Origin of the sequence: Corallococcus sicarius (assembly GCF_003611735.1) — a bacterium.
In the GTDB taxonomy this organism is placed as follows: Bacteria; Myxococcota; Myxococcia; order Myxococcales; family Myxococcaceae; genus Corallococcus; species Corallococcus sicarius.
Genome location: NZ_RAWG01000024.1, coordinates 1 through 53291 on the forward strand (window position 1 = coordinate 1; position 53291 = coordinate 53291).

Genomic DNA, 53291 nt, shown 5'->3' on the forward strand with positions numbered 1-53291 from the left:
CCCTGACACCCCGGCCCGGGAGGATCCTCATCGTGGATGACGAGCGGTCGTTCGGGGTGACCCTCCGCATGCTGCTGATGGACCTCCACGAGGTCGCCTACACCCCCCGCGCGAAGGAGGCCCTGGAGTGGATCCGCGAGGGGCGGCGCTACGACGCCATCCTCTGCGACCTGATGATGGCGGAGGTGACGGGGCGGCAGTTCCACGAGGCGCTCCGCGAGCACGCGCCCGAGCAGGCCCTGCGCATCATCTTCATGACGGGAGGCGCCTACACCCCCAGCTCCCGGGAGTTCGTGGAGCAGACGACCCTCCCCCTCATCACCAAGCCCTTCAAGCGCGAGGCGCTCGACCTGCTGCTGGTCCCCCTGCTTTCCGCGCGCATGCACTAGCGTCCGCGGCCAGGAGGCGACACATGCGCGCGTTGCAGCTTCAGAAGCTGACGGGGCCGGACGGCCTGGTGCTGGTGGACGTACCGGAGCCGGAGGCCGGGGACGGGGTGCTCATCGACGTGGTGACGGCCGGGGTGAGCTTCCCGGACCTGCTGCTCACCCACGGCCAGTACCAGATGAAGCCGGAGGTGCCCTTCGTGCCCGGGGTGGAGGTCGCGGGCCTGGTGCGCTCGGCGCCGCCGGGGAGCCGGTTCAAGGCCGGGGACCGCGTGATGGGGTTCTCCTTCACGCTGGGCGGCTTCGCGGAGGTGTGCGCGGTGGCGCCGGAGCTGACCTTCCCCATTCCGCAGGCGTGGAGCTTCGAGCAGGCCGCGGGCGTGGTGATGAACTACCACACGGCGCACTTCGCGCTGCACCGGCGGGGCCAGCTCCAGCAGGGGGAGACGGTGGTGGTGCACGGCGCGGCCGGCGGCGTGGGCACGGCGGCGGTGCAGGTGGCGAAGGGCGCGGGGGCGCGCGTGGTGGCGGTGGTGGGCGACGAGCGCAAGGCGGAGGTGGCGAAGCGCGCGGGCGCGGACGTCGTGCTCCTCTCCAAGGACTGGCAGGCCGGGGTGCGCGAGGCCACGGACGGCCGGGGCGCGGACGTGGTGTTGGACCCGGTGGGCGGGGACGTCTTCGACAAGAGCCTCAAGGTGCTCGCGCCCGAGGGCCGGCTCCTGGTGGTGGGCTTCGCCAGCGGACAGATTCCGTCGGTGGCGGTGAACCGGCTGCTCTTGCGCAACGTCTCCGTGGTGGGCGTGGCGTGGGGGGCCTTCCTCATGCAGGCGCCGGAGCTGACGGCCACCATCGCGAAGGACCTGGACGCGCTCGCGGCGCGCGGCGTCGTCCACCCCGTGGTGGGCAGCGTCTTCCCCCTGGAGGAAGGCGCGAAGGCGCTGCGCGAGCTGGAGTCGCGCACGGCCGTGGGGAAGGTCGTCCTGCGGGTGAAGGCCGGCTGAAGCCGCCGCGCGGGGACTTCAGCCCAGCTTGGAAGGAGTCCCCGCCTCGCGCTCCAGCACGTCAGCGGCGCGGGCGTCGCGGGGCAGCCCGAAGCGGGCGCGCGAGTGCATGAGCAACTGACCCGCGTAGACGCTGTCCGCCAGCGCCTCCGCGTAACGGCCATGGGCCTCGCACAGGCGGGCCCGCTCATCCACCAGGCGGGCGAGGATGCGCGCCTGCTCCGGGTGGGTGAAGAGGCCGACGACGGAGCGGGCATCGAAGCGCGCGAGCGTGTCGAACTCCATGCCCAGCGACGCCGTGCACGCGCCCCGGATGCGCTCCAGGCATCCGTCCCAGGAGGCCCGGGCGCGGATGATGTCCGGCACCGAGCGGCCAAGCTCCCGGACGGCGTTGAGCAGGAAGGCGTGACGTAGGACGGGCATCCGGAGTTCCACTACAGCCCAGCCGGCGTGAATCATCCAGGCGCTCCGTGCGGACCGGCCGTCCCGTCAGCGGGCGGGGTCCCACAGGGGGTGCGCCTCCACCCGACGGATCAAACCCCACCCACCCGCGCCCGGCGCGACGCGTGGTGGGCGCACGGTGTCACAGGAAAAAGACAGACACCGTCCCGCTCGCGAGGCGGCGCGGATCCGCTCCGCCCCAAAGATGTATCCGGGCAGGAACCCTGGGCCTCCCAAGGGGTTTTCGCGCCGGGTCCTCCGTTCGGGACGGGGGCGCGGCCGACCCAAGGGGTTGTGTCCTCGCGGCGCTATTCCACGCGACCCATGCGCGGTTCCTACGTATTGCGTCGGGGCTGGTTGTCTTTAGACTTTTCACACACGCATCCCCCCTCTGCGTGGCTCCAGGCTCGTTCTCCCTCAAGGAATGCCCCCATGGTCCTCCCGTCCGAGTTGCGTCTTCCCGCGACTGCCCAGCTCGTCTTCGGGACCACGGTGCTGAGACAACCGGAGCTGCTGCGGCAGGCAGCCCGGGTGGCGCGCCGGCTGCGCGCGGAGTGGAACGTGCAGCCGGGAGACCGCGTGGGGTTGATGGTGGTGCCCGGGCCGGAGGTCGTCCCGGCCATCCTCGGCATCTGGATGGTGGGCGCCGCCTACGTGCCGTTGGATCCGTTCCTCCCCGATGAGCGCCTGCTGCGCATCCTGCGCGACGCGGACCTGCGTGGGCTCGTCACACAGCGGATGCACCGGGTCTCCGTGGGCCTGTTGGAGACGTGGCTCGGTGCGCGACTGCCGTTCCTGGAGGCGGATGCTCCGTGCAGCGTGGAGGACGAAGACGCTGAGAGGGCGGAGGTCCCGGACGTCATCGACATGCCGCCGGAGCGCGCCGCCTACCTCATCTACACGTCCGGCAGCACGGGCGAGCCGAAGGGCGTGGTGTGCACCTTCCGGGGCCTGATCAACCTGGTGCGGGGCGTGGCGCCGCTGCTGGGGCTGGGGCCGGACACGCGGCACCTCCAGTTCGCCAGCATCAACTTCGACGCGTCCGTCTGGGAGGTGTTCCCCACGCTGTTCGCGGGGGGCACCGTCGTGCAGGGCTCGCGCGAGGACCTGCTGCCCGGCCGGCGCATGGCGGAGCACGTGCGCGCGCACCGGGTGACGCACCTGTGCCTGCCGCCGTCGGTGCTGGGACAGCTGGGGCCGCACGTGGACACGCTGCCGGACGTGGCGTGCGTGGTGATGGCGGGCGAGCGGTGCCCGGCGCCGCTCGCGGACCGGTGGCACGCGTCCGGCCGACGCGTCTTCAATGCCTACGGCCCCACGGAGGGCACCGTCTGCGCGTCCATGTACCGGGTGAAGGGTGGCGAGTCGCCGGTGCCCATCGGGCAGGCGCTGCCGGGCGTGCGCTTGCGCGTGGTGGGCCCTGACGGACGCGACGTCGCCGGGGGTGCGCCGGGCGAGGTGTGGATCGGTGGCGAGGGCGTGGCGGCGGGCTACCGCAACCAGCCCGAGCGCACGCGGGAGCGCTTCCCCCGGGATGAGGACGGCGCCGCGTGGTACCGCACCGGCGATGAGGCGGTGCGCCGCGCGGACGGGGCGCTCATGTTCCTGGGGCGGTTGGATCAACAGGTGAAGCTGCGCGGCTTCCGCATCGAGCTGGAGGCCATCGAGCAGGCGCTGTACGCGTTCCCGGGCGTCGCGCAGGCGGCGGCGAAGGTGTTCGAGCACACCGACGCGCAGGGCCAGACCACGGGACTTCTGGTGGCGTACCACAGCGCGCAAGAAGGCCATGCGGTGGCGCCCGATGCGCTGCGCGCGCACCTGGGCTCGGTGCTGCCGGACTACATGGTGCCGCACCGTTTCGTGGAACTGCCGCGCCTGCCGCTCACGCCCAACCTGGGCAAGGTGGACCGCCAGGCCCTGCTGGCGCCCGCGGACTGGACGGGCGCCTGGGCGTCCGAAGCCCCGACCGTGGCGACCGCCTCGAACGCCTCGAACGCCTCGAACGCCTCGAACGCCTCGAACGCCTCGAACGCCTCGACCGTGGCGACCGCCTCGCCCTTGGACCGGCTGTGTCGCGCCTTCGAGCGGGGCCTGCGCGCGGCGCCGGGCACCGTCACGCCGGGCACGCACTTCTTCCAGGCCGGCGGCGACTCGCTGGGCGTGGCGCACGTGCTGGCCCAGGTGGAGGAGGCCTTCGGGGTGTCGCTGCCGTCGCGCCGCGTGTACTCGCACCCGACGCCCCTGGCGCTGCTGCCCTTCTGCGAGGCGGGCACCGGCCCGGCCGACCTGGATGCCCGGAGCGTGCGCGCCACGCTGCTCACCGACGCGCGCTCGCTGCCCCTGCCCCCCGTGACGGCGCCGGGGCTCCCCGCGCCGCTGCCGCGTACGCTGTTGCTCACGGGGGCCACGGGCTTCCTCGGCATCCACCTGCTGGCCGCGCTGGCACCGCGCGTGGAGCGCATCCACTGCCTGGTGCGAGCGCGCGACGCGGCGGAGGCGGGCGCGCGGATCCGCGCCACCGCGCGCAGGTACGGCGTGAACCTGACCTGGGGTGACGGGCGCATCCAGGCGGTGGCGGGCGACATCACCCGGACGCGGCTGGGCCTGGAGCCCTCCGTGCATGACGCGCTCGCGCTCCAGTGCGACGCGGTGGTGCACGCCGCCGCGAGCATCAGCTACATCCTGCCGTACGCGGACGCGGGCCGCCCCAACGTCACCGGCACGCAGCAGGTGCTGGCCTTCTGCGCGCACGCCCGCGTGAAGCCCCTGCACCACGTGTCCTCGCTCAGCGTCCACGGCGCGGTGGGCACGCTCCTGGGCGTGGAGGAGGTGGGCGAGGCCTTCTCCCTGGAGCGCTCGCTGGACCTGATGGCGTACGAGAACGGCTACACGCGGGCCAAGTGGGTCGCGGAGCGCATCGCCACCGACGCTCGCGCCAGCGGCCTGCCCGTGAGCGTCTACCGGCCGGGCTTCATCCAGGGCGACAGCCGCACCGGCATCGGCAACGAGGACGACATGCTGTGCCGGCTGCTGGTGGGCAACGCGCAGCTGGGCCTGTCGCCGGATCTCCCGGACAAGTACTGGCTGCCGGTGCCGGTGGACTACGTAGCGAACGCCACCGCGCACCTGGTGCTCACGCAGCCCGCCGGTGGCACCTACAACCTCAGCCCGGAGCGCGAACAGGAGCCCGGGCACAACGCCCTGTTCGACATGCTGGGCACGCACGGGCACCCGGTGCGGCGCGTGGCGCCCGCGGTGTGGCTCCGGGAGCTTTCGCGGGTGGGGCCGGACAACGCCCTCTTCCCGCTGGTCGCCTTCCTGCGGGAGAAGGTCTACCACGGCACGCGCACGGTGCTGGAGCTGCACCACCGCACGCCGCGCGTCCGGACCGACCACACCCGCGCCGCGCTGGCCGGCACCGACATCCATTGTCCGGACATCGATGCGGCCCTCGTCGGCCGTTACGTGCGGTTCCTGTTCGCACGCCACCGCGACGCGGCACGGGCCGCGTAGCGGTGGGGCGGGCCGTCAGCTCGAACGGGGCGGCAGCACGGTCCGGCCCGGCCCATCGGTGAAGCGGTAGTGGGCCACCACGGGCTGGTGGTCCGAGGACTCCGTGGAACGGTCCACCTCGAAGAGGACGGGCGCCAGGGTGCGCGTCGCGTAGAAGTTGTCGAAGCGCTTGCCCGTGGCGTGCACCACGCCGTGGCTGTCCGGCAGCGAGGTGAGCGTGGCGCAGTCCGCGACGTCCTGGAGGCGCAGCCACGCGGGGCTGCCCTTCGGCACGTGGCCCGCGGCCAGCTCCGCGCGCGCGTGCTGGGGCGTCGTCAGCGAGTGGTCCGCCAGGCGCACCCGCACCGTCGCCGCATGGCACACCGTCTCCGGCAGCTCCTCTTCCAGCACGTGCAGCTCATGGCGCAGGCGCGGATCCGCGATGTTGCCCACGCCCCGGTCCCCCACGGTGACGTGTTGGAGGTCCCCGTAGCGCAGCCGGTACTCCTCGATGGTGTCCGTGTCGTTGTCCTGCCGCGGGTGCAGGTGCGCCATCAGCCAGGAGCCGCCGCGCTTGATGGCGGTGTTGGCGTTGAAGTCCCCCATCACCACCGCGGCCGTGCCCTCGCGCTGGCGCAGCAGCGTGTTGAGCTGGCGCAGGTTGAGCGCGTTGATGCCGGGGTCTCCCAGCGCGTGGTGCAGGTTGTAGAGATAGAGGGGGTGTCCCTCCACCTCCAGCTTCATCCACAGCACGCCCCGGTCCTCCACCAGTTCCCCCGCCTGGCCCTGGCGGTGGATGGCCTCCTGGCGCTCGGCGTCGGAGAGGACGTAGGTGAAGTGCGCGGCGTCCACGATGGGGTGGCGCGTCAGGTACGCCTTGCCGTTCACCAGCCGCCCGCCGTTGTCCCCGTCGCTGCCCTGGTACACCAGGTGGAAGCCGAAGCGGGACGCGAGCATCACCGACATGGGCACGCCCGCCTCCTGCAGGCCGATGACGTCCGGCATGCGGGCCTGGGCCTCCAGCTGCGTGAAGTACTCGAGCAGCGCCTCCTGGCGCTCGCCCCCCATGAGGATGTTGTAGCTCATCACCGTGAGGCCCGGCCCCCGGTGCGCACGCGGCGCCGGGTGGTGCACGATGAAGGTGCGCCCGTCTCCCAGCCGACGCTCGCTCGTGGGCAGCGGCACGGACTTGAAGTCCGGCAGCGTGAGGGTGGGGTCACGTCTGGGCATGACGGCCCCCTGCCCGCTCGGCTTGCGACCGAGCAGGTGCCCCACCGCCGGCAGGTGCTCCAGCAGTTCGGGCATCTTCATACCGGCCTCCCCTGCCCCAGCCGCTGACGCCGGAGTGCGCTTTCGGGCGTGAGGAGAGACCGCTGTCGAGCGTCATGCCGTGGCACTGATGATTCCACCGAACCTCCATCCCAGGTGTCCTCCGCTCAAGGTCGTGGCGAAGCGGCCGGTATGCCAGCGTCCCGCGAGCGGCAAGGGGTCGGCTGGACGCCTGCCCTGCGTGCGCGGGGCCTGGGTGTTAAAGATGGGCGGGCCATGAGGGAACTCGACGACATCCTCCGCGCTCGCGAGCGCGCCTCCGGACCGGTGGTGCTGGCCACGGTGGTGGCGGTGTCCGGCTCGTCGTACCGCCGCCCCGGCGCGCGCATGTTGATGGGCGGGGATGGATGGCTCGCGGGGGGCGTGAGCGGCGGGTGCCTGGAAGGGGACCTCGTGCGCAAGGCCTTCTTCTGGACGTCGGACGGGCCGCGCGTGCTGCGCTACGACACCACCGGCGACACCGCCGAGGACGAGGGCGGCCTGACGTTCGCGCTCGGGTGCAACGGCGTGGTGGACATCCTGCTGGAGCGCTGGGAGCCGGGCGCCCCAAGCTCCCCAAGCTCTGGCGACGCGCTCACCTTCGCGGCCGACGCACGCCAGCAGTCGCTGCGCGCCGTCATCGCCACCGTGTACCGGGGGCCTGCGGAGGCCGTGGGTTCGCGGTGCATGCTGCGCGAGGACGGCGTGGAGGCGGGCAACCTCACGGGCCCCCTGCGCGAGTCGGTGCGCGCAGCGGCGACCGAGGCGCTCGTGCGCGGCGTGCCGTGGAGCGGCGCGTGCGGCGGCGCGGAGGTGCTGGTGGAGGTGGTGGAGCCTGCGCCTCCGGTGGTGGTGTTCGGCGCTGGCTTCGACGTGGCGCCCGTCGTGTCGCGTGCACAGGGACTGGGCTGGCACCTCACGGTGGTGGCGGACCGTCCGGTGGAGCTGCTGCGCCGCAGGTTTCCGCAGGCCCAGGCGTGCATCGCGTCGCGCTCCACGGAGGTGCTGCAGAAGGTGCCGTTGTCCGCGCGCAGCCTCGTGCTGGTGATGACGCACAGCCTGCCGCAGGACCGGGAGCTGCTGGCGCGACTGGTGCCGCTGCCGGTGCGCTACCTGGGCGTGCTCGGCCCCCGCGCCCGGACCGAGCGCATCCTGCGGGAGCTGCCGCAGGCCCCCACCCCCGCGCAGTTGGAGAAGCTGCATGCGCCCATGGGGTTGGACCTGGGCGCGGAGGGGGCGGACGAGATCGCCCTGTCCATCCTCGCGGAGGTGCAGACGGTGCTCGCGGGACGTGACGGCGGACGGCTGCGGGAGCGGCAGGCACCCATCCACGCGGAGGCCGCCGCGCCCGAGCGCAGGTCGGCCTGACGGCGCGCGTGCCTCAAGGGAGACGGACATGACCGTGGGCGTGGTGCTGCTCGCCGCTGGGGGCTCGTCGCGGCTGGGCCAGCCCAAACAACTCCTGCGCCATCAGGGCACGTCGTTGGTGCGGCGCGCGGCGGAGGCGGCCGTCGCCGTGGGGCCGGTGGTCGTCGTGCTCGGGGCGCGGCGCGAGGACATCGCGGCGGAGCTGCACGGGCTCACCGTGCGGTGCGTGGACAACCCGGACTGGGCGCGGGGCCAGGGCTCCTCCCTGCGCGTGGGCCTGCGCGCCCTGCCCCCGGACGTGGACGGCGCCGTGCTGATGCTCTGTGATCAGCTCCGCGTGGACGCGGCCCACCTGCGCGCGCTCGTCGCCACGTTCGAGCGCACACACGCGCCCATCATCGCCTCCGCCTACGCGGGCACCCGGGGCGTGCCCGCCCTCTTCGCCCGCGCCCTCTTCCCGGAGCTGGACGCGCTCCCGCCCACGGACGGCGCGCGGAAGCTCATCGCCCGCGACCCGTCGCGCGTGGTGGAGGTGCCGCTGCCCGGTGGCGAGGAGGACGTGGACACCGTGCAGGACCTCTCACGGCTCACCTGACGCGATGGGTGATGCCGTCCGGCCCTGCCACCACGAGGTCGGTGGTCAGGTTCAGGAACAGGCCGTGCGCCATCACCCCGGCGCGGGACTCCAACTTCGCGGCCAGCCCCGCCGCGTCGTGGAGCGGACCGAAGTCACAGTCCAGCACCAGGTTGCCTTGATCCGTCTGGAACGGTGCTCCGTCCAGCGCCAGGCGCACCGTCACGCGCGCCCCCAGTGACTCCAGGAACAACGACTGCGAACGCCAGCCGAACGGGAGCACCTCCACGGGCACCGGCCACTTCGTGCCCAGCCTGGGTGACAGCTTGGGCGCGTCCACGATGATGACCTCGCGCCGGCTGGCCTGGGCCACGACCTTTTCGCGCAGCAGCGCGCCGCCTCCGCCCTTGATGAGCGACAGGTCGGGGGCCACCTCGTCCGCGCCGTCGATGGTGAGGTCCACCACCGGGTGCACATCCAGCGTGGTGAGCGGCATGCCCAGCGACGTGGCCAGCGCTTCGGTCGCGCGCGAGGTGGGCACCCCCACCACGTCCTTCAGCGTCCCATCCGCCAGCCGCGCCGCGAGCTTCCGCACCGCGAACGCGGTCGTGCTGCCCGTGCCCAGCCCCACCACCATGCCGGACTGGATGAAGTCCACCGCGCGCTCGGCCGCCGCGCGCTTGAAGGACACGGCGCTCTCATCGGAAGGCATGGGGGACTCCGGTCAGGGGTCGCGGCTCAGTGCGGCGACCCAGGATGCCCGCCAGGATGCCCGGAGTTCGCCGGAGGCGCACCTCGCGTGTCACTGCCCCGCGGGGCAAGCGGACCGGCCAATAGTGCCTCATCCGCGTTGCGGTGCGGAGAAGGCGCCCCGGTGGCGAGCCGGTGCTCCCGCTTCCACGTCTTGCGCCGCTCCCGCTGCACCTCCGTCAGCAGCACCTGCGCCGCGGCCCCCGCGGGGACCGCGAGGATGACGCCCAAAAGCCCCGCCACGGAGCCGCCCACCAGGGCGACCAGCGAGATGAGCAGCGGGTTCATCTTGATGGCGCGCCGCTGCACCAGCGGGCTGAGCAGGTGCGATTCAATCTGCTGGTAGACCATGAACGCCGCCAGCGCGATGAGCGCGCGCCGGGAGCCCACCGACGCCAGCGTGGTGACGCTCACGAGCAGCGCGGTGATGACGCTGCCGATGTACGGGATGAGCCCCAGCACCATGGCCACCAGCCCGAGCGGCAGGAAGTACGGCACGCCCAGCGCCAGCGACATCAGCGCCGTGAAGGCGCCGCCCACGCTGACGATGAGCAGCGTGCCGACGAGGTAGTTGCCCACCGCCTCGCGCATCCGGCCCACCACCCGGCGCACGCGGGCGCGACCCCGGGGGCGCACCCAGCCCAGGATGCTCTCGTAGAGGTCCTGGCCGAACAGCAGCCCGAACACCGCCAGCGCCAGCACGGTGATGCCCGCGCCCATCAACTCCACCGTGGACGACAGCACGGTGATGAGCGGCCGGGCCAGCAGACCGGCCTCGATGTTGAACGCGTCCTGAGGGTGCGACAGCACGCCGGTGTGCTCATCCAGCTTCTTGAGCCACGGCACCTGGCTCAGCTCCGAGAAGAAGCCCGGCGCCGCGCGCACCAGGTTCTCCAGTTGCTGCACCAGCAGCGGCACCAGCGTGAAGATGAGCAGGCCGGTGACGCCCAACAGCGTCAGCGCGATGAGCGCCACGCCCAGGCCCCGGGGCAGCCCCCAGGACTGCAACCGGCGCACGACGGGCTCCGCCGCGAGCCCCAAGAGCAGCGCCACCGCGAGCAGCGTGAGCACGGGCCCCAGGCGTTGCAGCGCCGTGCCCAGCAGCACCAGCAGCACCACCTGGACGCCCACCGACCACACGGTCCGGGGCGGCACGTAGACGGGCACCCCTCTGCGCGAAGCCTTCATGACCTCAAGGTAGGGAGTGCCCCCCAAGCAGGCGATGGGGCCTCGAAAGCAGCCCTCTTCCTGTCACGTGCTGGACGTTGCCCCGCGGTCGGAGGCCGTTGAAGCAGGCAGGCAGGCCGCCTCTCCACCCTCCCAGTCCCTGAAGACACCACGGGCGTACGGGTCGATGGGCCATCCGCCCGTATGGACCTTGAGCAAGGCGACCTACCAGGAGTCGCTGCTGCCGCCGCCACCCGAGGAGCCGCCCCCGCCGCTCCAGTCCGACGAGGAGGAGCTGGAGGAGTCGCTGCTGGAAGACGAAGAAGAGGAGTCGTAGCTCGACGACGAGCTGGAACTCCAACCCGTCGAGGACGAAGAGGAGCTGGAGCCCCAGGACACCGAGACCTCCCTGGACCAGGAGCCGCCCTGGCGCGACAGCCGCCGGATCCCCTTCACCACGAGCACGAGCCCAGCGGGGCCCAGGAAGATGAAGAGGGAAGGGATGCCGGCGATCAACAACAGGTCCCCCACGGTTTCGGTTCCCTGCTGCAGGACCGCCACCCCCAGCGTGGACCCCAGGACCGTGGAGCCCAGGAGGATCACGCCCAGCGCCCACTGCTCTCGCCAGCACGCGAACCACCCGGCGAAGAACACGGCCAGCATCCCGCCATACCCGAGGACGATGGAGACCGCGCTCAACTGGGAGGACGCCGCGACCGCGACGAGCACGGCCGGAGGAAGGGCCACCAGCAGCGCCGCCGCGCCCGCGAGGCGGGGGCCCTTCAGGCCCACGGCCAGGCATCGGACCCCCAATCCCGCCGCCACGAAGGCCGCTGCGAGCATCGCGTAGAAGAGCGCGCGCACGGCCTGCGGCGGCCAGGAGTTCGCGGGCGGCGACAACGGCCCCGCCTCCGGAACCTGCTCGTGGACTCCCGCGATGATGGACAGCAGTGCGTCCGCGATGCGGCCCTTGCCCAGCAGCGGCCCCTGCGCGTGCAGCAACGTCTTGGTTTCACCGTCCGTCAGGTACGGCTCCAGGCCGTAACCCACCTCCAGGCGCGAGCGTCGGTCGCCCTTCGCGATGACGAGCAGCAGGCCGTTGTCCCGGCCCGCGTCGCCGCCCTTCCAGGCGCTGAAGACCTCGTGCGCGAAGTCCTCGATGGGCTGACCGTCCGTGGTGTCCACGAGCAGCACCGCCATCTGCACCTGGCGCTCGGCTCGCAGCTTCACCAGGGCCTGCGCCACGCTTTCCATCTCCTGCGCGCTCAACAGCCCCTGCGGATCCGTGACGGGCCGGGTGATGGAGGGAACGGAGCCCAGGACCAGCGTAGGCAGCAGCAGCAGCGACAACAGGACGGCCTTCACCATGTGGAGACCTCCGAGGACAGCGGTAGGACGTGCGGCAGGCCGGTCAGGCGCACCACCCATCCAGTGGGGAAGGACGCCGCGGAGGCGTTGTAGTCCGCGGCCCGTTCGTCATAGCGGCGCTGTTCGATGGCCACGCGGTTGTCCGCGCCGGACAGCTCCGCGTCGCGCGAAAGGCCCGGGGTGAGCGTGTCCTGGCGTGCGCGCAGGGACTCGCGGCGCTCCACCACGTTGCGCACCTGCGCCCGCTGCCGCGCGACGTCCGACAGCGTGGAGGTAAGGCCGTTGCGCACGACGAGCCCCGACACGGCCAGCAGCCCCAGGACGGCCGCGCCCACCCACGCGCTCCGGCGCAACCGCACGCGGCGCAGCCGGGCGTGTCGCTCCTGCACCTGGGCCTCGCGCGCCTGCTCCTCGCGGCGACGTGCGAGCGCCTCCAGCGCCTGGTCCACGTAGCGCGCGGGGATGTCCAGCTCCTCGCCAATCTTGCGCACGTCGTCCGGGGTGAGCGTGTCCGGCGCGGCGTCCTTCTGCATCAGCCGCGTGGCGGTGGCGATGAGCTCGTTGACGTCGTCGTAGGCCACGTCCGTGCCGCTGCGCATCTGCTCCGGTCGCAACCGTCCCCCACTGCCCATGGACGCGACGATATGCGATTCCCCTCACACAGGGTACGGGAGGCCCGGTTGCACTTGGCGCACGTCCACCGACCTGGGCAGACTGCCGCGCCCATGGACAAGCCCCAGACGATGCGGTCGTTCGTGAAGCTGCTGGTGACGGATGCTCCGGCCTCCGTATGCTTCTATGAAGGCCTCGGCTTCGAACGCATCGCGTCGGTGCCCCCCATCGTCCGCCTCCAGTGGGGCGGCGAGTCGGACGTGTACCTCATCAGCCCGCCCGCGGGCCTGAAGCTGGAGGGCCGCAAGGGCCTGGGCGTGCTCGTGGGCTTCCATGCGGGCGAGGCCGGCGTGGACGCGGTGGCCCAGAAGGCGCTCGCGCTGGGCGCCCCGGTGGAGGGGCCCACGGTGCAACCCTGGTACACGCGGGAGATCATCGTCACCGACCCGGACGGCTACCGGCTCAACTTCATCGAGCCGGGCTGAGCCGGGCTGGGCGCCGGGTCCGCGCCGCCCCTTTCGTCCCGCGCCCTGCCCGCTTAAGGCCCGCGGAACGAACGATGGAAACGCCGCCGCTTCCCGGACGCCGGGCCGCAGCCCCTCCCCTTGATTGCCCCGGCGGCTTGCGCCAGCCTGTCGCGGCCTCCGTGAGCACTCCCCGCTACTTCGTTCCCCATGCCGCCAGCCCGGCGGAGCCCGTGCCGTGCGATGCCGCGGAGGTCGTCCACGTGGTGGACGCGTTCCGCCTGGAGCCCGCGTACCTGGGCGAGTCCGAGTGGTTCGTCTGCACCGACGTCGTGGGTCAGCTCCAACTCATCCCAGGCAGCGACCGCGCGAGGCTGCCCGCGTCCGTGCAGGCGCAGCTCGCGCACCACGAGGTCGCCGCCGGACGTCCCCCGCGCCGGCTGGCCGCGACGGAGCTGTTCTTCTTCTCCGCGGAGATGGTGGAGCACCCCGCCGACGCCGAGGGCTTCAACGACCCCGTCTACCTCTACGGCACGCTGACGGGCCCGTGGCCGGGCAACGCGGTGATGCGCGTGCCCGGACAGCTCACCGTGAGCCGCGGCGACGTGCTCGCGGGCTTCACCCATGGCGCCCAGGATGCGTTCCGCTACGTGAAGGACGCGGAGAGCCGTGATGCCCCCAGCGCCTACCATGCGCTGTTGCCGGGCGACCGCGCGGAGCACCTGGCCCAGGGCCGGGGCCTCGTCCTCACCTACCCCGCCGTCCCCGCCGAGCTGCAGGCGAACAACGTCTCCAACGGCGCCCAGGTCGCGAACGTGCTGCACGCGGTGCTCGTCCAGTTGCAGGAGGACGCGCGCGCGCACAACGGGCCCCAGGCCATCGCGGAGCTGGACCTGCCCGTCGCCAGCCGCGCCATGGCCATCGCGGAGCTGGAGGTGAAGGGCTTCGAGGTGAAGGGCGACATCGCCATCCCGCGCCCCACGAAGGGCGGGCTGGTGGGGAAGCTCGCGGGCTGGTTGCAGAGCGAAGAGGTGCGCGTGCCGCGCGAGGCGCCGCTGCCCGAGTTCCTGGAGCTGTCGCGCAGCATCCTCGCGCTGCTGCCGGGCTGGCCCACCGAGACGGAGCGCACGCTGCGCGCCCACGTGCTCGCGGGCAAGCTGTCACCGGGCACGCCCGTGCACCGCGTGTCGCCGCCTCGCGCGCCCCAGCCGCCCGCCGCCCTTCCGCCGCGCCTGCCCACGCCGCCCGCGCGCTCCAGCGACTGGATGAACGACTTCCTGGACGCCCACGCCCGCCCGGGCGCAGCGAAGCCGCGCATCACGCAGATGAAGCCGCAGGCCGCGCCGCGTCCGGCCCCGGTACCGGCGAAGCCGCCGTCGTCGAAGGCCGCATGGCAGTCGGACTTCGCGGCCAACCCGCCCGCCCGTCCGGCCCCCAAGCAGCAGGAGAAGAAGGCGCCCGTCACGCCCGGCAAGAAGCCGGACTGGATGAACGACTTCGAAGATTGACCGCCCGTTGCGACGCTCGCACTCGGAGCGCTAGCGTTTTCACCCTCCAGAAAGGCAGACCATGGGACACGAGAAGCCGATCGAGCCGTTTTCGGACCTGCACCGCGAAGGCGACCGCGTGCGCGCGGTGCTGCTGCACGACCCCACGGTGGAGGGCCTGGACATGGCCATCTACATGGACGCGTCCGGCAGCATGAAGGAGGAGTACAAGTACGAGCAGCCCCAGCGCACCTTCCTGGAGTGGATCCGCGGCGCGCCGCTGAAGGACCCGGCGAACCAGGTGGAGCCGCAGGTGCGGTGGATGCTGGAGTACCTGGCCACCAAGGACCGCAACGGCCTCCTGCGCGTGGCGTACTGGGCCAGCGGCACCAACGGCCGTCAGGTGGAGGTCGTCGGTGAGCTGAAGGGCACCGACGTGAAGCAGTACAAGTTCCCTGGCGCCAAGCAGCTGGGCGGCTTCACGTACCTGGAGCCCGCGCTGCGCGACTACGTGTCGTACCTGGAGCAGCAGGTGAAGGTGGGGGCGAAGCGCGGCTGCGCCATCATCGTCACCGACGGCCGGCTCCACGACGCGGAGGCGGTGGAGAAGTTCTCCGCCGAGGTCGCGAAGAAGGTCGCCACCGGCAAGCTGCCGCGCATCAACTTCGTGCTGGTGGGCGTGGGCGACGACATCGACGAGGAGCAGCTGGAGCACATCGCGCACGAGGAGTACCCGGGCGTCGGGCACCTGTGGTGCCACCGCATCGCCAAGGAGATCACCCAGGTCGCGGAGCTGGTCGCCGTGCTGGTGGACGAGACGATGACCGTCGCCGCCGGCGGCACCATCTACGACGACAAGGGCACGGTGCTGAAGACGTACGAGGGCCGCCTCCCTGCCGTGCTGGAGTTCGACGTCCCCGAGGGCGCGAAGAGCTTCACGCTGGAGGTGTCCGGCCAGCGCTACACCCAGCCGCTGCCCGACGAAGAGCACCACGAAGAAGAAGAGGACCACCACTGATGGCCGGCCACGAAGTCATCAACCGCCCCTTCTCCGACGTGCACCGGATGGGGAACAAGGTCGTCGCCACGCTCCTGCACGACCCCACGGTGGAGGGCCTGGACGTGGCCCTCTACATGGACGGCTCCGCCAGCATGGAGAACGCGTACGGGCCGCGCGGCATCCTGGCGAAGCTCGCCCCGGTGAAGAACCAGGTCGAGCCGCAGATGCAGTGGATGCTGGAGTACCTGGCCAACAAGGACCGGGACGGCAAGGTGCGCGTCACCTACTGGGCCGCGGGCGACGGCACCCAGCTGGAGATGGTGGGCGACCTCACCGGCCCCCAGGCCAAGGGCTACCGCTTCCCCGGTCCGCGCTCCTACGGCAAGGCCACCGTGATGCTGCCCGTGCTCCGCGACTTCGTGGCGCACATCAAGCAGCAGGTGAGCGAAGGCGCCAAGCGCGGGCTCGCGGTCATCATCACGGACTCGCAGATCAACGACGCCCATGACGTGACGGCCTACGCCACCCAGGTGGCCAAGGAGATCGCCTCCGGCCGGCTGCCCCGCATCAACTTCGTGTTCATGGGCGTGGGCGAGCAGGTGGACGAGGAGCAGATGGAGGAGATCTCCCACACCACCTATCCGGGCGTGGGCCACCTCTGGTGCCACCGCATCGCGGACCGCATGGAGGAGATGGCGGAGCTCGTCGCCGTGCTGGTGGACGAGACGATGACCGTCGCGGCCGGCGGCACCGTCTACGACGAGCAGGGCAAGGTGCTGAAGACGTACGAGGGCCGGCTCCCCGCGGTGCTGGAGTTCGAGGTGCCGCCCACGTGCAAGAGCTTCACCCTGGAGGTCGCCGGTCAGCGCTTCGACCAGCCCGTCCCCGAGGAGCATGGGGACGAGGACCATGAGGACGAGGACGAAGACCACAAGGCCGAGGCCCCGCCTCCAGCCGCAGCAGCGCCCTCGCATTCACGCCGCGGACACCGCCACTAGGGCGTCAGGACACAAGCCATGTCGGAGCAGAAGAAGAGCGGGTCGCGGTTTGGCACGTTGAACCTCAAGGGCCTCAAGGAGACGCAAGGCAGCGGCAACGCCGTGCAGCTCCACGTCCACGGTCCGGGGTGCAACCACGACCACGCGGGCCATGATCATGCCGGCCATGATCATGCCGGCCACAACCATGCCGGTCATGACCACGGGCACGCGCACGCACATGGCGACGCCCACGTGCACGGCCCCTCCTGCTCCCATGGCCACGATCATGATCACCACGGGCATGACCACCACGGCCATGCCCACTCCCAGCGCGTCATCCGTCCGCCGGCCCACCGTCCGGCGGAAGGGGGCGGCTCGGCGCTCCAGTTGGACCTGGAGGGCACGCTGCCGGGAGAGACGGACGAACAGGGCCGCTTCGCGCGACTGGAGGCGGCGCTGGAGTCCCAGCGGGGCATCACCGACGTGCACCTGCGCCGCGACGCGGGCCACGCGGAGGTGTGCATCCACTACCAGCCGTCGCTGGTGAGCGCCTCGCAGCTCGTGACGCTCGCGCAGCAGATGGGCGGACAGGTGGCGTCGCGCTACCTGCACCACACCTGGTTCGTGCGCGGGATGGACTCCGCGAACGCGGCCGAGGTCATCGAGCACGCGGTGACCCGGATGCCGGGCGTGCTCACCGCCAGCGTCGCGTACGCGAGCGAGCGCCTGGTCATCGAGTACGACAAGGAGGAGCTGAAGCTGCCGGAGGTGGAGGCCCGGGTGAAGAAGCTCGGGTATGGGCTGGAGGTGCCCATGGCGGGCCATGCCTGCTCGCACCACGCGCACGGCGGAGGACTGGCCCCGCTGCTGGAGCTGCCCCTGGTGGTCGCCGCGGGCGTGCTGCTGGTGGCGGGCTTCGTGGTGGACCACTTCGCGCTGGCCCCGCCGCTGGTCGCCACGGTGCTCTGGGCCCTGTCGATGGCGAGCGGTGGCTTCTTCGCCATCAAGGGCTCGGTGCAGTCCATCGCGCAGCTGCGCATCGACATCGAGACGATGATGGTCGTGGCGGCGGTGGGCGCGGCCGTGCTCGGCGCCTGGTTCGAGGGCGCGTTCCTGCTCTTCCTCTTCAGCGCGGGCCACGCGCTGGAGCACCGGGCCATGGAGAAGGCGCGCCGCTCCATTGAAGCGCTGGGCCAGCTGCGTCCGGAGGTGGCGCGCGTGCGCCGGGGCTCGGAGGTGGTGGAGGTGCCGGTGGCGGACGTGGCGCGCGGCGAGCTCATCGTCGTGCGTCCCGGCGACCGCGTGCCCCTGGACGGCATCATCCGCGAGGGCAAGAGTTCGCTGGACCAGGCGGCCATCACCGGGGAGTCCATGCCGGTGGCGCGCAAGCCCGGCGACGAGGTGTTCTCCGGCACCATCAACTGCGAGGCGGCGCTGGAGGTGGAGGTGACGCGCCTGTCGTCGGAGTCGGTGCTGGCGCGCGTGGTGGACATGGTGGCGCAGGCGGAGGCGCAGAAGGGCAAGCGGCAGCGCTTCGCCCAGCGCCTGGAGCGCACCGTGGCGCCGCTGGTGATGGTGGCGGCGGTGGTGTTCCCCGTGGTGCTGGTGCTGACGGGCACGGACGTGAAGGAAGCGGTGCTGCGCGCGGTGGGGCTGCTCGTGGCCGCGTCGCCGTGCGCGCTCGCCATCTCCACGCCGTCCGCGGTGCTCTCCGCCGTGGCGGCCGCGGCGCGCGGCGGCGTCCTCATCAAGGGTGGCATCTACCTGGAGCTGCTCAGCGGCATCCGCGCCATCGCCTTCGACAAGACGGGCACGCTCACCGTGGGGCGGCCCCGGCTGCTCACCACCTGGGCCGCGCCGGGCGTGACGCGCGAGGAGTTGCTCGGCACCGCCGCGAGCGTGGAGGCACTGTCCGCGCACCCGCTGGCCAAGGCGGTGGTGGACGGCGCCGCCGAGGCGCGCGTCACCGTGCCGGTGGGCCGCGACCTGGAGGCCATCCACGGCCAGGGCATCCGCGCGAAGGTGGGCGACGACGCGGTGGACGTGGGCAGCCTGGCGCTCTTCGCGGGCGAGACGGTCCCCCCGGACGTCTCCGCGGAGGTGACGCGGCTGGAGGAGGCGGGCCAGACGACGATGGTGGTGCGCCGCGCGGGCCGCTACCTGGGCGTGCTGGGCGTGGCGGACACGCTGCGGGGCGGCGCACGTCAGGTGGTGCAGGACCTCAAGGCGGGCGGCATCGAGCGCACGGTGATGCTGTCGGGTGACAACGCGCGCGTGGCCCAGTCCATCGCCACGCAGGTGGGCCTGGACGAGGCGAAGGCTCCGCTGATGCCCGCGGACAAGGTCACCGCCGTGAAGGAGATGGGCCGCACCCACGCGGTGGCCATGGTGGGCGACGGCGTCAACGACGCGCCCGCGCTGGCCGCCGCCGCAGTGGGCGTGGCCATGGGCGGCGCCGGCTCCGACGCGGCGCTGGAGACGGCGGACGTGGTGCTGATGAGCGACGACCTGGCGAAGCTGCCCTTCGCGCTGGAGCTGTCGCGCAAGGCCACGGCCGTGATGAAGCAGAACCTGGTCATCGCGCTGGGCGTCAGCGCCGTGCTCGTCGTCGCCGCCGTGCTGGGCCTGACGAAGATCAGCCAGGCCGTCGTGCTGCATGAAGGCAGCACGCTGGTCGTCGTGTTCAACGGCCTGCGCCTGCTCGCCTACCGGCCGAAGACGCAGGCCCCGCCGCCCCAGCCGGCCACGGGGCCGCAGCCCGCCGCCGGTTAGTGTCCTGACGCCCTAGCCAGCCCGCGTCATGCTTGGGATGGCAACTTCCCAAGCGGCCGGGCTGACCTGAAATGGATGTACGCAGCGCGTCGCGACGGTGTGGAGACAGGTGCCGCGCGTTGGACATGGCATGGTGGTGCAGCCATGTCCGTCAGCGTCTTCGACCTCTTCAAGATTGGTATCGGTCCCTCCAGTTCCCACACCGTGGGGCCCATGCGCGCCGCGCGCATGTTCGTGGTGGGGCTCGCGGATGCGGGCCTCCTGGAGCGCGTGACGCGGCTGAAGGTGGAGCTGTTCGGCTCCCTGGGCGCGACGGGCAAGGGCCACGGCAGCGACAAGGCGGTGCTCCTGGGCCTGCGCGGTGAGACGCCCGAGGACGTGAACGTGGAGCAGGCGGCGTCGCTCGTCTCGCACTGGCGCGTGGAGGGGCGCGTGTCGCTGCTCCAGCGGCTGGTCATCCCCTTCCGCGACGGCGAGCACCTGGTGATGCACAAGCGCAAGGTGCTGCCCTACCACCCCAACGGCATGCGCTTCACCGCGTTCAACGAGGGCGGGGAGACGCTGGCGTCGCGCCTGTACTACTCCGTGGGCGGCGGCTTCGTGGTGGACGAGCAGGCGGCGGCGGGACAGGACCCGCTGCGCGAGGAGCCGCTCCGGCTGCCCCTGCCCTTCAAGTCCGCGGAGGAGCTGCTCGCGCACTGCGAGCGCGAGCGGCAGCCCATCAGCACGGTGATGCTGCGCAACGAGCTGGTGTCGCACAGCGAGGAGGACATCCGCGCGCGGCTGTTGCGCATCTGGGACGTGATGCAGGCGTGCGTGGTGCGCGGGTGCACGACGGGCGGCATCCTCCCCGGCGGCCTCAAGGTGGAGCGCCGCGCGGCGGCGATGTACCAGCGGCTCATGAGCCGGCCGGAAGCGGGGCTCACCAATCCGCTGACGGTGCTGGACTGGGTGAACCTGTACGCGCTCGCGGTGAACGAGGAGAACGCGGCGGGCGGGCGCGTCGTCACCGCGCCCACCAATGGCGCGGCGGGCATCATCCCCGCGGTGCTGCACTACTACTGGCGCTTCGTGCCGGGGGCGAACGCGGACGGCGTGGTGCGCTTCCTGCTCACGGCGGGCGCCATTGGCGCGCTCTACAAGGAGAACGCCTCCATCAGCGGCGCGGAGGTGGGCTGCCAGGGCGAGGTGGGCAGCGCGTGCTCCATGGCCGCGGGCGCGCTCACGGAGGTGCTGGGCGGCACGCCGCTCCAGGTGGAGAACGCGGCGGAGATCGCCATGGAGCACAACCTGGGCCTCACCTGCGACCCCATTGGCGGGCTGGTGCAGGTGCCGTGCATCGAGCGCAACGCGATGGCGTCCGTGAAGGCCATCAACGCCATGCGCATGGCGATGTCCGGCGACGGGCGGCACTTCGTCAGCCTGGACAAGGTCATCAAGACGATGCGCGACACCGGCCGCGACATGAAGGACAAGTACAAGGAGACCTCGCGCGGAGGCCTCGCGGTGAACGTCCTGGAGGTCGCGAACCTCAGCGTCGGCCTGCCGGAGTGCTGAGGCTCACGAAACCTTCGAGGTCTTGAGGCCTACCCCGGGGCCTACCGACGACGCTTGCCGCGCACCGCTGACACCGGGACGACCTTCGCCGCGGGCGCGGGCCGGGCCTGGAGCCAGGCCTCCACCGCCTTCGCCTGCTCCGCGCGGCCCGCGGACGTGAAGCGCGCCTGCGCCTGCGCCGCCGCGTCGCGCGCCTCCTGCTCCTCGCCTTCCTGCCACAGCGCCTGGGCGAGCGCGAAGCCGGACTCGCCCAGCGAGTCCTCCTGCGCGTCCTTGAACGTCAGCGCCTGCTTCAGCGGCGCCACCGCGTCGTGCGTGCGGCCCATGCCCAAGAGCGCCTGCCCCACGCCGTCCAGCGAGTACTGGAGCAGTTCGTCCTCCGGCCCCAGCTTCGCCTGCTTCACGGCGAGCGCCTCCTCGTAGTCCTTGAGCGCCTCCGGGTAGCGCTTGAGCGCGAGCAGGCTCATGCCCTCCTCGTCCAGCGCCTCCGCCAGCTTCACGTGCGCGGGCCCCAGCAGCGTGCGGTGGATGGAGACGGACACCCTCGCGTGCTCCAGCGCGCCGGCGAAGTCCTTCTGCTCGCGCAGCGCCATGGACAGCGCCTGGTGCCGCCGCGCGGTGTCCAGGTGCACGGGCCCCAGCGCTCCTTCCGTCTGCTGGAGCGCGTCCTTCAGCACCTTCACGGCCTCCGCGGACGCGCCCGTCTCCAGCAGCGTGCGCCCCAGCGTGAACGTCACGCGCGCCCGCTTGGGGTGCCCTTCCGGCAGCGCCTTCGCGAGCAAACCGGACGCCTTCTCCAGCAGGGCGCGCGCCTCGTCGGGGTGGTCCTGCATCAGCGCCAGGTTCGCCTGGTTCACCTTCAGGTCGCTCTCCAGCACCGGGTCCCCGCCCAGGCGCTGGAGCGTCGCGTTGCCCAGCCGGCCCCAGCGCTGGGCCAGCTCGTACTTCTCCCGCTCGCCGTCCACGTAGAGGAGCTTGTTCATCACGGACACGGCCAGCCGGTCCGCGCGGCCGGCCTCCGCGTCATAGACGGCCTGCTCCAGCACCGCGCCGCCCGCGACCTTGTCGCCCAGCGCCGCCTGCGCCCAGCCGAGGTGGAAGCGCAGCTCCGCCACCAGCGGCAGGTAGCCCGTCGCCACCACGCGCGCCTCCGCCTGCTTCGCCAGCTCCAGGGCCTTGGGTAGGCGGCTCGTGTCGATGCGCGCCTTCACCTCCGCCAGCTGGCCTTCCAGTGCGTCCAGCTCCGCGCGCTTCGCGGGGTCCGCGGGCCGGGGCTGCACCTCCGACAGGGCCTCCACGTCCGCGCAGTCCCCCGGAGCGGGCAGCGCGTAGGCCGCGTCCAGCGCCTTGTCCACGAGCGCCGCGTCCGCCGTCTGGAGCGTGCCCACGAGCGCGCCCAGGTCCTTGCGCCGCCGCTCCAGGCACACGAAGCGCTGGGACAGGAGCGCCTCCGTCTGCACCTCGCGCACCCGCGTGTCCTCGCACGCGGTGGTGTGCTGCTTCGCCCACTCCGCGCCGTAGCCGTCCAGCACGTCCCCCACCCGGCGGGCCATGTCCTGGGCCACCGGGCTCTTCGTCGCGAGGAAGGCCTGCGTCACCTTCTCACGGGCCTCCGCGCCCCAGCGCTCCGACACCAGCGCTTCCGCGCCGGCGCACGCCTGCGAGCGCGACCACACCACTCCGCCCGCCACGCCCAGCACCACGGAGGCCGCCACCGCCGCGCCCACGCGCCGGTTGCGCAGGGCCCGCCGCTCGCGCTGCCCCAGCGCGTCCAGCAGCGCCTCCATGGAGCGGAAGCGGTCCCGAGGCTCCAACGAGAGGCCCTTCATCAGCGCGCGGCGCACCCAGCCGGGCACCTTCGTGTCCTTGGGCGGCTCCAGGATGGGCGACGGCGGCAGCACCTGCACCGCCGCGGCCTGCGTCACGCCCGGGTCCCCGTCCTCCAGCGGCCCGCCCTGGGGCCGCATCTGCGAGGCAACCCGCGACAGCTCGTCCGGGTCGAAGGGGCGGATGCCATACAACGCGCGGTACAGCGCCGCGCAGAAGCTGAATTGATCCGAGCGCGAGTCCAGCAGCTCCCCGCGGAACTGCTCCGGCGACATATAGGCGGGCGTCCCCATCACCAGCCCCGCCTGCGTCAGCTGCGAGTCGAGCAGCGACTCGTCCCGCACGGGCCGCGGCCGCTCGCGGACGTCGACGTCGCCGTCCTCCTCGTCGTCGTCCACCTCGCCCATGGGCCGCGCGAGGCCGAAGTCGGTGACGTAGACGCGCCCGTCCTTGCCCACCAGCACGTTGGCCGGCTTGAAGTCGCGGTGCACCAGCCCCGCCACGTGGGCGGCCTCCAGGCCCCGGCCCGCCGCCAGGTACTTGTCCAAGAGCTCCTGCCACGTCCGGGGCCGCGCCTTCGTCCAGTCCCGCAGCGTGCCGCCGTCCACCAGCGCCATCGCCACGTAGATCTGGCTGTCCCACTGCCCCACCTCGAAGACGGGGATGACGTTGGGGTGGGAGATGCGCGCCATGGCCTGCGCCTCGCGCAACAGCCGCGCCCGCCCCTGCTCCAGGTCCTCGTGGCCGCCCTTCACCCGCAGGAGCTTCAGCGCCACCTTGCGGTCCAGGTCCGGATCATAGGCGGCGTACACCACCCCCATGCCCCCCTGCCCCAGCACCTTCAGCGGCAGGAAGCGGCCCACCTGCCGCGACGACAGCCGCTGCGACTCGCGGCCCGCGCCCACCGAGGGCGTGCTCTCCGACTCCCGCCGCCCCGTCCCAGCCGCGCCACCGCGACCCGTACCGTAGGATTCCCGCGAGGCTGAAACGCGCGGTGCGGAGCCGGGGGCCGAAGCCCCGTCATCCCTGTCATTCCGGTTCGCCATGGGTCCAGTGTACCCCTCATTCTTGGATCCCCTGTTTCTCTGCCCGGACGCCTGCCCGGTTGCGTCGGAAATCACGCGCTCTCTTCAGATCCTGGAATTCGGACGCAACCTCCGGAGTCGTCCGTAGATAATTGGAGCAGACCACGGAAGAAACAGGGGACCACCCATGGGCTTCAATATCGGCTCGCAGATCGACTCGGTCATGGCGCGGGTGCGGAAGGCGACGGAGCAGGTCCGGACGAACATGGCCGCGGCCGCCCAGTCCGTGAAGGAGCCGCTCGCGGACGCCTCGAACGCGAAGCCGCTGGACGTGTACCAGGGCGTCTACCTGGACTCCTTCGAGCCCGAGCGCGCCGCGAAGAAGGGCCTGGTGGAGCTGGCGGCGCCGCCCCCTCCGGGTTCGACCGCGCCCCCCAGTGGCATGCCCGTCAACCAGGCGGAGCAGGCGCAGCAGGAGAATGGCTGGAAGTCCACGCAGCCCACCGTCGTGCAGACCAGCAAGACGGGCTGCGCGGAGGCCGCCCTCACCTTCCTGGAGCAGTCCGACAGCGAGGCCCCGGCGCCGCTCACGCAGCAGCAGGCCCAGGAGCAGGTGCGCAACAAGGCGGACACCCTCGCGACCTCCCCCTCGGGCGTGAAGGAGCAGGGCGTCGACGTGAACCTGACCAACGGCGCGACGCCCGCCGAGATGGGCGCCGTCCTGGGCTCCATGGGCATCGCCGTCACGCGCAGCTCCGCGGAATGCAACACGAGGATGCTGAGCAACGCCCTCAACAAGGGGGAGCTTGCGCTGGCGCAGGTGGACTCCAACGCGCTGCTCAACACGACGCTGGATCCAGACAAGCAGAACCAGGAGCCCGGCGAGCTGCACTGGATCACCATCGACGGCATCAACCCGGGCTTGACGGACAGCGCGGACGACGACCTCTACCACGTGCGCGACCCCGTCAACGGGGCCTACTGGATGACGGCCGCGGACCTGAAGAAGTGTGTCTCCTCCGCGAAGGAGAATCACGACGGCGGCGGCGTGATGACGATCCAGAAGGAGAAGGACCGCAAGACCAAGACGCCGGAGCAGCTGGAGGCGCTGGCCCAGCGCAACGTGGAGCGCGCCAACGTGCTCGGCAAGGGCAACGGCGGCGCCAGCCGGCGCGCGAGCATCGCCGAGTCCAGCTAGGCCGCCAGAAGCCCCCCGGGCCTTCACTGCCCGGGGGCGCTGACAACCTCCGCGACTAGAACGTCTCACCCACCGCCAGCGTGACGGGGCCGATGCTCTGCACGATGTAGCGGTTGCGCGGGCCCACCTGGATGACGCTCTTCAGCCGCGTCTCCGGCCACTGCGCGTATCCCAGCTCATACAGCCACCGGTAGTCCGTGGGCGCGGCCTCGGAGGCCTGGGGAGACGCGCGCTCGCCCAGGATGAAGGCCGCATAGCGCGTGTATGCCTTGTGGATGCTGCCGCCGTTCGGGCCCGCGTAGTCCCAGAAGCCCGGCCGCGCGTAGTTGACCTCCGCGTTGCGCGCGACGAGCGACATGGCCCACAGGTGGTAAAGCGAATAGCCGATGGGCGGATCGCGGAGGATCTTCTCCTCGTAGAGGCGGCCCTCGTTGGCGGTGCCGGTGCCGGACTCGATGGCGCGGTGGATGATGTCCTTGATGTGGGACGGGTTCGCGTACGCGCCGTTGCGGCGGTCCGCCCACGACGTGCCGTCCAGCACGTAGCCCGCGAGCGCGCTGTCCTGGAGCGCCACTGACGCGGCGAGCAGCCCGGCCAGGCCCCACGACAGGTGGTTGTCGGAGCGGTAGCGCGTGAAGGAGCTGGAGGAGGGGTGTGCGTCCGCCCAGCGCGTCCACGCCTGGAAGCTGGAGTTCACGGCCTCCGCGGACTTGCGCAGCCACTCGCGCACGGCGGCGTCATCCGTGGCGCTCAGCGGGTAGCCGTTGCGCTTGAGCAGCACGTACGCGTCGCTGGCGTTGATGAGGCCATAGGCCTGGAACAGGCCATCCAGCGCGAAGTTCCACGGGCGGTTGGAGCAGTACTCCACCGTCTGTCCATCCAGCTTCGCCGCCGCGTAGTCCACGTGCAGGTCGTGCAGGTTGACGGGGGTGTGCTGGGCGGCCCACGTCTTGAGGAACAGCAGCGCGCGGGCCGCGTACTTCGTATCGCCCCCCACGGCGTACTGGAGCGCGAGCGTGCGCATCCGGTCCGAGTCGTCCGTGAACTTGCTGGTGGCGTCCGCCAGTGAGTTGTCGATGCCGTCCGTGTCCGGTGAGCACCAGTGGTAGGTGATGGTGGAGATGTTCGTCATGCGGAACGGCTTGGGCGTCGCCGTCAGCGCCGAGTCCGCGCGGCCCTTCAGGATGCGCGCGTTCTCCGCGTAGGGCTCCGTCGTGGCGGTCGCTCGCTGACGCGCGCGCGTGAGCTCCGCGGCCGTGATGAAGATGCCACCGCCCGCGGAGGGCAGCGCCGTGGCCTCCGCCTCCACCTGGGCGAGGGGGCCTGTGTCCAGCGACGCCTCCGGTCCGCAGGCCGCCCCGCCCGCGAGCACCACGCCCACCACCAGCGCCCGCAGGCGCGTCCACCGTGCCTCCAGCGTCATGTCCATTCCTTTCGAGAAGAGGGATGCACTGACCGCCAGTTTAGCGTGGATGGGATTGGTCAAGGAAAAGCCGCGATACCTGAAAGTATCAAATGGAGGTGGAATCGCGGCGCATGTACATCCGGGGCCCTGAGCCGTAGCCTGGCGCCCTGCTGACAGGGACAGGGGCCGCATGGCGAAGGCCGTCTTCACCACCTCGGAGAGTTCGGCGTACGACGACCAGCCCGAGGCGCGTTATCACTTCCCGCGCACGTACCTGCGGCAGGTGGAAGCCGCCGTGGGCGGGCTGTTCCTCTATTACGAGCCGCGCAGGACGACGGGTGCGACCAGCTCCACCGGGCGTCAGGCCTACTTCGCCGTCGCGAGGGTGGTTTCGGTGGAGCAGGACCGGGCCCGGCCCGACCACTACTACGCGCTCGTCGAGGACTACCTCGAGTTCGACCACGCGGTGCCCTTCCGTGAGGGAGACCACTACTACGAGTCCGCCCTGCGCAAGGCGGATGGAAGCACCAACAGGGGAGCCTTTGGGCGCTCGGTCCGACCGCTGGAGGACGCGGAGTTCGAGCTCATCGTCCGGCTGGGCTTCCGTCGGGAGCTGGCGCCCTGGGAGCAGCACGTCGCGGAAGAGCCCACCTACGCGGCGAGGCCCGTGGAGCAACAGGTCCTCTGGCGTCCCTTCCGAGATGAGGCCTTCCGCCACAACGTGCGGCAGGCCTATGGAGAGACCTGCGCCATCTCCGGCTTGAGGCTCATCAATGGCGGAGGCCGCCCGGAGGTCCAGGCAGCCCACATCCAGCCGGTGGCGGCACACGGGCCCGACTCCGTGCGCAACGGTCTGGCCCTGACCGGGACGGTCCACTGGATGTTCGACCGCGGGTTGATCTCCATTGATGACGACCACCGTGTGCTGTTGGCAAAGCGGGACATGCCCGAGGAGCTGGGCCACCTCGTCCAGCCGCACCGTCGGTTGCGTCTGCCTGAACGGCCCGAATGGCGACCCCACCCCAGCTATCTGAAGTGGCACCGGGAGCACGTCTTCAAGGGCAGTCTCAAGCGGTGAATGCACCAGGCGGGTGCGAAGGCTGGGGCTGGCGCTGCCCAGGGTGACACCCTCTCCCAGCCCCCCCAGACCGCGCCGCGAACCGCGCGCCAGCCGACACCGTCTGGCGCGTGCGACGCCGCGGCACCAGGTCAGGCTCGGTGCCTTTCCGCCTCCCGAAAGAATTGGGTGAGCGAGTAGTCCAGCAGCGACTGGCGGGACTGCATGTAGCGACGGGCGCGGAGTGTAACGGGCCGGGGTAATGGATCGCAGTCGGGTCGGCCAAGCTGTTCGTAGCCGGGTCGGCCAAGCGGATCGCCCGCCAGAGAAGCGGGTGCGGCGGTCGGCTGCCCCTGGCCCAGTTCCGTGGACACCCAAGATGTGATGGAAGGAGCACGGGATGTCCGCGACTGACGAGAAGCAGAGGAAGCCCCGGAGTCCGGCCGACGGGAGGGCACGGGTGGAGACATTGAAGTACGTCCAGAACGCCTCACCGAGTGACGCAAGGGTTTGACGTATTGGCGCGTGGGACCGTTAAAGTATTCCACCTATGCGTCACACCGTGCTCCTCGCCGCCACAATGGGGTTTGTCTCCGCTTGCACTGAGCCCAGCCACTCGCCCAGGACAGGCGCCGAGTTGCAGGCCCCTGCCAGCCCTCCACCCGTCATCCCGTCAGGGCACGCTCCGCCAGGGGCCCCGGACGCGCCTCCCCCGGAGCACGATGCGCAGACGAAGGCCAGCCCACCGGACTCCGGTGCTGCGAAGGCCCCCCAGGCCGCACCGGCCCCGTGCGAGAGAGAGGACGCGGTGCGTGTGACGGCGCGGGGCAGCGGGCCCATGCCCATCCTCCAACTGGACCCGGACCCGGGGCATGGCGAAGCCCAGCGCGTGGGAGAACCCGACCTGGACGGCAAAGGCCAGCCAGACCTCTACGTCCTCTTCCCTACGGACTTCGGGAGCGACGGGGCCCAGATGCAGGCACTCTATGTGCACTGCGGTGGAGACCGCTACGCCCCTGTCTGGGGGCCAGAATACACGCTCGCACTGAAGGTCCAGGACACGCGCACCCAGGGCTGGCACGACGTGGTACGGCGCGAAAAGGCAGGTACGCCAGGGGCTCCGGCAAACAAACTTATCGGGATGCGCTTCATGGGTGACGGATACCAGGACGCGGACGGGAAAAAGCAACAGCGCTGAGTTCGCGCGACGACCTGCTCACGGTGCGTCGAACTGGAACGAGCCCCGGAGGATGCGCAGGTTTGTCCCGGCAGGCAGTGTCAGGGCGTAGCCGCGAGGGTTGGCCTGAGCGCCCCCTCCCAGCCAAGCAGGCCAATTGGCGACGGCATTCACCGTGTCGTTCACATTGGCGGCCTCATCCAGGATGGCGGTGACCAATGCCGCCTCGTGTGCATTTCCCCAGAGGGCTGGAGACTGGTTCCAATTGAGCGTGGGATTCGCATCGCGCGCGACGGTGAAAGCGTTGCGCAGGCGCTGACCGGCAGCGTTCTGCGCCGCGACGTGGCCAGGGCGAAAGATGTGCCAGCGCAGAAGGATGCCCATGCCACGCTCGGAGGTCACCACGTCACCAATGGTGGCGGGGCGCGTCTGATTGCCGTTACCTACATCGGCCACCCCGGTTCCCCAGGGTGTAGCGCGGATATCACGGAGGCGGATGCGAGCCATGCCCCACATTGCCCGCTGGAAGCCAGCGATGGTCCGTCCCGCCATCTGGAATCGGTAGTACCAATGATATGTCTTGTAGTAGTTGCCCGCTGCCGCGGTGCGCGCCATGCGTCCCCAGGTCGAGTCATCGCGCTGCTGCGCTGGCCACCCCGTATATTTCTTGCCAGTACTGTCGTACAGGTTCGCCCCGTCGCCAGCCCCCCCGTTCCAGTCCTCATCAATGCGCATCCCGAAGGACTCGATGGCCTGTTGAAACGCCTCCGCGTTGGTGGCGCGCAGGTAGGACAAGAAGCCGCCAAGCTCACCCTCGGATGGAACGGCCTGTCCTAAGAAGAGGATACCCAACGTCCAGTGGCAGGGGCCCAGTGAGACAAAGGCGTTGTCGTAGGCGTTGAGTGAGTCGAAGAAGCCCAGACATTCCTGCTCCGAGGCGGCGCGCACCACCTTGTAGGTGGATTGCTGGGCAGGCGTCATTGCCTGAAAAGTCGCCACGCCCACAAGGCTCGCGGGAAGCAACTCCGAACTGGTCCAGGTATGTCGGGGCGGCAGACTCTGCTGCCCGCCGTAACCGGGATAAGTCGCGTAGGAGCCCAACACACGAAGCGCGTCCGCGTCCCTGCCCGCAGGCAGCGTGTAGTACTGTGTGAAGTCACGCACGTAGATGCGCGCGGTGGTGTCGATCGTATCGTCATGCCGCCAGAGATTGTCCTGGATGACCGTGGTCGGATTGTTGTTCTGGACGCGCATGGCTCGGACGATGACCGGACAGCGCCAGCGATGGGCGAGCCAGTGGCGAATGCGTTGCTCCGTGGCGTCATTGACGATGCCGCTGATGGGCCCCTGGTAGCGAAGCGAATTCTGCGCCCGGGACAAACGCGCCACGTAGTCGGGGTTGGTAGCAGCGGTGTCCTCCTGCGCGATGTGCTCCATCTTCGCGTAGACCTGAAACTCACGAACCGCCCAGTCCGTTCCCAACCCGAAGACACCGTCGGGTGCTCCTCCGACGAGGAATCCCAGCTCACGCAGGTCACGCTGGAGCCGGAGCACGTGGGCCGGAGCCGACAGGGCTGCGCCCGCCGCACCGTTTGCCGGAGCCACGAAGGTGGCCGTCCCGTTGTTGCCCTGGACCTGGACCTGGACCTGCCCCCCCCAGCGCTGTTGGTCGTCCCGGTCTCCGGTCCGAAGCACGAAGCCGCCATAGCGGTGCGTCTGGACAGGGACCGCGCTCTGCGGCGGAGGCGGCGTGCCCTGAGGCCCCGGAGCCACCTGCGTCGCCGGTTCCGTGCCCGGCGGTTCAGCGACAGGGGCCGGCTCCGGAGGCAGCGGGCCGGACTGCTGCGGCGCCTCTTCATGGAGTTCCGAGACCTCGCCAGAAGGCGGAGGCGCGTCCTGAGCCTGGCCCGGGGGTGGCTCTGGCAATTCGGTCCCACCGTTCCACTCGTGCGTGGCCTCAAGGCTTTCGGATGTGGCGGCATCCAGTTCGCCCGTAGGCGGAAGCTCCAGGGCCACCTGATAGTTGCGCAATGAGGTACGGGTGTCGTCCGTCAGTTCGTTGTTGATCGGCCCATGGTAGTAACCCAGGTTCGCGAGGCGGGCCTGCGCTCCGCTGACTTCCTGAACCGGATCCAGATGCCCGAGCTTCAGCGTCCACTCGCACGTGAGTTCGGGCTCCTCCCGGGTCCAGATTTTAAGACGGGCCTCGGTAGCCTCCGGCGGAAGCAGGTGCTCCAGCATTCCCGTGAATGAAAGCGTCCCGCAGTGGACCTGTTCACCGAACGTGAGTTCGTAGCGTCTTCGGCTCAGCGGGGTGTTCGCCCTGCGCAAGCCCAACCGAAGCCGGTCCGGGCGTTCTCCCCCCTGCAACACGTAGCTTGCTCCTGCGGAAACCTTCATCTCCGTTGGTGGAGGGATGACCACCTCGTCTCCTGGGAGGAGACAGTAGGGATTGCGGCGCTTCTGCTTCAGCGCCGTGTTCTCTGGAGAATCCCAGACCTCCTGCCAACTACCCAGGCTGTATTGGCGGATGATCTTCGCAAGCCACTCCCCCTGCTTGACCTTGTGCTTCACACTCATGATTGACCGTCCTTCAACGGCAAAAATGAGAGCAAGCACTCACCAGCGGGGAGCTTTTCGAGGTGTGCGTTGCCCTGGCCGTCGAGACTGCCTTTGCGGATGCTTCCGTCGGGCAACTTGACTTCGTATTCTCGTCCCGCCATCGACGCACCACTGCGACTCTTTACCTGGAACTTCAGGCTCCCCGCCTCCGCGGGTGGCAGCCTGGCAATCTCCTTGAGCTGGAGGGATTCACCTTTCGGGGAACCGGCCGCCTCCAACTTGACCTTGCCACCTTTGACCTTCACGTCCGAGCCCTCGAATGTCAGGGTTTTTGCGAAGATCTTCACATTGCCAGACTTTTCCCACTGCAGGGCCAGATTGCCGTTCACCACCACGGAGAACTTGTCAGCGCTGAGCGAGTAGCTTCTCGCCAGGACGCCAGCAGCATGCTTGATGCTGAGCTGGGAAACCCCGCCCACGTCTTCCTTGAGGTCCTTGCCCAGGGTCGCAGCCCACGCGCCCTTGACCTCCGACTGGAAGCCAGCGCCAACCTTGCGCTGCAGGTCGCCAACCACGCTCTCCTGGCGGCTGCCCCCAACGGTCTCGAGGTGAGCCGCGCCAATCTGCAGCGACTTGATTCCACCCACGGCCTCATTCATCGCGAGCGCTACAGAAACAGCATAGGCCCCGCCAATGGTTGTGGCCTTGGCGCCACCCACGCTCTCCATGGAACCCTGGGTGACTTCAACCAAGCATCCCTTGCGAACCGTAACGGATTGGTTGCCCTCCACCGATTCGTCATGGTTCCCCCGGGTAAGGGTGTCGCGATCCTTGCGCACCTCCAGCGACTGGTTGCCCTCAACCACGCCCACGTCGTCCTGCCTGACATACAGGGTCTGATTGAACCCTACGGTCAGCGCACGCTCCTTCTTAACCCACCGTTCCTCATGGCCAAGCACCGCCTGGTCCTTGTCGTTCTCCGTGACCAGGTTCTGGTCCTTCTGCGCGTGGTGGAAGACCTCCTCCTGGCCCTTGGCGTCCTCGAAGCGCAGCTCGTTGAAGCCGTCGCTGCCCTTGCTGGAGACGCTCTTGTGGGTGCTCTTCGTCTTCTCGTCCGGCAGCGCGTAGGGCGTCGCGTTGGCGCCGTTGTAGACGGAGCCCGCGACCAGCGGCCGGTCGGGGTCGCCTTCCAGGAAGCGCACCACCACCTCCTGCCCGATGCGCGGCAGGACGAGCGCCCCCCACGCGGGGCCGCCCAGCGCCTGGCTGGTGCGCACCCAGCACGACGCCTTCTCATCCCGCTGGCCGTCGCGGTCCCAGTGGACCTGGACCTTGATGCGGCCGTACGCGTCGGTGTGGATCTCCTCGCCGGCCGGGCCCACCACCTGCGCCGTCTGGAGGCCGGAGATGCGGTGCCGGGGCGTGAGCCTGCGCGGACGGAAGGGCACGTTGGCGGGCATCACCTGGAACTGGTTGCGGTACAGGCCCCCCAGGGCCTCGCGGCCTCCGTGGGTCTCCGGCTGGCCGCCGTGATGCTGCACCGTCACCACGACGTAGCGGCCCTCGTGCGTGCCGTCGTCCTCCACCTGCAACAGGTGCCCGGAGGTGAGGCGGGGGCAGATGCCCTCCCCTTCGAGCGTCAGCGATGCCTGGGTGGCCTCCTGGACGCGCACCTTCGCCGCCGCCTTGCCCGTGCCCGCGGCCACGTAGCCGCCGGGGTAGTCGTACACCTCCAGCGCCTCCATCCCCTCGGAGGACTTCGACTTGCCGGATACGTCCAGCGAGGGCTTCTCGAAGTCGAAATCCTTCAGGTGCACCGCGCCGGGGCGGAGCCTGCGCACGCGCCGCAGATCCGTCAGGAATTCGCCCGTCTCCACCCGGCCGTCCTCGTCACGCAGGGGCAGCGCCGCGCCACCTGGCGGCGCCTCATGGACGCTGGGGGCATCCCCCAGCACCAGGACGTGCCCCTCTTCGGAGTGTTCAAAGAAGTAGAAGATGCCCTCCCACTCCATCAGGCGACCGAGGAAGTCGAAATCCGTCTCACGGTACTGGGTGCAGTACTCGCGCGGAGCATGGCTTTCGTGGAGGCTGACGCGCACCTCCACCTTCGCGGAGGTGAGGACATCCTTGAGGATGTCCGGCACGGACTGGCCCTGGAAGATGCGGCTGCGCTTCACCTGCGTGAGGCGCCACAGCGCGGGCACGATGCGAGCGCGGTAGCGCCAGCGTCCATCGCGCAGGCCCAGGGACTCCACCGTGCGCACCATGCCGTGCACATGGCGCGGCGTCCCGCCGGGCTGGGCCACCGTCAACAGCGCGTCGGCTCCCACCAAGGGCGCGGTGTCCAGGGATTCGGGCGCCAGGGGCGCGAAGTCCACGCTGAAGTCGAAGAGGCGGCTCAGGCCTTCCTCACCCTGCAATCGCTCGACGACCAGTGATTCGGCATCGAGGGCTCCCACCCGCAGGGTGAAGGCAGGTGATTTGGCGTTGGGCATGGACATTCCCCGTCAGTGCAAGGCCTGCGACTGAAAGGGCTACCGTACCAGGAGTGCGCAAGCCGTTCACCATGAGGCCGTGAAATGGCTTGTCCTCCCGGGGTAGGAGATTGGAGTCGGATGTGGAGGGTTTCGGCGCGCGCGCCGGCCGCTACCGCCCGAGCCGGGCCAGCAGTTCGAGCCGGGCCGCGACGGCCAGCGCATCCGCCCGGTTGTTCTCCACGTCATCCGAGTGGCCGCGCACCCAATGCCAGGACACCTCATGGGCGCGGACGGCCTCCAGCAGCTCGCGCCAGAGGTCCGCGTTGGACACGGCCTTCTTGTCAGACGTGCGCCAGCCATTGGACTGCCACTTGTCCAGCCACTTCGCCTCGAAGGCGTTGCACACGTACTTGGAGTCGGTGAACACCTGTACGCGGCACGGCATCTTCAGCGCCTTCAGCGCCACGAGCGCCGCGGTCAGCTCCATGCGGTTGTTGGTGGAGTCCGGCTCCGACCCCGCGAGCTCCTTGCGGTAGTCCTTCCGCTCGGGAGCGATGAGGATGGCCCCCCAGCCGCCCAGGCCGGGGTTTGGCGAACAGGCGCCGTCGCAATAGATGTGGACGAGGGGGGGGGCGACATCGAACGCGCACCCTACCCCGACGGTAAGGGCTGGCTCAGAAATTACTTATCCGATTTGGGTTTGAGGACGTAATTCCAGTCGCCATGGAAACATGAGCGGACGAGGTGGAGTTGGTGCAGGGTCTCTTGAGAGATGCTGATTCCCGTGCGGTAGCGCCACCGGTCCAGCCGCGCTTTCACCTTCAGGACCTTGGCGGTGGTCGTCGCGCCGATGAGGTTCACCACCGTTTCGTAGTCCTCCAGCGGGCGGCCTCTCCAATTCATGCTGATGTGGCTGAAGAGGCGATGCTCCACCTTGTTCCACTTGCTCGTGCCGGGCGGGAAGTGGCAGACGCTGATGGCCAGGCCCGTTGCGTCCACCAGCCGCTGCAACTCGGCCTTCCATACCCGGCTCCTCGCGCTGTTGCTGCCGCCCGAGTCCGCCGTCACCAGCAGTTGCTTCGCCTCGGGATAGCGCTCCCTCCCCATTTTACGCCACCAGCTGGCGATGCTGTTGACGGCGAAGACGGGCGTGTCGTGGTCCACCCCCACCGACACCCAAGTGCTGTTGTCCCCGATGTCGTACACACCGTAGGGAATCGCCTTGCCCACTGCGGTGTCCGGGAAGTCATGCGTCAGGCTCAGCACCGGCGCCCCTGCCGGCTGCCATTCGCGGCCTCCGTTCTTGAACTCCCCCACCAGCTCCTTCTTCTTGGTATCCACCGAGACGACCGGCTGCCCCCGAGCCTGGAACTCTCTCACCTGGGCGTTGATGTGATCGAACTGGGCGTTGCGGTCAGGGTGCGACCCTCCCTCCAGCGACTTGGCGCCAGCCTGCAAGCTGTAGCCCTGGCTCTTGAGCAGCTCGCCCACCTTCTGCGGGCTCATTTCGTAGCCTTGTTTCTCCAGTTCCGCGACCAGCACCTTCGTGCTCTTGCACGTCCAGCGCAGCGGCGACTCCGGGTCGCCCCGAGTCACGGGGTCCACCAGCGACTCCAGGGCTTCGGTCAGGCCCGGCTGGGCTCCTTCCACTGGGGGCCGGCCAGCGCCCTTGCGCCGCACCCGCACCAGCTCTCCTGGGGGCTTCTTTCCGCTCACCTCGTCGCGCCCCGTGCGCACCGTCATGCGCGACAAGCCGGTCGCTCGCGATACCGCAGTGACACCGCATCGCCCCAACGCGAGCGCCTCGGCGCCTGCCCAGCGGCGCGTCACCCGCTCATCCATGACGTCTCGGAGTGCCTGGTAGCGCTCCGCCACTGCCTTCTCCGCTTCCATCTCAGCCCAACGATGCTCGGCTGCCTGTCTATTCCCCTATTCGACTAATTAATTCCTGAGCGGTCCCTTACGCGGCAACAGCTGGAGTGGGTGGCGGCGTTGTCCAGAATGAAGTGCAGACGCTTCGCCTTGGGAGAGGCCGCCGCCACCGCTCGCACCAGGTCGATGAAGAGCGCACTCGTCTTCCTCTGCCCCTTGACCCACGTCAGCCTGCCGGTGTGCGCATCCAGGGCCCCGGCCACGTACTGCTTGCGGTTATTGCCCGGCGTCACCACCTCTCGCCGCTGACCGGGCAGCATCCAATCGAGCCCGATTTTGGGATTGCGGTGCACGTCCATCTCGTCCTCATAGAGGACGGGTTCCTGGGGACGGGCGTAGGTGGCCCAGCACTTCAATTGCCACAGGCGCTGGCGCCGTCGACACGAGGGACAGGGGCAGCGCACCACGGACCGAGGCCACTTGCGACGTGCGCCCACCGAGATCAGCGCGCGCCCCATCGTCGCGGGCGAGACGCGCACGCGGCCGCGACGCTCCACCTCGCGCGCCAGCAACTCGCGAGTCCACGTCGTGCGCCGCCAGCCGGACTGCTGGGGCGTCCCCTCCAGCACCCGGCACAGGTTTTTGCGGAACCGCGCGTCCACCTTGCGCGGGCCGTTGAAGGCTCTGCCATCTCGCAATCCCGCACGGCCGCGCTCCCGGTATCGCAGCACGGCGGACACCACGGTGGAGGTGGCGCACAGCAGCTCCCGCGCCGCCTGGGCTCGCGACTGGCCCGCCGCCACCTTGGCCACCGCCAGGCACCGCCACAGGGTGGGCGGGCAGCCAGTCTTCTCCCCCCAACGCGTCAGGCGCCTGCGGTCACAACAGCCCAGGCACGGCTGTTGTCCTCCCTGAGGCAGGGCTCGCTTCTTCCTCCGGTTCTTGCGCACACAAGGCCGAACGGAGCGAGTCCCAGCCCCTTCCCCGCGCTGCTGGCGCCCGCCTACTCTCCAGGCCGTTCGAGAATCGCGCTCCGTCGTTCAGCTCATGCCGACCAGCTGGATTCATGCGGCCGGGCGCTGAAGCTTCTCACGGGAAGAAGATATCGCGCACCGTGACGGCTTGCGCTGCGCCTTCCGCCCACAGCTTGAGGGTGTAGGGACCGCGCGCCGTGGATGAAGGCAGCTCGAATTCCATGATGCCCATGGCGCTTTCCTTCGGTGCGATGGGCTCCTGGGGCCAGACGACCAGCGCGTGCACGGTGTGCCCGGACCCATCCACCAGCGCCGCGCCCTTGAACCTCCAGGGCACCTCTCCCTGGTTGTCCAACTCTGCTTGCACCGCGGCGCGAGTGGAGGCACGGAAGGTGCGCACCCGCGTCACGGAGAAGACCAACCCTGGCGTGCTTTGTGGGTCGCGCAGCAGGTCGCGGGAGGACACGCCCTCAAGCCCCATCACTCCGGAGAGCAGCAGGCCGGTCAGCCCATCGGGCCGCGCCTGCGTCGTGCGCAGGCGTTCCACCTCCGCCCGGGCGCGCCCGACTTCCGCGCGCAACTGCCGGACCTCCTCCTGATACGACTCCACACCGCGCCGATGGCGATACAACTCCGCCTGACGCTGCCCCGAGACGGGATGCACCACCAGCACCAGCTCCGCGCGCAAGGGTGCCTCCCCGTCCGCGAAGACGAGGGTCAACTTCAGCCGGGTGCCTTCCTTCAGGTCATGGCGAGGCAGGAGCGCGAGAGTGTCCGTGCCCTCCATGACCCGGCGGAAGTTCTCCCGTCCAGACAGCTCCCACCGCGCCACGGGCGAGTCGCTCAACAGGAGGGTCGCCAGGCCCGGACTGATACGCAGTTCTTGCGGTGGTTGCTCCCGGTCGGCGGACCATTCGATGCGGCCCGCACCCTCCTCATCCGGAGCACCCGTCACCTGGGCCGCCGCCACCGACGCGAAGGCATGGGCCACCAGCAGGGCGACCTTCAACGATGGGCGAGGGAAGAGGGTCACTCGAAATGGTCCACGGCCCGAAGGTAGACCGTGCTCCTGATGATCACCTGGTCATCCGTGCTGCCTTCCAAGAGGGGCATCCCATGTTCGACTCCGCTCCCATTCAGCATCTCCATGCAGATTGGATAGCGCTCTCCCTTCGGGGTGCGGGCCTCGGTGAAGCGGCCAAACAGGTACTCCCCCCGGATGAGGGTACCGAGCACCACGGTCTGCTGCGGGAGCTTGCCCATTCCTAGCGGGATCCTGACGGGAGGCGACCGTCCTTCCTGGACTGGAATGGCCCGCTCTCCCCCACCAAACGGCAGGAACGACCCCGTTTCCGCGCGTCCCGTGCGGATGCCCAGCTTCTCCATGGCCTCCAGGGCGCCCGCCGGGCACTCCTCCGGCGGTGGTGAAGCACGCAGTTGGGGCCCGCTGGAGGGGCAACCCAGGGCGGAGCAGGTGACGGCGGCGAGCACGGCGCGGGACACGGCCGTCCGGGTTCGGGTGGGGCGGCGGGTCTCGGGAGGAGTCTTCGTCACGGGCGTCTCTTCTTTCAGCGGATGCGTCACCTCGGGGGCGACGGCCACAGGAGGAGCCGCCACCCGGGGTGGCAGGACTGCGGCCGGATCAGCTTCTGGTGCAGAAGCAGAAGTCGCTACTTCCCCGCCCGTTTCCAATCGAGGCTCCCCGTGCTCCCGAGCGAGCCCACCGCGCCATGCCCAGGCGCCCAGCAGCCCCGCCATCACGCACGCCAGCAGTCCCCACCCCTTCCACCATGCCCCTGGCCGACGAACGATGCGTGGGGGCACCCGCGCATGTACAGACGGCGGGATGACTGGCGGCAGGGGCACCTTCCCCCTGCGGGGCGGTCCCGGCGCCTCACCGTGCGCCATCCAGGCTTCGTGCTCCTCGGCTTCATCCCGGGGCACCGGCGTCGCAGGGGCCTCCGCCACGTCCGGGAGCAGCGGCACATCCCACGCGTCATCCATCACCAGCGCCGCCAACGCTTCGTCCAGGGCCCGCGCCCCCTCACCGCGCGCCTCGGGCGTCTTCGCCAGCAAACGCAGACACAGCAGGCTCACGGCCTCCGGCACACGCGGGTTGCGCACGTGCGGCGGCACCGGGGGGTCACGGATGAGGGTCTCCACTTCCGTGGCGGTGACGGGCGCTTCGAAGGGATGCCGGTCCGTGAGCATCCAGTAGAGGACCACCCCCAGCGCATACAGGTCGTCCGCGCGCGTGGCCTCGTAATGCGCGTCCTCCTGTCGCCCACGCTCACGGCGGAAGGCCAGCGCCTCCGGGCTGCGGTACTGCGGCGTGCCCGGCGGCAGGATGCCCTGGGTCAGTCGGAGCGCCCCCGCGTAGTGTCCGACGCCCACGTCCAGCAGCACCGCCTCGCCGGTGGCCTCCCGCACCTGGATGTTGGACTCCTTGATGTCCCGGTGCAGCGCCTTCTTGCCGTGGAGCGCCGCGAGGCCGTGCGCCAGGTTCCGCATCAACGCCACCACCCGCCGCGCGCTGGGGTTCTCTTCGCGCACCCAGCGGTGCAGCGTGCGCCCCTCCACCAGCTCCATGGCCAGATAGAACCAGGTGGGCTGCTTCTCCGGATGCAGCCCGCAATGCCGGAAGCCCACCACGTTGGGGTGCTCCAGGCGCATGAGGATGGACACCTCGCGCTCCGCCCAGCTCCCCATCCCCGGATGCGCCTGGAGCTTCAACGCGAAGGACTCGCCACCGCGACGGGCACGGTAGACCGCGCCACTGGCACCCCGGCCGAGCAGCGCCTCCACGATGAAGCCCCCTACGTCCGTGCCCGGCGGCAGGTCCGCGATGTGCTGGCCGTTCACGCTTCCGCCCCTGGCGCCTGGAAGCCTTCGCTCCGCGTCGCGATGACTCCCATGGAATCCCAAGTCTACCAGCATGAATACCTGGCAAGTCGAGTCGCGTTCCCACCGGCCAAGCCATGGACTTTCCGTTACGCTCCCCCGCGCATGGACGAACAACTGGGCATGAAGGTAGGCAAGGCCGCGCGCGAAGCCCGAGCGCGGCTCGGCCTGACGCAGGCGGAGGTCGCCGCCACCGTGGGGATGAACACCATGGTCTACAGCCGCGTGGAGCGAGGGAAGATGGTGCCCAGCGCCACGATGCTGTGCCGACTGAGCATGGCGTTGCGCGTGAGCACGGATGAACTGCTGGGACTGGCGCGGCCGGACGCGGGGGCCCGCCGCGAGGTCCGGAAGGAACCTGCCGCCTTGCGGCGGCTGGTGACCCTGGCGCGCGAATTGGAGGAGGAGAAGCTGGACGCGCTCGTCACCATGGCCCGCGCCTTGTCACGCTGAAGCGCGCACCTACCCCCGGGGCTCGCGAACGGGCGGCGGTGTCAGCGCCTGTGCGTCCATTCCCGCGGGGAAGAGGTCTTCGTCCTCCAGCTCCACCTGGTCCCGGACGGAGCTGGCGTCGGCGATGAGGCGGGCCAGCTCCTCCGCTACCTCCTTGCGTCCATACAGCCCGCCCCCGCCTCGTTGTTGCTGCTCCCGGGCGAGCCCCTCCCGCAGCGCATCCCGCAGGACGCCAGCGGTCCCGGGGCGGTCCCCGGGCTCGCGCCGGAGGGACTGCTGGAGCGCGGCGCCGAACGCCACGGGCAGCCCCGCCACCGCGCGGGCCACGTCCTGGGGCGTGTAGCGCTGGACCTGCTCCAACATGCACGTCAGCGGCAGGGACGGCTCCTCCTCCACCTGGAGGCCGTGGCGGGCGGGGCCGTCCTCCTTCGCGACACCTTCCATCGCGTCCTGGAAGAGGTGGCGTCCCGTGGCCAGCTCCAGCAGTGAGAGCCCCAGGGAGAAGAGGTCCGAGGCAGGCGTCAGCGCTTCTCCCCGCAGATACTCGGGCGAGGCATACGCCACGTCGCCCTTGAGGAGCCGTCCCTGCGTCTCCTCGCGCCCCACCAGATGGGAGTAGGCGGCTCCGAAGTGCGTCAGCTTCACCGTGCCGTCCCGGGCAATCCTCACGTTGCGGGGGCTGACATCGCGATGCACCAGCCCCAGGGGACGCCCCGTGCCGTCGGTGAGGGAATGGGCGTGGTCCAGCGCGTCCGCAAGCTCCGCTCCCACGAAGAGGGCGAAGGCCACGGACACGGGGCGCTCCCGCATGGCCATCAGGCACAGCACCGTGTCCAGGGACGGGCCGTCCACGTACTCCATCACGACGTAGGGTTTGCGCTCGTGGACCTTGAAGTGGTGCACCTGGGCGATCGCGGGGTGGCGCAGGCGGTAGGCCAGCTGCACTTCCTCCAGGAGCCGGTGGCGCCGCTCCCGCGTGGCTGGAGTGTGCAGCCGCTTGACGAAGACAGGACCCGGCAGGCCGCGCGGCTCATGGCGCTCGGCCAGCATCAGCACCTCGCCATTGGAACGACGGTCCACGGTGCGAAGGAAGTCGTAGCGGGTGTCAGCGATCTGGAAGAGGAAGTGCGAGCGCTCGGGTCCGAAGGGGAGCCGCCGCGGGTGGGACGTGGGCGCATCCCGGCTGGACGGGTTGACGCGGTCGGTGGTCTGCAAGAGGCCTCATTTCGATGACTAGACCTCTGGAGTCTACTTCTGACACGACCTCAATCAAGGCCCGTCCAGCCCGAGGCGCTCAAGTCCCGTCAATGAGCCGGGTCGCCAGGTCCGGGCTGAACTGTCCCGCGGGCGTGCCCGGCGCGATGCCGCACTGGCCATCCGAGTCACCCGGCACCTTCACCCACAGCAGCAGCTCCGCGCCGCCGCCCGTCTGCGAGGGCGTGCCCAGCTTGCGGCCCGCCGGGTTGCACCACTCGCCGTTGGAGCCGTTGCCATTGCGGCTGGTGTCCACGACGAACTGCCGCGTGTAGCCGTAGCGGCTGGACAGCGCGGAGTTGACCGCACCGCCGTACGTGGCGGACTCGCTGGTGATGTAGAAGTTGGACACGTTGATGGAGAAGCCACGCACGTTGCGCACGCCCGCGGACTCCAGCCGCTGCGCCATCGTGTCGGCAGCAATCCACCGCGCGTTGCCGCCGTCCAGGTACGCCCAGGTGTTGGGCGCGCGGTCGCGGAGCTGCTCGGTGGCGTAGCGCAGCAGGCCCAGCCGCGTCTGGCGCTCCGCGTCGCTGGGGAGGCAGTCCAGCTGCGCGACGGCGTCCGGTTCGATGATGACAATCGCAGGCCGGTTGCCCAGGCCCGTCGCGAAGGCGGAGATCCATGCACGGTACGCCTCCGGGCTCCCCGCGCCGCCGCCGGAGTGGCTGCCGCAGTCGCGGCCCGGGATGTTGTAGGCCACCAGCACCGGCAGCTTGTCCGCCGCGTCCGCCGCGCCCACGAAGCCCGACACCGCCTGCGCGATGTCACCACTCCAGTTGCCGAACCAGCGCGCCATCGGCTTGCTCGCGATGGAGGCGTTGATGCGCGCCGCGCGGCCGTCCCCGCCGTTGGCGCGCACCCAGTTCGCCGGGTTGGAGTTCGGGTCCACGTAGAAGCCGCTCGTCATCGCCACCGGACCGGAGCCCGTCGTCCCGCCCTCGGTGGTGAGTGAGATGTCATCCAGCCGCACCGTGACAGCGTTGGCCCGCCCGCCCAACTGGAACGTCACCTGGCCCTGCCCCGTGGACAGCGAGGAGGTGAACGGGAAGCTGATGCGCCGGGAGGTGCCGTCCAGCGTGAAGGACTCGCTGAGCGTCGTCGCATACGGCGCGGTGTCCTGCTGCACCGTCACTCGCGCGGTGATACCCGCCGTGGCCGTGGCCGTGAAGGCCAGCGTGTAGGCCTTCCCCGCCACCAACGTCAGGCCACTCTGCCCCACGATGGCGTCCCACGGGTTGGCCGTGTTCGCCGCCACGTCCACGCGCCACTGCCCGCTCTCCACCCGCGACTGCGTGCTGGCGTTGTTCCACCACGGCGCCGTCGTGCCGGCGTTGAAGGTGCCGTTGGAGAGCAGTTCGACGAGCGCCGCCTGCTCCACGGACACCGGAGCGTCCGCCTGAGTCTCAGGCGTCGCGGGACCGCAGGACAGGAGCACCGCAGGCAATGACAACCACCGGAAGAAACCAGGGAGATTCATGGGGCACTCCTCACCACGGGGGAAGTGCCATTCATGCGGAGGCCCGAGCCGGGAAACAAGACCTTCCTGTTATTTCATGTATATCTGAAATCTACCCTGTTCCTGGTGGCAGCCAGCCGTCAGCGCTCGCGGACCACGGCCAGCGTGCCCAGGCTCCCGCCCTGCGACATGTTGAGCATCGCGCCGGGCGCCATCCGCACGAGGAAGCCCTCCGGCCGGTTCTCCTCCCAGAGGAACGGGTTGATGTCCGAGTGCAGCTCCTCGTGGCGCACCCGCCCGCCGTCGAACACGGGATAGGACGCCTTCACCAGGGGGATGCGCTCCTGCACGACCCAGGTCTCCTCCAGGGCCTGCTTGAGCGTGGCGCTCCAGGTGTCCGCGTCCGTGTTCCATCCGAGCGTGACGCCCCGTCCGCCGTAGTCGAACGCGGGCTTGAGCACGAAGTGCTCGCGGTGCCCGGCCACGTACGACAGCAGGTCCACGCGCGCACCCTCGCGGAGGGTCATCCCCTCGCGCACCACGCGCGTCCAGGGCAGGTGGCGGCGGAGCAGCGCGTCCTGCTCCGCGCCGAACGCTCCCTCGTCCGCCATGCGGCTGACCTCCGCGAAGAGCGCCTTGCTGCGCAGCATGGTGCTGCGGAACAGCCCGTTCATGAAGTTCACCGCGCCGTCGGAGATGGCGCGCATGACGGGATGGTCCGGCCCGCAGCCCACCACCAGCCCGCCAAAGCCGATGGAGGAGATGAAGGTGATGACGTCCACCGGGAAGTCCCCCGCGCGCAGCACGCCGTCCGCGTACGTCCAGTCGTCGTCGGCGGTGACGATGCGCAGGTCACAGCCGTGGTCCTTCAGATAGGCCTGGTACACCACCTCCTCGTCCGCGTCGTCCGGGCCCGGCGGACCGAAGAGCGCCAGGCTCGGCGGGCCCTTGCGGCCGGCGCGGCCGTTGAGCACGGTGAGGGCGGTGACAAGGTTCGGCGCGGTGGCGGGGCGGACCACCTCGTAGCGCTTCGAGAAGGCCTCCATCACCGCCGAGGTGTCGAACGCCTCGCCCAGGCTGTGGGAGTTGATGGGCCCGCCGGGGTAGGGATTGAACTCGATGAAGCGGATGACGCCGTCCGGACCGACGAAGCCATCCAACCGCCCGATGGTGGCCAGGCCCGCGCGCTGCCCGTCCACGGGCACGAGCAGCTCCTCCCAGCCCTGCGGACACAGCGACTCGCGGAACGCCGCGTCCACCGCGGCGCGCCGCACCACCTCCTCCAGTGCCTGCCCCACCGCGTACGTGGCCCGCTGGATGTCCGCGTGCTGCGGGGGCGTGACGAAGTACGGGCGCAGCGTGCGGTACAGCACGCGCCCGCCCAGCGTGACGCCCTTGCGCTCGGCCGTGCGCTGGAGCTGCTCGTGGGTCCGGCGCAGCACGTCGCCCTGGAGCAGGTCGTCGTAGAAGCAGATGGCGTCAGCCAGCGGGGCACGGGGCAGGGACATGGGGACTCCGGAGCAGCGAGGGAGGAACCGAGACGCCGTCAGGGGCCCTGCGGCCCGGGGTTGGAGTTGCCTCCGTCGGTGACATAGCGCCACTGCCCGTCCGCCTGCAGGCGCCACACGGTGAGGTACTTCACGTGGTCCGTCTCCGGCTTGCCTTCGGCGTTCTTGCCCGTCGCGACCGCGCGGCCCACCGTGTACGCCAGGTCCCCGGACGCCGCCGCGTCTCCCAGCACCGGCTCCCAACGCAGGTCGATCTTGTCGAGCGTGAGCGGAGTGTACGCCTGCGCGATGGCCTCACGGCCGAAGAGGCCCGCGGGTCCGCCCAGCAACACCGCGTCCTCCGCGGCGTAGGTGATGAACGCCTTGCCCATGCCCTCCTTCGTGGACAGCTCGGAGAAGGCGCTGTCCGCGGCCTTCGCCTCCGCGAGCACCGCGTCCTTCGACATCGTGCGCGGCGCGGCGGCCGGCAGCGTGTGCGACGGGGAGAAGCCCGCCGGCGGCGTCATGGGCGTCTTCGCGGCGTTGCGCACCGTCACCGTCACCCGCCACGCACCGTCCGGCTGCTGCCTCCACGTGGAGATGTAGCGGCCCAGCGCCTTCGCCGTCGCGCCCGCCGCGTCCACCGTCGAGTGGCCCACCGAATAGCCCAGCGTCCCGTCCGCGCTCACGTCCCAGCGCACCGGCTCCCAGTGCACCGTGCCGCCCTGCTCCAGCGGGTGCGCGGTCAGCCACGCGCGGATGGCCTCCCGTCCCCTGAGCGCGTACTCCCCTTCCACGAGCATCACCGCGTCCTCCGCGAGGAACTCCGCGAACCCCTGCGCGGAGCCCGCCTTCGCGCTCGCGTCGGACATGGCCTGATCCGCCTCCCGCAGCCGGACGCGCGCGTCGGACGCCGACAGCGCCGCCGGGCGCGACCGCACGTCCGTGCCCGCACCGGTGGCTCCCGCTCCACTGCACCCCATGGCACCCAGCGATGCCGTGACCAGCGCTCCCGCGAAAATCCGGTTCATGTCCTCATTCCTTTTCCAGAGCTGTAGAGCCAGTGAATCAGGCCCTTCTCGCCTACCTTGATTCGCACTGCGAGACACGCAATCGTGACTTATTCATGATTCTCTACGATGAGCGCAACGTTGACGCATGCTCCTGGCCCGAGACCCCGGAGGGGCGGCTCGCGCGGGACTACCTCGTTCCGCTGATGAAGCGTGGCAGCACCGCCTATTTTTCCGACCGCACCACCCTGCGGCTGGTGGCGATGGATGACCTGCGCATCCCGCTGGCCGTCAACGACGCGGAATACGACAACTCGGCGCTCCTCTCCACCTTCGCGCGCTACATCAGCCTGCAGCTGTCCGCGGTGACGGCGGAGACGTGGGGTGCCGGGCGCGCGCGGGTGATGCGCGGCGCCATGCACACGCTGGGCGCGCTGCTCAAGTCGGCGAGCATCGACAAGTGTGTCTACGTGGACCACTGGCTGCTGCTGCGCAACCTCAACGCGGAGCTGACCGCGGACCAGGTGGCGCGCCTCACCGCCTTCCTGGTGAAGCAGTTCCCGAAGCACGCCATCGTCTTCCTGACGGTGAACCCGGCCACGCACGCGCCGCTGCTCAACGTGCTGGGCGCGCAGGGCTACGAGCACGTCTATTCGATGCACACGCGCATGATGCTGCCCACGCAGGCGGAGGTGAGCCGGCAGGTGCGGGAGAACCGCCGCCGCGACAGCCGGCTGCTGGAGGCCTCCGGCTACACGCTGGTGGATGGCAGCACCGTGCCTGACTGCGCGCCCCGGCTGGTGGAGCTGTACCGTTCGCTCAACGGGGAGAAGTACCAGACCAACCTCCAGTACACCGAGGAGTTCTTCGCGTGGACGCTGCGCGAGGGCATCCTCCAGTACAAGCTCGCGGTGAAGGACGGGCGCATCGACGGGTTCTACGGCCACCACCTGCACCGGGACGTGCTGTTCTCGCCCGTGTTCGGCTACGACGTCGCGCTGCCGCAGGAATTGGGGCTGTACCGCGGGCTCGTGTACCAGCTCATGGAGGACGCGCTGGACGCGGGCCACACCGTGGAGCTGGGCGCGGGCGCGGACCCCTTCAAGAGCCTGCGCGGCGCCGTCCCCGTGCCCCGCTGGAGCGCCGTCCACATCCGCCACCTGTCCCGGTGGCGCCAGGCCGTGTGGCGCGCCCTCAGGCGCTACGCCAACGACGCGATCCGGCCCGCCTCGCGCGGGATGATGCGAAGGATTGACGGCGAAGGCGTCGCCGGCTTCGAACCGCTGTCGCTGCCCCTCACGCCGCCCACCGGCCAGACGCCGCAGGAGGCCGCCCAGGCGCTGCGCCAGCAGGTGGACGCGCTGGAGCAGTCGCTGGAGGCCGCCGCCAGGTTGGAGGGCGAGGCCCGGCAGCGTGCCCTGGCGCCGCTGTCGCAGACGCTGCACAACTGGCCCCAGCCCACGTCCCGCGTCGTCGCCCTGCGCGAGCGGCTGACCCGGCTGGAGCACGAGGCCCGGCGCAAGCCCGCGGCGTCCACGCCGCACACGTCGCCCGCGCCCGACGAACACGCCCGTCAGCTCCTGGAGGGCGCGACGCGGCTGGGTGACACCGCGCTCGTCGCCACGCACCTGGGAGAGACGCCCGCGCAGCACCTCAAGGCGCTGGTGGAGGCGCTGCGGCAGGCGGCCGGGTGCGTGGGCGTGGTGCTCACCGCGACGCGCGGCGACAAGGTGGTGCTGGTGACGGCGGCCAGCCCCGCGCTGCGCGAGCTGGGCCTGGACGCGGGCCAGCTCATGGCCCAGGCCGCGCCCTGCGTGGACGGCAAGGGCGGAGGCTCCCCCGAGGTGGCATGGGGCGGAGGCTCGCGCGCTGGAGGCATCGACGCGGCGCTCATCGCCGCGCGGGAGTTCGTGCAGGCCCACCTGGCCGGCCCCGCGACGTCGCGCCCTCCGGGTGAGCCCTCGTGATCCTCTACGACGAGACCCACATCCAGACGGCCCCCTTCCCCGACACCGAGGAGGGACGCGCGACGAAGGACTTCCTCGTGCCGCTGTTCCAGCGCGGCCCGGAGGCGTGGTTCGGGGACCGGGCCCGCATGCTGCTGCTGGGCATGGATGACCTGCTCATCCCCCTGTCCCTCACCGAAGGGTCGGGCGACAACTCGTACCTGTTCTCGATGTACGCGCGCTACATCGCCAGCCAGCGCAGCGCCATCAAGACGGGCAACTGGAAGCCCCTCGCCGGGTTCACCGCCAGCAGCGTGCTGTGGGGCGTGGGCGCGGTGATGAAGGCCACCCGGCTGGACAAGGTCATCCAGGTGGACACCTGGCCCACCCTGCGCAACATGGGCGCGAACCTGACGGCGGATCAGGTCCAGCGGCTGACGGACTTCCTCACCACGCGCTTTGCGAAGTACGCGCTCGTCTTCATGGCGGTGAACCCCGCCACGCACTCGCCCCTGCTGAACCAGCTGAAGGGGCACGGCTACGACTTCTCGTACATGACGCACACCCGCATGCAGCTGCCCGCCGGCCTGGAGCCGGGCGCGAGCGCGCGCAAGCTGCACCGCCGGGACGCGCGCATGACGGAGGCCTCCGGCTACCAGGTCGTGGACGGTCGGGACATGCCCGGCTGTGCGCCCCGGCTCGCGGACCTGTACCGGCAGCTCAACCGCGAGAAGTACATGACCAACCCTCCCATCAGCGAGGCGTTCTTCGAGGACATGCGCCTGGGCACGCGCATCCCCCTGCGCCTGCTGGTGAAGGACGGCCGCATCGACGCCTTCTACGGCATCTCCGTGAAGGACGACGTCCTGTACTCGCCCGTCTCCGGCTACGACCTGTCGCTGCCGCAGGAGGTGGGCCTGTACCGGATGCTCAACAGCCTGCTGATGCGCGAAGCGTTCGACCGGGGCATCGCCATCGAGACCGGCGGAGGCTCGGACCCCTTCAAGAGCATGCGCGGAGACCGACCGCTGCCGCGCTACAACGCGGTCTACGTGCGCCACCTGCCCGCGTACCGGCACGTCGCGTGGCGGCTGGTGGCGAAGCTGGGCAACGAATCGCTGCTGGGCTTCAGCCGCAAGCGCCTGCGCGAGGTGGACGGCGAGGCGAACGTCCTCGGCTTCGACGGCATCCCGGACACGTTCGCCTCCCCCATCCTCAGCCCCCGCGAGTCGGTGGCGCTGCTGCGTGAGCAGCTGGAGTCCCTGGAGCGCGACGTGGAAGCGACCGCGAACCTCACCGGCCGGGAGCGCCTCCGGCACGTGAGCGCGCTCAACAAGCGGCTGGAGGATGAGCAGCTCCCCCGCCCCCGCGTGGCCGCGCTGCGCGAGCGCCTGGAGCAACTGGAGCGCGCGCAGCAGTCCGACAAGAAGCAGCGCAAGCAGCCCCCGAAGACGTGAGCGCGGACCTGGAGCGGGCCCGCGGCTTCCTCCAGACCCGGCTGGCCGTTCCGACGTAGCCGCGTTCCTCCGCAGCGACAGCGAAACATTCCTGCGTCCGGCGACACCGGCGCGAGCAGCGAGGTGTGCCCGACATGGCCCAGACCCCGGATGAGAAGCGCGCGAAGCTGGCCCACCTGCTGCGCGAAAAGGCACGCAAGGCACGCCAGGCTCCGCCCTCGTTCTCCCAGGAGCGGATGTGGTTCCTGGACCAGTGGAGCCCCGGCAGCGCGCTGTTCAACATGCCCGCGGTGGTGCGGTTGAACGGCGAGTTGGACAGGAGCGCGCTCCAGCACGGCCTCCAGGCGCTGGTGGACCGCCACGAGGCGCTGCGCACGACCTTGCGCGAACACGAGGGCCAGCCCGTCCAGGTCATCGCCCCGTCGCTCACGCTGACGCTCGAGCACCGCGACCTGCGGGACGTGCCGGAGGCGGAGCGCGAGGCTCGCGCGTGGGCGGACGTCACCTCCGAAGCCCAGCGTCCCTTCGCGCTGTCCGAGGGCCCGCTGGTGCGCGCCACGCTCTACGGGCTGTCCGGCCATGAGCACCTGCTGCTGCTCAACCTCCACCACGCCATCGCGGACGGCTGGTCCATGGGCGTGCTGGTGCGGGAGCTGGCCCTCTTCTACGTCGCCGCCGTGGAGGGCTCGCCCGCGCAGCTTCCGGCCCTGCCGGTGCAGTACGCCGACTTCGCCGCCTGGCAGCGCGAGTGGCTGAAGGGGGACGTGCTGGAGGCGCAGCTCGCCTACTGGCGCGGGAAGCTGGATCCGGAGGCGCGGCTGGAGCTGCCCGCGGACAAGGCGCGGCCGGCGACGCTCGGCTCGCGGGGCACCCGTCAATTCCTCACGCTCAGCCCGGCGCTCACCCAGGCGCTGAAGGACTTCAGCCAGCGCGACGGCAAGACGCTCTTCGTGCTGGTGGTGTCCGCCTTCCTCGCGCTCATCCACCGCTACACCGGGCAGGATGACGTGGCGCTGGGCACGCTGGTGTCGGGCCGGGGCCGCTCGGAGCTGGAGGGGCTCATCGGCCTGTTCATCAACACGCTGGTGCTGCGCACGCCCCTGTCCGGCGCGCTGCGCTTCCGCGAGCTGATGGACCGCGTGCACGACACCGCGTCCGAGGCCCAGGCGCACCAGGACGTCCCGTTCGAGAAGCTGGTGGAGGCGCTCAAGCCCGAGCGCAGCTCCAGCCACCTGCCGCTGTTCCAGGTGATGGTCATCCACCAGAGCGCGCCCGCGTCACCGCTCCAGGCGCGCGGCCTCACCATGGAGGCCCTGCCCGTCACCACCGACACGACGAAGCACGACCTCACCCTCTACGCCACGGAGCTGCCGCAGGGCCTGCGCCTGTCCGCCGAGTACAGCACCGACCTCTTCGAGGCCCCCACGATGGTGCGCCTGCTGGGGCACCTGCAGCGCGTGCTCGAAGGCGCGGTGGCCCACCCGGAGATGCGCCTGCGCGACCTGCCGCTCCTGTCCGACGCCGAGCGCCAGCAGCTCCTGAAGGACTGGCACGGCGCGCACGAGGCGTATCCACAAGAAGACCTGGCCGCGCTCATCGAAGCGCAGGTGGCCCGCACGCCGGACCGGGTGGCGCTCGCCTTCGAGGACGCGTCGCTCACCTACGCGCAGCTGGACGCGCGGGCCAACCAGCTCGCGCACCACCTGCGCGGGCTGGGCGTGGGGCCGGAAGCGCGCGTCGGCGTGTGCCTGGAGCGCTCGCTGGAGATGGTGGTGTCGCTCGTCGCGGTCCTCAAGGCGGGCGGGGCCTACGTGCCCTTCGACCCGGGCTATCCGCCGCAGCGGCTGGCGTGGATGTTCGAGGACGCATGCCCCACGGTGCTGCTGGTGCAGGAGCGGCTGCTGCCCGTGCTGCCGCCGCACGCCGCGCGCGTGGTGTGCGTGGATGCCGAAGCCGAAGCGCTCTCGCGCCTGCCCACGCACGCGCCTGCTCGTGCGACAGAGCCGGACGCGCTCGCGTACATCATCTTCACGTCGGGCAGCACCGGCCGTCCCAAGGGCGCGATGAACGCGCACCGGGGCGTGTGCAACCGACTGCGCTGGATGCAGCAGGAGTACCGCCTGGGCGCGGACGACGTCGTGCTCCAGAAGACGCCCTTCAGCTTCGACGTATCGGTGTGGGAGTTCTTCTGGCCGCTGATGACAGGCGCGAAGCTCGTCGTCGCGCGGCCCGGCGGGCACCAGGAGCCCGCGTACCTCACGCGGATCATCCGCGAGGCAGGCGTCACCACGCTGCACTTCGTGCCCTCCATGCTCCAGGTGTTCCTGGAGGAACCGGAGGCCGCGGGCTGCGCGTCGCTGCGCCGGGTGGTGTGCAGCGGCGAGGCCCTGCCCCTGGAGCTGAAGGAGCGCTGTCTCCAGACGCTGCCGCACGCGGGCCTGCACAACCTCTACGGCCCCACCGAGGCGGCCGTGGACGTGACCTACTTCGCCTGTACGGCGCACGACGGACGGCGCTCGGTGCCCATTGGCCGGCCCGTGGCGAACACCGCCATCCGCATCCTCGACCCCCTCCTCCAGCCGGTACCGGTGGGCGTGTCCGGCGAGCTCTACATCGGCGGCGTGCAGGTGGGGCGCGGCTACCAGTCGCGCCCGGACCTCACCGCCGAGCGCTTCATCCCGGATCCGTTCAGCGACACGCCCGGAGCGCGGCTGTATCGCACGGGCGACCTGGCGCGCTGGCTGCCCGACGGCGAGGTGGAGTACCTGGGCCGCGCCGACTTCCAGGTGAAGGTGCGCGGCCTGCGCATCGAACTGGGAGAGATTGAGGCCGCGCTGGAGCAGCACGACAGCGTGCGGCAGGCGGTGGTGCTCGCGCGCGAGGACGTGCCCGGCGACAAGCGACTGGTCGCCTACGTCTCAGGCCGCGCCGGGGCCACCGTGGACGTGGAGGCGCTCAAAGCGTCGCTGCTGGCGAAGCTGCCGGAGTACATGGTGCCGCCCGCGTTCGTCGTCCTGGACGCGCTGCCGCTCAGCCCCAACGGCAAGGTGGACCGCAAGGCGCTGCCCGCGCCCACGCTGGAGCGCGCGCCGGAAGAGGCCCGCGCCATGCCGGAGACGCCCACGGAGGTGGCCATCGCGGCCCTCTTCGGAGAGCTGCTGAACGTGAAGGACGTGGGTGCCCGGGACGACCTGTTCCGGCTGGGTGGCAACTCGCTGCTGGCCACGCGCGTCCTCGCCCGGCTGCGCGCGCTGTTCGGCGTGGAGCTGTCCTTGCGCGTCCTCTTCCAGCACCCCACCGTGCGGCAGCTCGCGCGGTGCGTGGACGAGGCCCGCGCGGGCACGTCCGCCCCGGTGGAGCGCACGGCCCAGGCCCGTCCCCGCGAGCGCTTCCCGCTCCAGCCCCTCACGGTGGAGAACGCGCCGGAGGACACGGTGGGCGCGGCATCGCAGGAGCCACACTCCGCCGCGCTGTCCGCCGAGGAGCGGCACCGCGTGCTGGTGACGTGGAACGACAACGCCCAGGACTTCCCGCGCGACGCGTGCCTGCACCACCTGGTGGAAGCGCAGGTGCGCCGCACGCCAGACGCGGTGGCTGTCGTCTCCGGCGCGGTGCGCCTCACCTACCGCGAGCTCGATTCGCGCGCGCAGCAACTGGCGCGGCGGCTGCGCTCGCTGGGCGTGGGCCCGGAGGTGCGCGTGGGCCTCTGCGTGGAGCGCTCCGCGGACATGGTCGTGGGCATGCTGGGCATCCTCAAGGCGGGCGGGGCCTACGTGCCGCTCGACCCCACCTACCCGCGTGAACGGCTGGCCTTCCTGCTGGAGGACGCGCAGGGGCCCGCCCTCGTCGCGCACTCGCACCTGCTGGCCGCACTGCCGCCGCACGCATCGCAGGTGGTGTGCCTGGACCACCCGGAGGATGCGCTGCTGCCTCCGCCGGATGCGTCCCTCGCGCTGTCGCCCCTGCCGGAGAATCTGGCGTACCTCATCTACACGTCGGGCAGCACCGGCCGTCCCAAGGGCGTGGCCATCCCACACCGCTCCGCCGTGGCCTTCCTCACGTGGGCGCACAGCGTCTTCTCCGCGGACGAGCTCAAGGGCGTGCTCGCCTGCACGTCGCTCAACTTCGACCTGTCTGTCTTTGAAGTCTTCGCGCCGCTCAGCCGGGGCGGGCGCGTCATCATCGCGCGCAACGCGCTGCACCTGGCGGAGCTGCCCCAGGCGTCGGAGGTCACCCTCGTCAACACCGTGCCCTCCGCGATGGCGCAGTTGCTGCGTCTGGGCGCGCTGCCCCCGTCGGTGCGCACCGTCAACCTCGCGGGCGAGGCGCTGCCCGCGTCCCTGGCCCGACAGATCTACGAGGTACCCGGCGTCCAGCGGCTCTACAACCTCTACGGTCCGTCGGAGGACACCACCTACTCCACCTGGGCGCGCGTGCGTCCCGGTGAGGTGCCGCCCATTGGCCGGCCGCTGACCAACACCCGCGCCTACGTGCTGGACGCGCACCTGCAGCCGGTGCCGGTGGGCGTGCCCGGCGAGCTGTACCTCTCCGGAGAGGGGTTGGCGCGCGGCTACCTCCACCGCCCGGAGCTGACCGCGGAGCGCTTCCTGCCCGCACCCTTCGGCCCTCCGGGCGCGCGCATGTACAGGACGGGCGACCGCGTGCGCTACCGCCCCGACGGCGCGCTGGAGTACCTGGGCCGCACCGACTTCCAGGTGAAGGTGCGCGGCTTCCGCATCGAGCTGGGCGAGGTGGAGGCCACGGTGCAGGCCGCCCCCGGCGTGCGGGAGGCCGTCGTCGTTGCACGCGAGGACGTCCCCGGCGACAAGCGCCTCGTCGCCTACGTCGTCGCAAGGGACGGCCACCCATTGGACGGAGCCCGCCTGCGCGAAGGGCTGCGCCGCACGCTGCCCGAGTACATGGTGCCCGCGGCCTTCGTCGTCCTGGACGCGCTGCCGCTCAACACCAACGGCAAGGTGGACCGCAAGGCCCTGCCCGCCCCCATCAGCGAGCGCACCAGCCC

Annotated in this window: 37 protein-coding genes; 18 read left to right on the forward strand and 19 right to left on the reverse strand. The window is 70.5% G+C overall.

The annotated features are described in order from the left end of the window. Positions 1-389 (forward strand): response regulator (locus D7X12_RS05655; protein WP_208718839.1); only part of this gene is annotated, 389 nt, incomplete at its 5' end. Positions 390-412: 23 nt separating this feature from the next. Next, entirely contained in the window at positions 413-1387 is a 975-nt protein-coding gene (locus tag D7X12_RS05660) for an NADPH:quinone oxidoreductase family protein (RefSeq protein ID WP_120624234.1), read from the forward strand. Between the two features lie 18 nt (positions 1388-1405). Here D7X12_RS05660 and D7X12_RS05665 read toward each other — a convergent pair whose 3' ends face one another. After that, positions 1406-1810 (reverse strand): hypothetical protein, encoded by a 405-nt coding sequence (locus tag D7X12_RS05665; protein WP_120624235.1) that lies wholly within the window; start codon positions 1808-1810, stop codon positions 1406-1408. A gap of 450 nt (positions 1811-2260) precedes the next feature. Between D7X12_RS05665 and D7X12_RS05670 the strand changes: the two genes are divergently transcribed. Then, positions 2261-5341: a non-ribosomal peptide synthetase gene (locus tag D7X12_RS05670; RefSeq protein ID WP_158619972.1), complete on the forward strand. Its 3081-nt coding sequence runs from the start codon at positions 2261-2263 to the stop codon at positions 5339-5341. Between the two features lie 15 nt (positions 5342-5356). Here D7X12_RS05670 and D7X12_RS05675 read toward each other — a convergent pair whose 3' ends face one another. Next, entirely contained in the window at positions 5357-6631 is a 1275-nt protein-coding gene (locus D7X12_RS05675) for an endonuclease/exonuclease/phosphatase family protein (protein ID WP_120624237.1), read from the reverse strand. Between the two features lie 234 nt (positions 6632-6865). On the opposite strand from D7X12_RS05675, the gene D7X12_RS05680 reads away from it, so the two are divergent. Beyond that, entirely contained in the window at positions 6866-7996 is a 1131-nt protein-coding gene (locus D7X12_RS05680) for an XdhC family protein (protein ID WP_120624238.1), read from the forward strand. A 28-nt stretch (positions 7997-8024) separates the two neighbouring features. Next, positions 8025-8591: a nucleotidyltransferase family protein gene (locus tag D7X12_RS05685; protein WP_120624239.1), complete on the forward strand. Its 567-nt coding sequence runs from the start codon at positions 8025-8027 to the stop codon at positions 8589-8591. On the opposite strand, the gene rpiA is transcribed toward D7X12_RS05685, so the two are convergent. The 4 genes from rpiA to D7X12_RS05705 all read right to left on the reverse strand — a co-directional run bounded on the left by rpiA (position 8584) and on the right by D7X12_RS05705 (position 12469). Next, positions 8584-9282 carry a ribose-5-phosphate isomerase RpiA gene (gene rpiA / locus D7X12_RS05690; RefSeq protein ID WP_120624240.1) on the reverse strand — a complete coding sequence of 233 codons (699 nt, stop codon included), beginning with the start codon at positions 9280-9282 and terminating at the stop codon, positions 8584-8586. The two genes, D7X12_RS05685 and rpiA, sit on opposite strands and share 8 nt — an antisense overlap. A 26-nt stretch (positions 9283-9308) precedes the next feature. Further along, positions 9309-10508: an AI-2E family transporter gene (locus D7X12_RS05695; RefSeq protein ID WP_120624241.1), complete on the reverse strand. Its 1200-nt coding sequence runs from the start codon at positions 10506-10508 to the stop codon at positions 9309-9311. A 204-nt stretch (positions 10509-10712) separates the two neighbouring features. Further along, positions 10713-11855: a TPM domain-containing protein gene (locus D7X12_RS05700; protein WP_158619973.1), complete on the reverse strand. Its 1143-nt coding sequence runs from the start codon at positions 11853-11855 to the stop codon at positions 10713-10715. Continuing rightward, positions 11849-12469, reverse strand: coding sequence for a LemA family protein (locus tag D7X12_RS05705; protein WP_147443536.1), 621 nt, complete (start codon positions 12467-12469; stop codon positions 11849-11851). The genes D7X12_RS05700 and D7X12_RS05705 overlap by 7 nt, the downstream gene beginning before the upstream one ends. A 111-nt stretch (positions 12470-12580) precedes the next feature. Here D7X12_RS05705 and D7X12_RS05710 point away from each other — a divergent pair, with 111 nt between their 5' ends. The 6 genes from D7X12_RS05710 (at position 12581) to D7X12_RS05735 (ending at position 20727) form a co-directional block, all read left to right on the forward strand. Beyond that, a complete protein-coding gene (locus D7X12_RS05710) occupies positions 12581-12952 on the forward strand; it encodes a VOC family protein (RefSeq protein ID WP_120624244.1) in 372 nt (123 codons plus the stop codon). A 161-nt stretch (positions 12953-13113) separates the two neighbouring features. Then, positions 13114-14439, forward strand: a complete 1326-nt coding sequence (locus D7X12_RS05715) for a hypothetical protein (RefSeq protein ID WP_244224368.1) — start codon at positions 13114-13116, stop codon at positions 14437-14439. A 61-nt stretch (positions 14440-14500) separates the two neighbouring features. After that, positions 14501-15436 (forward strand): vWA domain-containing protein, encoded by a 936-nt coding sequence (locus tag D7X12_RS05720; RefSeq protein WP_120624246.1) that lies wholly within the window; start codon positions 14501-14503, stop codon positions 15434-15436. Then, complete coding sequence (locus D7X12_RS05725; RefSeq protein WP_120624247.1) at positions 15436-16416, forward strand: vWA domain-containing protein; 981 nt, start codon at positions 15436-15438, stop codon at positions 16414-16416. Before D7X12_RS05720 ends, D7X12_RS05725 begins: the two co-directional genes overlap by 1 nt. Before the next feature lie 18 nt (positions 16417-16434). After that, positions 16435-19170, forward strand: coding sequence for a heavy metal translocating P-type ATPase (locus tag D7X12_RS05730; RefSeq protein WP_120624248.1), 2736 nt, complete (start codon positions 16435-16437; stop codon positions 19168-19170). A 144-nt stretch (positions 19171-19314) separates the two neighbouring features. Then, positions 19315-20727, forward strand: coding sequence for an L-serine ammonia-lyase (locus D7X12_RS05735; RefSeq protein WP_120624249.1), 1413 nt, complete (start codon positions 19315-19317; stop codon positions 20725-20727). Positions 20728-20768: 41 nt separating this feature from the next. Here D7X12_RS05735 and D7X12_RS05740 read toward each other — a convergent pair whose 3' ends face one another. Then, a complete protein-coding gene (locus D7X12_RS05740) occupies positions 20769-23600 on the reverse strand; it encodes a serine/threonine-protein kinase (RefSeq protein ID WP_120624250.1) in 2832 nt (943 codons plus the stop codon). 166 nt (positions 23601-23766) lie between these two features. On the opposite strand from D7X12_RS05740, the gene D7X12_RS05745 reads away from it, so the two are divergent. Further along, a complete protein-coding gene (locus D7X12_RS05745) occupies positions 23767-24777 on the forward strand; it encodes a hypothetical protein (RefSeq protein ID WP_120624251.1) in 1011 nt (336 codons plus the stop codon). Between the two features lie 55 nt (positions 24778-24832). On the opposite strand, the gene D7X12_RS05750 is transcribed toward D7X12_RS05745, so the two are convergent. Beyond that, entirely contained in the window at positions 24833-26200 is a 1368-nt protein-coding gene (locus D7X12_RS05750) for an alginate lyase family protein (RefSeq protein ID WP_120624252.1), read from the reverse strand. 172 nt (positions 26201-26372) lie between these two features. Here D7X12_RS05750 and D7X12_RS05755 point away from each other — a divergent pair, with 172 nt between their 5' ends. Together D7X12_RS05755 and D7X12_RS05765 are read left to right on the forward strand one after the other, a co-directional pair. After that, positions 26373-27260: an HNH endonuclease gene (locus tag D7X12_RS05755; protein WP_120624253.1), complete on the forward strand. Its 888-nt coding sequence runs from the start codon at positions 26373-26375 to the stop codon at positions 27258-27260. Positions 27261-28077: 817 nt separating this feature from the next. Further along, positions 28078-28437 (forward strand): hypothetical protein, encoded by a 360-nt coding sequence (locus tag D7X12_RS05765; RefSeq protein ID WP_120624255.1) that lies wholly within the window; start codon positions 28078-28080, stop codon positions 28435-28437. An 18-nt stretch (positions 28438-28455) separates the two neighbouring features. On the opposite strand, the gene D7X12_RS05770 is transcribed toward D7X12_RS05765, so the two are convergent. From D7X12_RS05770 to D7X12_RS05800, 7 genes are all read right to left on the reverse strand, one after another. Beyond that, entirely contained in the window at positions 28456-30996 is a 2541-nt protein-coding gene (locus D7X12_RS05770; protein WP_120624256.1) for a peptidoglycan-binding domain-containing protein, read from the reverse strand. After that, positions 30993-33473: a type VI secretion system tip protein TssI/VgrG gene (gene tssI / locus D7X12_RS05775; protein WP_120624257.1), complete on the reverse strand. Its 2481-nt coding sequence runs from the start codon at positions 33471-33473 to the stop codon at positions 30993-30995. The genes D7X12_RS05770 and tssI overlap by 4 nt, the downstream gene beginning before the upstream one ends. A gap of 151 nt (positions 33474-33624) precedes the next feature. Further along, the gene (rnhA, locus tag D7X12_RS05780) at positions 33625-34137 is read right to left on the reverse strand and encodes a ribonuclease HI (protein WP_120624258.1); all 513 of its coding nucleotides are present in this window, start codon (positions 34135-34137) and stop codon (positions 33625-33627) included. After that, positions 34137-35348 (reverse strand): ISAzo13 family transposase, encoded by a 1212-nt coding sequence (locus tag D7X12_RS05785; RefSeq protein ID WP_120624259.1) that lies wholly within the window; start codon positions 35346-35348, stop codon positions 34137-34139. The genes rnhA and D7X12_RS05785 overlap by 1 nt, the downstream gene beginning before the upstream one ends. Before the next feature lie 44 nt (positions 35349-35392). Beyond that, positions 35393-36139: an IS630 family transposase gene (locus D7X12_RS05790; RefSeq protein WP_244224370.1), complete on the reverse strand. Its 747-nt coding sequence runs from the start codon at positions 36137-36139 to the stop codon at positions 35393-35395. 277 nt (positions 36140-36416) lie between these two features. After that, complete coding sequence (locus D7X12_RS05795; RefSeq protein ID WP_120624261.1) at positions 36417-37334, reverse strand: DUF2381 family protein; 918 nt, start codon at positions 37332-37334, stop codon at positions 36417-36419. Further along, a complete protein-coding gene (locus D7X12_RS05800; protein ID WP_244224371.1) occupies positions 37331-39163 on the reverse strand; it encodes a serine/threonine protein kinase in 1833 nt (610 codons plus the stop codon). The genes D7X12_RS05795 and D7X12_RS05800 overlap by 4 nt, the downstream gene beginning before the upstream one ends. A gap of 144 nt (positions 39164-39307) precedes the next feature. On the opposite strand from D7X12_RS05800, the gene D7X12_RS05805 reads away from it, so the two are divergent. Continuing rightward, positions 39308-39655 carry a helix-turn-helix domain-containing protein gene (locus tag D7X12_RS05805; RefSeq protein ID WP_120624263.1) on the forward strand — a complete coding sequence of 116 codons (348 nt, stop codon included), beginning with the start codon at positions 39308-39310 and terminating at the stop codon, positions 39653-39655. A gap of 9 nt (positions 39656-39664) precedes the next feature. Here D7X12_RS05805 and D7X12_RS05810 read toward each other — a convergent pair whose 3' ends face one another. The 4 genes from D7X12_RS05810 to D7X12_RS05825 form a co-directional block, all read right to left on the reverse strand. Beyond that, positions 39665-40870, reverse strand: coding sequence for a serine/threonine protein kinase (locus D7X12_RS05810; protein ID WP_244224372.1), 1206 nt, complete (start codon positions 40868-40870; stop codon positions 39665-39667). A gap of 79 nt (positions 40871-40949) precedes the next feature. Continuing rightward, positions 40950-42389 (reverse strand): glycoside hydrolase family 6 protein, encoded by a 1440-nt coding sequence (locus D7X12_RS05815; protein WP_120624264.1) that lies wholly within the window; start codon positions 42387-42389, stop codon positions 40950-40952. A 119-nt stretch (positions 42390-42508) separates the two neighbouring features. Further along, a complete protein-coding gene (locus D7X12_RS05820; RefSeq protein WP_120624265.1) occupies positions 42509-43876 on the reverse strand; it encodes a hypothetical protein in 1368 nt (455 codons plus the stop codon). A 38-nt stretch (positions 43877-43914) separates the two neighbouring features. Beyond that, positions 43915-44886 (reverse strand): YybH family protein, encoded by a 972-nt coding sequence (locus D7X12_RS05825; RefSeq protein ID WP_120624266.1) that lies wholly within the window; start codon positions 44884-44886, stop codon positions 43915-43917. 95 nt (positions 44887-44981) lie between these two features. Between D7X12_RS05825 and D7X12_RS05830 the strand changes: the two genes are divergently transcribed. The 3 genes from D7X12_RS05830 to D7X12_RS05840 all read left to right on the forward strand — a co-directional run. Beyond that, positions 44982-46832, forward strand: coding sequence for a GNAT family N-acetyltransferase (locus tag D7X12_RS05830; RefSeq protein ID WP_120624267.1), 1851 nt, complete (start codon positions 44982-44984; stop codon positions 46830-46832). Further along, positions 46829-48268, forward strand: coding sequence for a GNAT family N-acetyltransferase (locus D7X12_RS05835; protein WP_120624268.1), 1440 nt, complete (start codon positions 46829-46831; stop codon positions 48266-48268). The genes D7X12_RS05830 and D7X12_RS05835 overlap by 4 nt, the downstream gene beginning before the upstream one ends. A gap of 134 nt (positions 48269-48402) precedes the next feature. After that, positions 48403-53291 (forward strand): non-ribosomal peptide synthetase (locus D7X12_RS05840; RefSeq protein WP_158619974.1); only part of this gene is annotated, 4889 nt, incomplete at its 3' end.

Coding starts and splice junctions, on each gene's coding strand:
- D7X12_RS05660 (WP_120624234.1), top strand. CDS start 413: ATGCGCGCGTTGCAGCTTCAGAAGCTGACGGGGCCGGACGGCCTGGTG.
- D7X12_RS05665 (WP_120624235.1), bottom strand. CDS start 1,810: ATGCCCGTCCTACGTCACGCCTTCCTGCTCAACGCCGTCCGGGAGCTT.
- D7X12_RS05670 (WP_158619972.1), top strand. CDS start 2,261: ATGGTCCTCCCGTCCGAGTTGCGTCTTCCCGCGACTGCCCAGCTCGTC.
- D7X12_RS05675 (WP_120624237.1), bottom strand. CDS start 6,631: ATGAAGATGCCCGAACTGCTGGAGCACCTGCCGGCGGTGGGGCACCTG.
- D7X12_RS05680 (WP_120624238.1), top strand. CDS start 6,866: ATGAGGGAACTCGACGACATCCTCCGCGCTCGCGAGCGCGCCTCCGGA.
- D7X12_RS05685 (WP_120624239.1), top strand. CDS start 8,025: ATGACCGTGGGCGTGGTGCTGCTCGCCGCTGGGGGCTCGTCGCGGCTG.
- rpiA (WP_120624240.1), bottom strand. CDS start 9,282: ATGCCTTCCGATGAGAGCGCCGTGTCCTTCAAGCGCGCGGCGGCCGAG.
- D7X12_RS05695 (WP_120624241.1), bottom strand. CDS start 10,508: ATGAAGGCTTCGCGCAGAGGGGTGCCCGTCTACGTGCCGCCCCGGACC.
- D7X12_RS05700 (WP_158619973.1), bottom strand. CDS start 11,855: ATGGTGAAGGCCGTCCTGTTGTCGCTGCTGCTGCTGCCTACGCTGGTC.
- D7X12_RS05710 (WP_120624244.1), top strand. CDS start 12,581: ATGGACAAGCCCCAGACGATGCGGTCGTTCGTGAAGCTGCTGGTGACG.
- D7X12_RS05720 (WP_120624246.1), top strand. CDS start 14,501: ATGGGACACGAGAAGCCGATCGAGCCGTTTTCGGACCTGCACCGCGAA.
- D7X12_RS05725 (WP_120624247.1), top strand. CDS start 15,436: ATGGCCGGCCACGAAGTCATCAACCGCCCCTTCTCCGACGTGCACCGG.
- D7X12_RS05730 (WP_120624248.1), top strand. CDS start 16,435: ATGTCGGAGCAGAAGAAGAGCGGGTCGCGGTTTGGCACGTTGAACCTC.
- D7X12_RS05735 (WP_120624249.1), top strand. CDS start 19,315: ATGTCCGTCAGCGTCTTCGACCTCTTCAAGATTGGTATCGGTCCCTCC.
- D7X12_RS05740 (WP_120624250.1), bottom strand. CDS start 23,600: ATGGCGAACCGGAATGACAGGGATGACGGGGCTTCGGCCCCCGGCTCC.
- D7X12_RS05745 (WP_120624251.1), top strand. CDS start 23,767: ATGGGCTTCAATATCGGCTCGCAGATCGACTCGGTCATGGCGCGGGTG.
- D7X12_RS05750 (WP_120624252.1), bottom strand. CDS start 26,200: ATGACGCTGGAGGCACGGTGGACGCGCCTGCGGGCGCTGGTGGTGGGC.
- D7X12_RS05755 (WP_120624253.1), top strand. CDS start 26,373: ATGGCGAAGGCCGTCTTCACCACCTCGGAGAGTTCGGCGTACGACGAC.
- D7X12_RS05765 (WP_120624255.1), top strand. CDS start 28,078: ATGCCCATCCTCCAACTGGACCCGGACCCGGGGCATGGCGAAGCCCAG.
- D7X12_RS05770 (WP_120624256.1), bottom strand. CDS start 30,996: ATGAGTGTGAAGCACAAGGTCAAGCAGGGGGAGTGGCTTGCGAAGATC.
- tssI (WP_120624257.1), bottom strand. CDS start 33,473: ATGCCCAACGCCAAATCACCTGCCTTCACCCTGCGGGTGGGAGCCCTC.
- D7X12_RS05785 (WP_120624259.1), bottom strand. CDS start 35,348: ATGGAAGCGGAGAAGGCAGTGGCGGAGCGCTACCAGGCACTCCGAGAC.
- D7X12_RS05805 (WP_120624263.1), top strand. CDS start 39,308: ATGGACGAACAACTGGGCATGAAGGTAGGCAAGGCCGCGCGCGAAGCC.
- D7X12_RS05815 (WP_120624264.1), bottom strand. CDS start 42,389: ATGAATCTCCCTGGTTTCTTCCGGTGGTTGTCATTGCCTGCGGTGCTC.
- D7X12_RS05820 (WP_120624265.1), bottom strand. CDS start 43,876: ATGTCCCTGCCCCGTGCCCCGCTGGCTGACGCCATCTGCTTCTACGAC.
- D7X12_RS05825 (WP_120624266.1), bottom strand. CDS start 44,886: ATGAACCGGATTTTCGCGGGAGCGCTGGTCACGGCATCGCTGGGTGCC.
- D7X12_RS05830 (WP_120624267.1), top strand. CDS start 44,982: ATGATTCTCTACGATGAGCGCAACGTTGACGCATGCTCCTGGCCCGAG.